Source organism: Deltaproteobacteria bacterium, from assembly GCA_016875225.1.
Lineage (GTDB): Bacteria > Myxococcota_A > UBA9160 > SZUA-336 > SZUA-336 > VGRW01.
The window spans coordinates 1-55,599 of the sequence record VGRW01000009.1 but is presented as its reverse complement, the minus strand read 5'-3'; the positions used below and the strand labels follow the sequence as shown (position 1 = coordinate 55,599).

Genomic DNA, 55,599 nt, shown 5'->3' with positions numbered 1-55,599 from the left:
TCGTCGACCAGAAGCAGATCGGAGCGGCCGCGCTGATTCAGCGCCCGCGCCAGATTGCTGCCGACGAATCCGGCCGCGCCCGTGACGACGATCAAGCTCGACTCCCGCGAAGGTCTGCCGGTATCCTGCCCCGCCGTGAGGCACGCCGCCAGCGAATCGGAGCTCGCGCGCTACCGGCGCGACGGCTATTTCGTGCGCGAGAGCGTATTTGCGATCGCGGAGCTCGAGCGAATGCGGGCATCGGTCGAGCGGGTCCATCTGCGCGTCGAGGCCGCGGCCGGCGCGGCCGGCGCGGCCCCGGTCGAGCGCATCGACGGAAAACGCTACCAGGACCTGCTCGGCTCGCTCGTGAAATGGGAGTGGCAGGAGGCGCGCGCCGACGTCCGCTCGATGGAGCCGTTCCTGCACCTCGACCCCGAGCTCGACGCGCTCGTCGACGATCCGCGGCTATGGCAGCCCGCGACCGCGCTCTGCGACGCGCCTTTCCTCGCGCTCTTCACCGACAAGCTGAACTTCAAGCGCCCGGGCGGGGCGGTCTTCCCCTGGCACCAGGACAGCCCGTACTTCGCCTTCGACTGCCCTCACGTCGATCGGCTCGTCTCGCTGCAGGTCTACCTGGACGACGCGACCGTCGAGAACGGCTGCCTCGGGATGATTCCCGGCTCGCATCTGCACGGTCGCCTGCCGTGCTTCGAGGACCGGGGCCGGCTCGACCGGCTCTACACCGACGTGGATCGCGCGCTGCCGGGCGCCGAGCGAGTGCCGATCGAGGCGCCCGCCGGCTCGGTGATCTTCTTCGACGGCGACGTCGTGCACGGCTCGCTCGGAAACCGCACGCGTTCGAGTCGGCGCGCGTTCGTGCTCACCTACCAGCCGGCCGGGTTCGCGCAGTTCCGGCGCCCCGGCGAGCGGCGGGTCAGCTGCGCAGCCGGATCAGCCCCTCCTGCGCCACCGACGCGACCAGCTCCCCCGAACGCGTGAAGATGCTGCCGCGGTTGAAGCCGCGCGCGCCCGCCGCGCGCGGGCTGTCCTGCGCGTAGAGCAGCCAGTCGTCGGCGCGGAACGGGCGGTGGAACCACATCGCGTGGTCGAGGCTCGCGGTCTGCAGCTTCTCGCTCCACCACGAGATCGCGTGGGGCAGGGCGCTGGTGTCGAGCAGCGTCATGTCCGAGGCGTAGGCCAACACACATTGGTGGAGCGCCCGGTCGTCCGGAAGCGTGTCGACCGCTCGGAACCAGACGTTCTGGAACGGCGGGCGCTTGTCCGGCGCGAACTCGTCGATCGGATCGATCGGCCGCACCTCGATCGGGCGGGGGCGCAGGAAGCTCGAGCGGAACTTCTCGGGAATGCGGTGCGCGTACTTCTCGCGCAGCTCGACCTCGTTCGGCAATCCCTCGGGCCCAGGCACGTCCGGCATCTCTACCTGGTGCTCGAGCCCGGGCTCGTCGATCTGGAACGAAGCGGCCAGGTTGAAGATCGCCTTGCCGTGCTGGATCCCGACCACGCGCCGGGTGGTGAAGCTCTGCCCGTCGCGGATCCGGTCGACGTCGTACAGGATCGGCACCTTCGGGTCGCCCGGCCGCAGGAAGTAGGCGTGAAACGAGTGCGCCGCGCGCCCCTCCACCGTGCGCCCCGCGGCGACCAGCGCCTGCCCCAGCACCTGCCCGCCGAAGACGCGCTGCCAGCCGTCCTGCGGGCTGCGCCCGCGGAACAGGTTGACCTCGATCTGCTCCAGATCGAGCAGATCGATCAGGTGTTGGAGTACCCGCCTCATCCGGCGAGGTGTTCTAGATCAATCGCGCGCTCTGCGAAAGGCCAGGGCGACCAGGCCTGAATCATCCCCGGTTCTCGGGGGACTCCCTCGGTTGGGGCCGACCCATCTGGCCGGACCCCTCTCGTCTTCCCCGGGCCCGCATCACGGGGCGGCCATCGGCCACGGGGAGATCTCGTCGGCGCTGGACTTGTCACAACCAACCGCTTGCGGCGCGAATCGAGCGGGAATCGGCTCGGCGAGCGGCATAGACTAGGGCGCCGACACGAGGGGGAGATCTCATGGCACGAAGCGCAGCCGCGACGCACGCGACGAGTTCCGACCGGCCGGGGCTCCGGTTCCTCATCCTCGGAGCCGGGATGTCCGGAATCCTCAGCGCCATCAAGCTCCGCGAGGCGGGCTTCCACGACTTCGAGATCTACGAGAAGGCCGATCGCCTTGGCGGGACCTGGCGCGAGAACACCTACGCCGGGGTCGGCTGCGACGTGCCCTCCCATCTCTACAGCTACTCGTTCGCGCCCAACCCCGAATGGAGCCACCGCTTCTCGCCGGGCGCCGAGATCCAGGCGTACTTCGAGGACGTCGCCCGGCGCTACGGCGTGGACCGGATCATCCACTACGGCAAAGAGGTGCGGCGCTGCGCCTTCGAGGACGGCCGCTGGCGGATCGAGCTTTCCGACGGCTCGAGCGACGTCGGCGACGTGGTGATCGCGGCTACGGGCGTCCTGCACCACCCCGCCTATCCCGACATCCCCGGCCTCGACTCCTTCGCCGGCGTCTCCTTCCACACCGCGCGCTGGAACCACGGCGTCTCCCTCGCGGGCAAGCGCCTCGGCGTCATCGGAACCGGCTCGACCTCGACCCAAATCGTCCCGGCGGTGGTCGGCGAGGTGGCGAAGCTCTCGCTCTTCCAGCGGACCGCGCAGTGGGTGATGCCCCAGGAGAATCCCGCCTACAGCGGCGAGGAAAAGGCCGAGTTCCGCAGGCACCCGGAGACGATGAAGCAGCTCCGGGACGACATCTCGAAGCTGTTCGCCGACATGTTCTCCAACGCCGTCGTCGACGCGAACTCGCCGCAGCTCGCGGCGATCCACGCCGCCTGCGTCGCCAACCTCGAGAGCAGCGTGAAGGAGCCGGCGCTTCGCGAGAAGCTCCGCCCGAGCTACCGCGCCGGGTGCAAGCGACTCGTGATGTCGGCGGACTTCTACGCCGCCATCCAGCGCCCGAACGCCGATCTCGTCACCGACGCGATCGAGCGGATCGAGCCGGGTGGAGTGAGGACTCGCGACGGCCGGCTGCACGAGCTCGACGTGCTGATTCTCGCCACCGGCTTCCGCGTCGACCGCTTCATGCGGCCGATCGAGGTGGTCGGCTGCGGCGGCCTCTCCCTCGAGGACGCCTGGCGCAACGGCCCGGTCGCCTACATGGCGATCTCGATCCCCGACTTCCCGAACCTGTTCATGCTCAACGGCCCGAACGGCCCCGTCGGCAACTTCTCGCTGATCGACGTGGCCGAGCTCCAGCTCGGCTACTCCCTGCAGCTCATCGAGCGGATCCGCGCTGGCGAGTGCCGCGAAGTCTCCGCCTCGCGGGAGGCGACCGAGCGCTTCGACGCCGAGCGCCGCGAGGCCACCCGCAAGACGATCTGGTCCAGCGGCTGCAACAGCTGGTACCTCGACGCTGACGGAGTGCCGGCGGTCTGGCCGTGGAGCTTCGACCGCCTGCGCCAGGAGATGGCGGCGCCCCGCATCGGCGACTTCGAGCTGCGCTGAGCCCTCGACCAGGGCGTCGAGCGCTCAGCCCGCACGTGGTTCATCGAGCCGCCGATCTGGCCGGCGCAGTCGTCGAGCGCCGAGCTAGCGGCCCTTGTTCAGGCGCCCGATGTCGATGTAGCGCCGCACCTTGCCCTTCGAGTCGAGCGGCTCGCCGTCGTTGTCCCAGAACTCGATCCGGTTCCCCGTCCCCGTCTGCAGATTGACGATCACATCGCCGACGACGCGCACGTCGTTCACCTGCGAGATCCCCTCCCAGGGTCGGTACCAGACCCCGTCCTTCTTGCCGGGGTCCGAGAGCCCGGGCGGGCCCTTCCAGTCCTCGCTGTTGCGGTGCATGTGCCAGATGACCTTCCAGATCTCCCGCTTGCGGTCGTAGGCGAAGCTGTACAGCGGCTCCCAAGTGTCCGCGTCGATGTAGATGTCCTTGTGGTGATAGGGGTGGTCCTCGTTGCGGGGATCGAAGCGGATCACGTAGGCGTGGCGCAGCTCCCAGCGGTCATTGGCGAACGAGAAGCCGTAGGGGCCGAAGTTGTAGGTGTCGCCATAGGGGTAGGCGAGTGAGGGGGTGTTGAACGGCGCGATCACATCCTTGCGGCCCAGGCACTTCCACTCGTACTGGGGAGGAATGCCGTCGAAGCTGCGCAGGTCGTCGCGGGTGAAGTCGGTGCCCTGGACCGAGTCGGTGCGCTGCGCGGTGGAGATGCGCCGCACGCGCCGCAGGTCGGGCACGTAGACCCAGGTGTCGTCGTTCCTGGCCTGCGCGAGCGGGCCGTCGGCCGAGGCGTAGCGGTAGGTCAGGACCTGGATTCCGCGCGCGTCGAAGGGCGCCTCCACCTCGATCCCCGAAACCTGCATCCGTTTCTCACTCGGGAAGTAGGAGTGCTGGCTGTCGTCGTACTGCGCCTCGACGCGCTGGATCAGGTTGATGAACTTGGCCAGGCCTTCGTAGTAGAGCGGCAGCTGCTCGCCGCGATCCCAATAGGTGTAGGACCACTTCGAGCGGGAGCCGTCTCCCTCCCACCGCTTGGTGAAGTTCCAGATCAGCTTGGCCCCGGCCTCCGGGTCGCCCTCGCAGTCGATCGCCGGAAAAGGCAGTCCGGCGGTGTAGCCCACCAGCGCGCCGTCCAGGCCGATCTTCGCCTGGCCGCCGTACCTCTCGCTCGCGGCCGCATACTCGGGCGCGGGCGGGTAGTTCTTGTAGATCGGGCCGACCTCGAGCTGCATCCCCTCGAAAAAGAAGAACTCGCGGTTCTCCCAGAACTCCGGCGGCAGAAAATCCTTGAGCTTCTCCGCCGAGCTGAAGGCGATCACGTCGCCCTCCTTGAAGGGGACGCCCGGGACGGTGTCCTGCGCGCGCTCGGCGGCGCGGGCCAGGGGCGAGACGAGCAACCCTAAGACGAGTGCTAGCCAGAGCATCGGAGCTCTCCTCCTGCGTGATTGCGCTCTTCCCGATCCTACACCAGATCGCAGCAGAGGAAGCGGAGCGGCTTCAGTAGCCGCATTGCCAGAAACTGAAAAATGGTTCAGTTTTCCATCCGTGCCCGAGAAGGCTCTCCAGTCCCGGGGCTCCGCGCCGCGCCGCCGCGCGCGCCGCCGCGTCGGCTACGCGAAGTCTCGCGCGACGCGCGAGCGCATCCTCGCCGCGGCGCTCGCGGAGGCGGGCCGCGCGGGCCTGCACAAGGCGTCGGTCGCGCGCATCGCCGAGCGTGCGGGCGTCGCGGTCGGCAACCTCAACTACCACTTCGGCTCCCGGAAGCAGCTCCTGCGCGAGCTGATGGGCTCCCTCGTTGCGGACCTGATGCCGCGGCTCCACGCGATCGATGCTGCCGACGACGCCGACTTCTTCGAGCGCCAGCGCGCGGGGCTGCTCGCGTACCTCGACCACCTTCGCGCAAATCCCGAGCACGTGCGCCTCGCGGACGAGATCAAGCTGCACGACCCGGCGCTCTACCGGCGCGCGGTCGCCGAGTGGGCCGAGCGCATGGCCTCGCGGCTCCGCGCCGGGATCGCGCAGGGTGCGCTCCGCCCGATGGCCGACGCGGAGATCACCGCCCAGGCGCACTTCCTGCTCGGCGCGCGGCACTTCCTCGAGCAGATGATGGAGAGCGGGAGGGGCGCGCGGCGCGAGGCCGTCGTCGACGCCTACCTCGCGCTGTTGCGCGACGGGCTCGGGAGCCGCGGCGCACGAAGGAAGGGGCGGCGGTGAGGGCGCGCGCGTCGCGCGAGACTTCGCGTGGCCGACGTGACGTCACCATGGAGGCGCGGGTGGCCGGCTGCAGGCGGAAGCCGCGGACATGACGGTCGCCGAGCACGACGCAGTCCGCGAGCGCATCGAGAAGTACGTCGGCAAGCCGATGGGACCGTCTTCGGTGGCGCCCGACCCGGTGAACGTGCCCATGATCCGCCACTGGGTCGCGGCGCTCGACGACCGCAACCCGGTGTATCTCGACGAGGCGCTCGCGAAGAAGACGCGGCACGGCGGCCTCGTGGCGCCACCCGCCATGCTCCAGACGTGGAGCATGCCGAGCCCGAAGATCGAGGGCATCGCCGAGCGCGGCGGCTCTCCGGTGGAGATCGACTCCGACAACGTGCTCCGCGCACTCGACCGCGAGGGATTCACGGGCACGCTCGCGACGAACTCGGAGCTCGAGTTCGTGCGCTATCTGCGGCCCGGCGACCTCCTCCACGCGAGCAACGAGCGCGAGTCGATCTCGGCCCGCAAGACCACGGGCCTCGGGCAGGGCTACTTCGTCACCTGGCTGACCACATACCGGACGCCCGACGGCGAGGTGGTGGGCCGCCAGCTCTTCCGCATCTTCAAGTTCGACCCGAAGACGATCGACCTGGCGAAGCTGAAGGCGCCTCGATGAGCATCACCGCACCTCCGGCGCGAGCGATCGCGGTCGGCGACGAGCTGCCGCCCTTCGAGCTCGCGCTGAGCTCGACGATGGTGGTGGCTGGCGCGATCGCCTCGCGCGATTTCATGCCCGCGCACCACGACCCCGCATTCGCGAGAGCGCAGGGCGCGCCCGACATCTTCATGAACATCCTCGCCACGAACGGCTATGTGTCGCGCTACGTCACCGACTGGGCCGGGCCCGAGGCGATCGTGAAGAGCATCAAGATCCGGCTCGGCGCGCCCGCCGTTCCGGGGAAGACGCTGCGCTTCTCGGGGCGCGTCGCCTCCAAGCGCGAGGCCGGCGACGAGTGCGTGCTCGAGCTGGCGGTGCGCGCGGCGAACGAGCTCGGCGACCACGCCACCGGCACGGTGGTCGTCACTCTGCCGGGACGCACGTGAGCCGGCGCGCGCACCTCGCCGGCGTCGGCGAGACCCGCTACGCGCGCTGGGGCAAGATCGGCGACGTGACCGAGCACGCGCTCGCGCTCGAAGCGATCCAGAAAGCGGTCGCCGACGCGGGGCTCTCGATCGACGACGTGGACGGGCTCGCCTCGTTCGCCGACGATCGCAACGAGGCCGTGTTCCTCGCCGCGGAGCTCGGGCTCCCGCGGCTGCGCTTCGCGAACATGGTGTGGATGCCGGGCGGCAGCGGCGCCTGCGCGGCCGTCGCCAACGCGGCGATGGCCGTCGAGACCGGGCAGGCCGAGGTCGTCGTCGTCTACCGCTCGCTCTGCCAGGGCCAGTTCTTCCGTTTCGGCACGGGCGGCGTCGACGCCTCGGCGCCGCCGCCCCCGCGGCCTCCCACCGTGCAGCAGGCGACTTCACTTCTCCTCGCGTCGATGGGCTTCGTCCTGCCCTACGGCTTGATCATGGCGGCCGCGGCGTACGCGCTTCCGACGCGCCGTCACATGCACCTCTACGGCACGACCACCGAGCATCTCGGCCGCATCGCGGTCACCTTCCGCGAGCACGCGAGCCGGAACCCGCGCGCCGTGATGGGCGGGAAGCCCATGACGCTCGCCGACCACCAAGCGTCGCCCATGATCGCCGACCCGCACCGGCTGTTCGACTGCTGCCTCGAGAGCGACGGCGCCTGCGCGGTGGTCGTCACCACCGCCGAGCGCGCGCGCGACCTCGCGAAGCGGCCGATCGAGATCCTCGCGAGCGAGCAGGGCGCGCCGAAGGGCATGGGCTTTGGCCACTTCACGAACGCCAACCTCCCCGACGAGCTGTACGCGACGGGAGGGGGCGAGGAGCTGGCGCGGCGTCTGTTCGGGAAGGCGGCGCTCGGCCCGGGCGACGTCGACGTCGCGCAGATCTACGACCACTTCACCGGCTGCGTGCTGCTTCAGCTCGAGGACTACGGATTCTGCAAGCGGGGCGAGGGCGGGCCGTTCGTCGAGAGCGGGGCGCTTGCCTGGCCCGATGGCAGCCTCCCGACCAACACGCACGGCGGGAGCCTCTCCGAATCGTACATGCACGGGCTCAACCACGTGGTCGAGGGCGTGCGCGCGCTGCGCGGCGAATCGACCTGCCCGGTCGAGGGCGCGGAGGTCTGCCTCGTCACGAGCGCGGCATGCACGCCGTCGAGCGCGCTCTTGCTGGGGCGCCGATGAGCGAGCGCTTCTTCCCCGACGGAATGCCGCAGCCGCTCGCGGACGCGATCTCGCTGCCGTTCTGGCAGGCGGCGGCCGAGCATCGCCTCGTCGCGCAGCGCTGCACCGGCTGCGGCCACATGCGTCTCCCGCCCGCGCCGATCTGCCCCGCGTGCCGCTCGACGGCGTCAGACTGGAAGACGCTCTCGGGACGCGGCGAGGTCTACACCTACACGATCGTGCACCGCCCGCTCGCCGCGGGCCAGCGTCTCCCCTTCGCGATCGCCGTGATCGCGCTCGAAGGGGCGGGCGGCGTTCGGATGATCTCGAACCTGGTCCAGGTGGAGCCCGAGGACGTCGCCATTGGCATGTCCGTAGAGGTGATCTTCGAGGACATGAGCCTCGACCTCGCGCTGCCCCGTTTCCGCCCTTCGCGCCGGTAGAGGCGCACCGGGACGAAGGACCTCCGGGGTCGGGTCGCGGTGGTGACGGATGGCGCCGGCGGCGCGGCTCGTAATCCGCGGCGCAGTCAGAATTGCAGCGATGACAGCGTGTGTCCCCATTGGGTGAGTCACGCGCGCTCGAGCATGAGGTTGAGGAAATCCGCTGGGGCTCGGCTCGAAGTCGGGGCCAGTTCCGTGCGTCCGTCCACCGTGCGCCCCGCGGCGACCAGCACCTGCCCGCCGTCCTTCGGGCTGCGCCCGCGGAACAGATTGACCTCGATCTGGTCCAGGTCGATCAGGTGCTGGAGTACCCGCCTCATCCGGCGAGGTGTTCTAGGTCAACCGCGCGCCCTGCGAAAGCCGAGGGCGATCAGGCCGGCCAGCATCGCGGCGCCCAGCGCTCCTGCGCTCGGCTCCGGAACGGTCACGGACAGGCTGTCGATGGTCCCCCATACGTCGACATAGCTGCCCACATCATTCTGGAAGTACCAGTTCACCCGCGCATTGGGAAACGCTGCCAAGCTCCAAGGCACGTCCGCAAGCGAGAGCGAGTCGAGCGGTTCCCCAGGCAGGTCACCGTCGAGCTCGAGCTCGATGATGTAGAGCTGCAGATCGCCCGTCGGGGGCGGTGAGAGCGTTGCGGCAGCTCCCACGCTGCTCGGATCCGGGCCTGCCGCCGCGTCGTACAGGAAGATCGAGAAGATCCCGAGCAACGGGTCGCCAGGATCGACCCAGCTCGCGTCGGTCGTGAAGGCACCCACTTCAGACACGAACTCCCCGGCGCCCGGGGTGATTCCGTGTTCCGACCCCGAATCAGAGACATGGAACGGCGCAACCGAGTCGTCGAATGTGAAGTGGCCACTGAAGGCCGTGCCGGGTACGACCGAGCCCCCGATGGCCGCGACGGGATCCCCCACGTCCCCACTGTCTCCGATCGAGTCCACGATGCCCGAGAAGTCGACCCGCACCGTGACCGCCTGGGCCATTGGACTCGCGCCGGCAATCAGGAGGGCCGTGACGAGAGCGATTGTCTGCATTGGGGAGTCTACACCCGATGGAGTAGGTTGCGGAAAAAGTGCTGGAGGTGGACTGTAAGCCGGGTCCTGTTCCGCGCGTCCCTTGCGGGGCGTGGTTCGAGGATCATTCGTCTAGGCCCGCCGTTGCCGGCGGGCTCGAGCACTCAGACCCGGACACTCCGAGCGCGCGCGTCTCCGCGCGCACTCATTCAGACGGGCCGTCTTCGACAGTGTCCCTATTCGAGCTTGCTCCGGGAGGGGTTTGCCTCGCCGCCGGTCACCCGGCTGTCGCGCGTGGGCTCTTACCCCACGATTTCAACCTTACCGCTGCGCACCCGAAGGTTTGCAGGTTGGCGGTGTGATTTCTGTTGCACTTTCCCTGGGGTCGCCCCCGGTGGCCGTTAGCCATCTCCCTGCCCTGTGGAGCCCGGACTTTCCTCTCCCCGCGCGCGTCCGAAGACGGGCGCGGGCAGCGATCCTCCGTCCACCTCCAGCGGGCCGAGTATAGTCACGCGCCGGGAGGAGCGCCGGAATGCGCCGAGTGCTGATCGTGCTTGGAGTCGCAATCGCGGCGGCGTTCGTGGCCTGCCGGGCGTTCTGGCCCGAACGCCTGGCCGTGAACGCGCCGGTCATCGTTTTGCTGATGGGCGCGAAGCCGCCGCCGAAGTCGGAGCTCGAGTCGCGCCTGAAGGTCCCCGACGGCTTCAGCGTCGGCCTCTTCGCAGAGGGCATCCCCGACGCGCGCGAGCTGCACTTCAGCCCGACGGGCGACCTGCTGGTGAGCTCGCCGCGCGAGGGCGCGGTGTTCCTGCTCGAGCCCGACGCGGACGGCGATGGCCGCGCCGATGGATCGCGCGCGCTGATGACCGGTCTCGAGAGTCCGCAAGGCCTCGAGATCATCGGCGACTGGCTCTACGTCGCCGAGAACGGCGCCGTGAAGCGCGTGCGTTTCGACCCCCGCGCGCGCGCCACCGAGGGATCGATCGAGACCGTGCTGCCGGACCTTCCGCCGGGGGGCAATCACTGGGGCAAGTACATCCGCAGGGGTCCGGACGGTTGGATCTATCTGACGATCGGGTCGGACTGCAACGTGTGCATCGAGGTCGATCCCCGCCGCGCGACCATCGGCCGCTTCAAGGACGGCGCGTCCGACTACGAAATCTACGCCACGGGCCTGCGCAACTCGGTCGGCTTCGACTGGCGCCCGGCCGACGGTGCCATGTACGCCACCGACAACGGCCGCGACCTGCTCGGCGACGATTTTCCGCCCTGTGAGCTGAACCGGATCGAGCCGGGCCGCTTCTACGGCTGGCCGTTCGTGAATGGGATGGGCGTGCCCGATCCGGACTTCGGCGCGAAGGGCGGAGCAAAGACCGCGGAGGCGACGTCGCCGGCGCACGGCTTCGGCGCTCACACCGCTCCGCTCGGCATGCGCTTCTACCGCGGGAACGCGTTCCCGGCGCGCTACCGCGGCCAGGCGTTCGTGGCGCTGCACGGCTCGTGGAATCGGACCGCGAAGAGCGGCTACAAGGTGGTGCTGCTCGAGTGGTCCGCGGATGGCCGCGAGATCGTCGAGTCGGACTTCCTCACCGGGTTCGAGCTCGACGAGAACGTGATCGGCCGGCCCGTCGACGTGCAGGACGGTCCCGACGGCGCGCTCTACGTCTCGGACGACTTCGCCGGCGCCGTGTACCGCGTGGTCTACACCGGAGCAGGTCGGGCGCAGAGTCGCTGAGCGCGCCACGCTCGAGAGATCGCTTGACGCCCAGGGGGGGGGGGGCGGGTTTCAATGCACGCCACTACTGCGCGTGTCTCACTTCTTCAGGCCCTGGAGGTTTCTAATGGGTGGTCTGCACAAGCTGGTGTTGAGTGTCCTGGTCGCGGTTTCGACGCTGCTCGCACTGCCGGTTTCAGCGTTCGCGTTCAGCGACGATTTCGAGGATGGGAATACCGAAGGATGGCTCCAGACGATTGTCGCGGGTGGGGTCGGCTCCTGTGGAGTCGAATCTCACAACGGCAGCCAGATGGGGTTCTGCAAACAGATCGGTTCCGGGCAGCAGGCGCTGTCGATCGACTTCACCTACTCGCCTGCTGAAATCCTGTCCTTCGATATGCATGCACAGTCCATCCCTGAATGCAGCACTGGATTGTGTGCACATGCTCGGAGCGGTATCGCGGTGTCGTTCCTCACCGGGCTCAACATTCCGCTCGGCACCGTAGGGCTGTACCAAGTGACAGATTTGTCCTGGCTCCCGGCGAACAGCTATGCCATCGATGACGTGCAACACAATTACAACGGCACGTTCGCCTCGTTCGCGTCGCTGGCAGGCCTTGATCCGGCAAATAGCGCCATCGCCAAGCTGAGTATCAGATTTCAGGCCACAGCTTCGACCAGCTTTTTCGGCAGTCAGTCGCTGGCCAACGTTTGGTTCGACAACGTGAATGTTCCGGAGCCCGACACCAGCGCCCTGGTGCTGGCCGGCCTAGCGGTCATTGCGGTAGCCGCGCGAAGGCCTCGTTCGGTGTCTTGATGCCAGCGAACCTCACTCCTCGGAACTCGCCCCGGGGCGAGTGACTGTAGACGCGAAGTCACGCCGGAAGCGAGCCATGTGGGCGGCGCCGAAGTCCCGCGTCGCGGCATGAGCGTTGTGCGCGCGGCAGCGCAGGGTGATCTCGTCCGCCCGGTGCCGATGCGAGCGGGCGAACGGCACCAAGTGGTGGAACTCGAGCGCGTCGCGCGTGCCGCAGCGCCGGCCGTCGCGGGCCACGAACGTGCAGCGCTCGTCGTCGCGCCTAGCAACCGCGCGGCGGATTGCGGCGGGGATGTGGCGCGGCGCCGGGCCGGACACCTCCGCGCGCTGCGCGCGCGGAGCGTCGGTCTGCGCGAACTTCACGCGCCGTAGATCTCCAAGCAGCGCGTCGAGCGCGCGAGCGAAGATCCTTTCGAGATCGCCGTCGGGAATCTGGTGGCGCAGCAGCGCTTGGGCCTCCCGGAGCTTTGCGTGCGTCTCGGGTCCCGCCGTGAACTGCACCTTGTAGCGGCTGCCGCCGAGCGGCTCCGCCGAGGGCTGCGCGCTTGCTGCGACGGGGGCGGTGGGTAGCGGTGGCGGTGAGTCGAGCACGAGCGGCTCGGACACCGCGACGCGCTCTGGCAACCGGCGCAGCACCGCCTTCGCATCCGGCTTGGGCGCGCGGTCCGCCAGTCGCTCTTCGATTGCGCGCTTGCTCTGGTTACGCGCCAGATCGAGCAGCTCGCCGCAGCTCTCCGCCGTCAAGTGCGGCACCAGGAGCCGCAGGCCCGAGAGATGCAGCTCGCCGGAGCGGATCCGATCCAGGATCTGTGGAAAGCGCCGCGCCGCGCGCGCGGCGGTGATGCGGTGGAACGCGACCGACTCGGAGAAGTGCAGCACCTCCACGCAATAGGAGAAGAGCGACCGGAAGCCGAGCTCGAGCGCGAGGCCGCGCGTCTCGACCTCGCCCAAGTGGACGAGCAGATCGGCTTCGAGCCCGACGCCGAGCGCGGCGAGCTTCTTCAATCCCTCGAGTAGCGCGTGGTCCGAGCTTGTGCCGAGGTCGAACGGAGAGAGCGACACTGAATTGCCTTCCCGGGGTGAGAGAAGGTGATTGCCGCGCGAGGGGAATCGTTCGAAGCGTATCACGACGCTTTTCGGTGTCGCAGGAGCGCGCGTGCGCCACGATCGGGACCCGCCACGCGCCCGAACGTCTCCGGCGTCGAGTTCGCACGCCAGCGCGTCAACACTCGAGTCTTGCGGCAGAGATCGAATGGTCGTCGGCCCGCGAACCGCGCGTCCTCCAAGAACCCGTCAAGTCCTCTTCTCGCCGGATCTGATCGGGCACTCCACGCCATAGAGTTCGACGGCTCGAGGGCGATGGGTCGTTTGACCTGCTCGCAGTATCCAGCTCCGACATATTCGCTAGGATCCCGCCCGTTCGGCCGATGTATTTCCGAGGAGTCCTTCGCCTGTCCGAGTCCGCGATTCGCATCCTGGCGCTCGTCTGCGCGCTCACGGCGTTGGCTCCTTCGGGCTCCCCTCGCGCGGAGCCGTCGGCGGAGCTCTCGGCGGCGATCGAGGCGACCCTCGTGGCGCACCCCGGGCTGGTCGAGATCCAGCCGGGCGACCGCTTTCTCGCCGGCGTCGACGACGCCGAGCTAGAAGCTCTGCTCACGCGCACCGCCAGAGGCGAGTGGGACGCGTCGACCGAGTCGGCGGTCTGGGTCGTGCTCGAGGGCTTCTCGCGCGAGTCGGGACCAATGGCGGCCTACGGGCGCTCGCTCACCAGCCAGCTCGCAGGCGCCGCCGCGGCCGGCGAAAATCCAGAAGCATTGCGCGCGCTGGCGCGAATCCTCGGGCGCTTCCTGGAGGACCCGAGCCACGAGTACTCGATCCTCGCGCAGGGGCTCTTGTCCGAGAAGATCCGCTGCGGCGCGGCGTCGCGGGGCGACGACGAGCTGGTGCGGCGTATCACCGCGCAGGTGAATCCCGATCGAGAGCTCGACCGGGGCGGAACCGACGGGACGGTCGCGGACCGCTACGGACTGCACGAGCGCGCGGACCTCTTCTCGGTGGCCGCTCGGGGCAAGCTCATCGCCGCGGCCGGCTACTTCGGCACCGTGATCGTCTCGCGCGACGGAGGCACGAGCTGGAGCGTTCCGAATACCGGAACCGACGAGCCGCTCTACGCCGTCGCGTTCGGCGCGGACGAGGAGATCTGGGCCGCGGGCCGCGCGGGCGTGGTGATCCGGTCCGAAGACGGCGGCGTCACCTGGACGCGCCGCCCGACGCCGTTCGACCGCCACGTGTTCGGTCTGCACGCGACGGCGCCGGGGGTTGTGCTCGCGGTGGGCGACTACGGGCTCCAGCTGCGCAGCAGCGACGGTGGCGCGCACTGGGCGTGCATTCCACGCGAGCAGGACGTGATCCTCGGGCGGATCGCCAGCGCCGGCCCCGACGCGATCGGCGCCGGCGAGTTCGGCACGCTCGAGCGGCTCCCGCGCGGAGTCCCGCCCGGCCGGCGCGGTGTGCTCAGCGGCGTGCCGCCCGACCTCTACCTGTTCGACGTCTGGTCCGATGCGGACGGCGTGGTCGGCGTGGCGGTCGGGCTCGGCGGCGCGGTCGTGCGCAGCGAGGACGGTGGCGCGACCTGGTCGCGCGTGGCGGTTCCGTTCGAGCGCGATCTGTTCGGCGTGGGCGGCTCCGGCGCGCGCGTGGTCGTCTCGGGCGAGGGGGGCCTGCTCGCGCTCTCCGAGGACGCGGGGCGGAGCTTCCGCCGCATGGACTCGCCGATCGCGACGGTGACGCTCACCGACGTGGAGTTCGCCGATGCCGGGCAGGTCCACGTCGTCGGCTCGCGCGGAATCGTGCTGCGCTCGGACGACGGCGGCGCGACGTTCCGCGTCGCGCGCGGCGGCGGCGGCTCGTGAGCGCGGCGGAGCGGTTCTCGCGCTTCTTCGCGAGGCGGCGAAACTGGTTCGCGGCCGGGATCGCGATCGCTACGGCCTTCTTCGCCGTGGAGATGCGCAATCTCGAGATCTTCACGCAGTACCTGGATCTGCTGCCGCGCGCGCACCCGTTCATCCGCACCTACGAGGCGTACCGCGACGTCTACGGCAACGCGAACACGGTGGTAGCCGCCGTCGTCCCGCGCGAGGGCGACATCTATCGGCCCGAGATCCTGCGCGCGATCGCCGAGCTCACCGAGCGGATGGACTCCTCGATCGTCCCGGCCGAGGTGAACGCGCTCCCGACCAGCGCCTTCGTCGAGCCGCGCGGCGGGACCGAGGCCGTCGTACACGCGATCGTGTCGCTCGTCGACCGGCTCGTGCGCTCCTCCAGCGCCGAGCCCGTGGAGACCGGCGTCGACCACAATCTGGTCACGAGCCTCACGCACCGCACGGCGCGGGACGCGCGCGTGCGCGAGGACGGGACGCTGCACTCGCCGCAGCTGGTCGAGGAGATCCCGACCACGTCCGAAGCGCTCGAGCGGCTGCGCGAGCGCGTGCGCCGCAATCCCTCGGTCTTCGGCCCGCTGGTGGCGGCCGACGAGCGGGCGGCGCTGGTTCGCGCGAGCTTCGTCGAGACCCGGCTCGACTACGGCGCGCTCTTCAAGCACATGCAGACGACGCGCCGGGAGATCGAGGCGAAGTACCCGGTCGCGGTGCACATGACCGGCCAGCCACTGCTCTTCGGCTGGACCTACGCCTTCGCCACCGAGATCCTGCTGGTCTTCGCGCTCACGCTTCTGGTCTCGGTGCTTCTGCTCTGGAGCTACTTCCGCCGCGCCTACGGCGTCTTCCTGCCCATGTCGGGCGCGGCCGTGAACGTGATCTGGGGCCTCGGCTTCGCGGCTTGGGTCGGATACAACCTCGATCCGCTGGTTCTGGTCATCCCGATGCTGATCACCTCGCGCGCGATCAGCCACTCGGTGCAGTTCGTCGAGCGCTTCTACGAGGAGTACGAGGCGCTCGGCGACAAGGACGAGGCCTGCATCCGCTCGATGTCGGAGCTGCTGCTGCCGGGCACGTTGGGAATCGTCACCGACTGCATCGGCCTGCTCACGATCGCGCTCGCGACGATCCCGATCATGCACAAGCTCGGCCTGCTCTGCGCGTTCTGGGCCGCGACGATCCTGGTGACGGAGATGCTGCTCAACCGGCTCCTGATCCTGTACCTGCCCGCGCCGCGCGAGCGCAGGCACTACGTGCAGCCGCTCGCAGCCAGAGCGCTCGGCGCGGCGGCGCGACTGGTGGGCTCGCGCGCGGGCGCCGTAGCGATCGTCGCGGTCTTCGCCGTGCTGACGGGCGTCTGCGCGGTGCTCGCGCGCGACGTGCCGGTCGGCGAGCACCGGCCGGGCACGCCGATCCTGTACCCCGACGCCGATTTCAACGTGGCCGCGCGCGAGATCGGCACGCGCTTCTCGGGGCTGGACGACCTGCTCGTGGTCGCGCACTCGAACGTGCCGGGGCGGGTCTACAGCCCCGACGCGTTCAAGCTGATCGAGTCGCTGCAGCGGGCGCTCGAGACCGACGCGAACGCGGGCGGGAGCATCTCGCTGGTCGACCTGCAGAAGCAGACGGGCCGACTGTTCCACAACAACGATCCGCGCTTTGCGATGTGGATGCAGACGACCTCGGAGCTGTCGGGAATGACCTACCTGATGGAGACGAGCGTTCCCGCGCCGGGCATCCTCGACCCGTACCGCTCGCGCGACGCCGCGTCGCTCGCGGTTCGCGTCTTCTACCGCGACCACCGCGCGCCTACGGTCGAAGGCGCGATCGAGAGGCTGGAGCGCTTCGCTGCCGACGTGCGGCTGGACGGAAGCCTGGCGATCCGGATGCTCCCCGGGGACCCGGACTGGCTGCGCGCGCTCGGCTGGCTCAATCCCATCCTTCCGGCCGTCGAGCCGAGGCTCGAGGTGACACTCGACGGTGGCGCGCCCGAGATCGTCGCGGGCCGGCGCTGGCAGGGGCCGGACGGGATCGAAGCCGAGCTGCGGCGCTCGGGCTTCCGCTCGCCGTGGGAGCTCTGGGTTCGAAGCGGCCCGGCAAGCGAGCCCACCCTGCAGCCGAGCGGCGCCTGGCTGCGGGACGGCGTCGAGCTCCGCTACGCGGCGGGCTCGATCGGCGTGCTCGCCTCGTCGATCGACGAGATCCGCGCCTCGAGCGATCTCAGCATCGTGATCGTGTTCATCACGACGTTCCTGGTGATCCTGGCGAGCTACCGGTCGCTGGTGGTCTCGCTGCTCCTGATCAGCTCGCTTGCGACCGCGTCGCTCGCGGCGCTCGCGGTGCAGGCCGTGGCTGGAATCGCGATCGACGTGAACACGCTTCCGGTGCAGGCGATCGGCGTCGGGGTCGGGATCGACTACGCGCTGTACCTGGTCGACCGCGTGCTGCAGGAGCGCCCGCGCTTCGCCACGCGAGTCGAGGCCGTGCAGCACACGATCCGGACCACGGGGCTCGCGATCGGCTTCACCGCGTCGACGCTGCTGGTCGGGATCGTGTTCTGGATTCCGATCTCGAGCCTGCGCTTCTCGGCAGAGATGAGCCTGCTGCTCTCCATCCTGATGGGCGTGAACGCGCTCGCGGCGATCCTGCTGGTGCCGGCGATGATCGTGCTGCTGCCGAAGCGCTGGTCGGGCCGGCTGGCGTAGGCCGCCCGATCGCTCCGCGTTCCCGGTAGAATCGGCGCGAGGAGAGCCGATGAACGATCCGGACGGGCACACGACGCTTCGCGCGGAGGAGGCCGCCGCGCACGGAATGACGATCGCGGTCGCGGCGCGCGAGGCGCCGCAGCGCATGGCGATCCTCTCGGATTCGGGGTCGCTCACGTTCGGCGAGCTGAACGCGCGCGCGAATCAGCTGGTGCGCGCGCTGTCGCGGCGTGGCGTGGCCAAGGGCGACGCGATCGCGCTGCTCTGCTCGAACCGCCCCGAGTTCGCGGTCGCGTACGCCGCGGCGCTGCGCGGCGGGCTGCGACTCACTTGCATCAACTGGCACCTGCAGCGCGACGAGATCGCCTACATCGTCGACAACTGCGAGGCGCGCGCGTTCCTGGCCGACGCGCGCTTCGCCGACGCGGCCGCCGAGGTCGCGCGCGAGTCGCACAGGGCCTCCGAAAGACTCGCGATCGCCGGCCCGATCGAGGGCTTCGAGAGCTTCGAGGCGGCGCTCGACGCGGAGAGCGCGGCCGACGTCGATTCCCCGTCGCTGGGCGGGACCATGCTCTACACCTCGGGCACCACCGGGCGACCCAAAGGTGTGTACCGTCGGCAGGCGCCGCCCGCGAGCCGCCTGGCCCAATCGATCGCTCAGGTCTCGAAGTACCAGCCCGATGGCGACCGGATGCTGTGTACCGGGCCGCTGTATCACGCCGCGCCGCTCGCGTTCAATCTCGCCGCGCCGCTCGCGGCGAGCATCGGCACGGTGCTGATGGACCGCTGGGATGCGGCCGAGGCGCTGCGGCTGATCGAGAAGCACCGCATCACCCACACGCACATGGTCGCGACCATGTTCCACCGGCTGCTCGCGCTTCCCGACGACGTGAAGGCCAGGCATGACCTGTCCTCGCTGCGCGTGCTCCTGCACGGCGCCGCGCCCACGCCGGTGCACGTGAAGAAGTCGCTGATCGACTGGCTCGGGCCGATCGTCTACGAGTACTACGCGGCCACCGAGGGCGGAGGCACGTTCATCACCAGCGAGGAGTGGCTCTCGCGGCCGGGCTCCGTGGGCCGGCCGGTCGAGGAGGGCAACCTGTCGGTCCGCGACGACGAGGGCCGCCCGCTCCCGACCGACAGCGTCGGCACGATCTGGTTTCGCGCGCCTCCGGTCGGCCGCTTCGAGTATTTCGGGGACGAGAAGAAGACGCAGTCGAGCTACGACGGCGACTGGTTCACGATGCGCGACATGGGCTACCAGGACGGGGCCGGCTACGTGTTCCTCACCGGCCGCACCTCGGAGCTGATCATCTCGGGCGGAGTGAACATCTATCCGGCCGAGATCGACGCCGTGCTGCTCATGCACCCGGCGGTGGCCGACGCGGCCGCGGTGGGGGTCCCGAACGAGGAGTTCGGCGAGGAGGTCCGCGCGGTGGTGCAGCTCGCGCCCGGCTCGGCCGCGAGCGAGGCGCTCGCGCGCGAGCTGATGGAGCACTGTCGGGAGCGACTTGCCCACTTCAAGTGCCCGCGCGGTGTCGACTTCGATCCGGCGCTGCCGCGCTCCGAGGCGGGAAAGGTGCAGCGCCGCGTGATCCGGGAGCGTTACTGGCAGGGGCTGGGAAGGCAGATCTGAGATGGGGACGGGGCTCGGGATCTGCCGCGCGCTCTGCGTCGCGCTTCTGATCCACGTCGCGGCGCAGGGCACGTGGGCCGAGGAGCTCGAGCCCGAGCGCTGGACGATCGTGCACTGCGGCTCCGCGCTGCTGGTGCCCGGGCAGCCGGCGCACGGCGAGACGACGCTCGTGGTGCACGAGGGGCGGATCGCCGAGGTCCTGCCGGGGATCGTCGAGCCCGAGTCGATCATGGCCGGAAAGACCGGCGAGCCCGAGGTCGTCGATCTGCGCGAGGCGTTCGTGCTGCCGGGGCTGATCGACGCGCACGTGCACCTGACGTTCGAGCACGACGCCGACGCCCGGATGCGGCGCGTGAGCGAGGACGAGGCCGCGGCCGCGCTGCGCGGATCGGTGTACGCGCGCCGGACCCTCGAGGCGGGAATCACCACCGTGCGCGACCTCGGCGGCGGGGCTGCGGTCTTCGCGCTCCGCGACGCGATCGCGCAGGGACGGATTCCCGGGCCGCGAATGCTCGTCGCAGGCCACGCGATCACGCCCACCGGCGGACACGGCGACCGCACGAACGGCTACCGCGAGGACCTCTTCGACGAGCCCGGTGCGTATCTGGGCGTGGCGGACGGTCCCTACGAGGTTCGCAAGGCCGTGCGCGCGCAGGTGAAGCGCGGCGCCGACCTGATCAAGCTCACGGCGACCGGCGGCGTGCTCTCCAACACCAGCGCGGGCACGGAGCTGCAGTTCATGGACGACGAGCTCGCGGAGATCGTGAGCACGGCGCACATGCTCGGCCGAAGGGTCGCGGCGCACGCCCACGGGACGAACGGGGTGAACGCCGCCCTCCGAGCCGGAGTCGATTCGATCGAGCACGGCACGTTCCTCGATGCCGCCTCGGTCGAGCTGTTCAAGAAGAGCGGCGCCTGGTACGTGCCGACCGTGATCGCGGGCGTGTCCGTCGGCGAGCGCGCAAAGATCCCCGGCTTCTATCCCCCGGCGGTCGCCGAGAAGGCGCGTCGGGTCGGCCCGCAGGTACAGGATGCGCTGCGCCGGGCGCACGCCGGCGGGGTGCGGATCGCGTTCGGAACCGATGCGGGCGTGTTCCCGCACGGCGAGAACGCGCGCGAGCTCGGCTACATGGTCCAGGCGGGTCTCTTGCCGATGGACGCGCTGCGCGCGGCCACGGTCGGGTCCGCTACGCTGCTCGGCATCGAGTCGGACGCCGGAACGCTCGAGGTGGGAAAGCAGGCGGACTTGATCGCGACGCGCCGCAACGCGCTGGTCGACGTCGGCGAGCTCTCGCGCGTGATCTTCGTGATGCGCGGCGGCAGCATCTACAAGCGCGAGTAGCGCAGGAGACGGATTTGATCGTCGCGTGTCTCGACCTCGAGGGCGTGCTGGTGCCCGAAATCTGGATCAACGTCGCCGAGCGCACCGGCATCGCCGAGCTGCGCCGCACCACGCGCGACGAGCCCGACTACGACAAGCTGATGCGGGCCAGGCTCGAGATCCTCGACCGGCACGCGCTGGGCTTGCGCGAGATCCAGGACGTGATCGAGACGCTCGAGCCGCTTCCCGGCGCGCTCGAGTTCCTCGATCACCTGCGCGAGCTCCATCAGGTGCTGATCCTGTCCGACACGTTCTACCAGTTCGCGAAGCCACTGATGCGCAAGCTCGGCTACCCGACCCTCTTCGCGCACGACCTGGTCGTGGAGAGCTCCGGCCGCATCGCCGGCTACCGGCTGCGCATGCCCGACCAGAAGCGGCACAGCGTCGAGCACCTGCGCGCGCTCGCATTCCACGTGATCGCCGCCGGCGACAGCTACAACGACACGGCCATGCTCGCGGCCGCGCACGCGGGCATCCTGTTCCGGCCGCCGGCGAACGTGATCGCGGAGTTCCCGCAGTTCCCGGTCACGAACGAGTACGCCGAGCTCGAACGCGAGTTCGAAGCGGCAGCTCGTCACATTGCGACGCCCGCGACCTAGCGCCTATACTGCGCCGCGCCGAGGAGGACCCCCATGGCCGACGCCCCGCTGGTACGCCAGCCAGGCACCCTGATCCGCAAGCGCAAGGACGGAACGCTCGAGGTTCCGGACAACCCGACGATCGCCTACGTCGAGGGCGACGGCACCGGGCGCGACATCTGGAAGGCGTCGGTCCGAGTCATCGACGCGGCCGTGGCCAAGGCCTATGCGGGCCGACGCAAGATCGGCTGGCACGAGGTGCTCGCCGGGCAGAAGGCGTTCGATCGCACGAAGACGTGGCTCCCGGACGAGACGGTCGAGACGTTTCGCAAGTGTCTGGTCGGCATCAAGGGGCCGCTCACGACGCCGATCGGCGGCGGCATCCGCAGCCTGAACGTCGCCCTGCGCCAGATCCTCGATCTCTACGTCTGCCTGCGGCCGGTGCGCTGGTACGAGGGCGTGCCGAGTCCGGTGAAGCGGCCCGACCTCGTCGACATGGTGATCTTCCGCGAGAACACCGAGGACATCTACGCGGGCATCGAGTGGAAGTCCGGCTCGGCCGAGGCGAAGAAGGTGATCGCCTTCCTGCAGAAGCAGATGAAGGTGAAGAGCATCCGCTTCCCGGCGACGAGCGGGATCGGCATCAAGCCGGTCTCGCGCCAGGGCACCGAGCGCCTGGTGCGCGCCGCGATCGACTACGCCCTGGAGCACAAGCGCAAGTCGGTGACGCTGGTGCACAAGGGCAACATCATGAAGTACACCGAGGGCGCGTTCCGCGACTGGGGCTACAAGCTGGTCAAGAAGGAGTACGCCGGGCGCGCGATCGGCTGGGACGACTGCGACGGCAAGCCTCCGAGCGGCCAGCTCCTGGTCAAGGATTCGATCGCGGACATCACGCTGCAGCAGGTGCTGACGCGCCCCGACGAGTTCGACGTGATCGCCACGCTGAACCTGAACGGCGACTACCTGTCGGACGCGCTCGCGGCGCAGGTCGGCGGGATCGGCATCGCGCCGGGCGCGAACATCAACTACAAGACCGGCCACGGCATCTTCGAGGCCACGCACGGCACCGCGCCCAAGTACGCCGACCAGGACAAGGTGAACCCGAGCTCCGTGATCCTCTCCGGTGTCATGATGCTCGACCACCTCGGCTGGGGCGAGGCCGCCCGGAAGATCGACCGCGGCGTCTCGCGCGCGATCGCGCAGAAGCGCGTGACCTACGATTTCCACCGCCTGATGGAAGGCGCCACGCTCCTGAAGTGCTCGGAGTTCGGCGACGCCATCATCGAGAACATGGAGTGAGCGCGTGAAGCGACCGAAGATCTCTCTCGTCGGGGCCGGGAACATCGGCGGGGTGCAGGCGCAGCTGATCGCACAGCGGCAGCTCGGCGACGTGGTGCTGCTCGACGTCGTCGAGGGTGTGCCGCAGGGCAAGGTGCTCGACATCAGCCACGCGCTCGACGGCTGGGGCTCGAACGTCCGCGTCGTGGGAACGAACGACTACAAGGACACGGCCGGATCCGACCTGTACATCGTCACGGCCGGCATCGCGCGCAAGCCAGGCATGTCGCGCGACGACCTGCTGAACACGAACCTCGGCATCATCAAGAGCGTCGCGAAGGGCATCAAGGACAACTCGCCCGACGCGGTCGTGATCGTCGTCAGCAATCCGCTCGACGCGATGGTCTGGGCGATGAAGGAGCTCACGGGCTTTCCGAAGCAGCGCGTCGTCGGCATGGCCGGCGTGCTCGACTCGGCGCGCTTCCGTTTCTTCGTCGCGCAGGAGCTCGGCGTGGCGGTGCAGGACGTGGTGGCGCTGGTGCTCGGCGGCCACGGCGACACGATGGTCCCGCTGCCTCGGCTCTCCAGCGTGAACGGCATCCCGCTGCAGTCGCTGCTCTCCAAGGAGAAGCTCGCGGCGATCGTGAAGCGGGTGCAGGACGCGGGCGGCGAGATCGTCGGTCTGCTCAAGACCGGCTCGGCGTTCGTCTCGCCCGCGGCGGCCTCGGTGACGATGGCCGAGGCGATCCTGCGCGACCAGAAGCGCGTGCTCGCCTGCGCCGCGTACCTCGACGGCGAGTACGGGGCGCGCGGCATCTACATGGGTGTGCCGGTCCTGCTCGGATCGCGCGGCGTCGAGAAGGTCTTCGAGCTCGACCTGCTCCCCGACGAGAAGGCCGAGGTCGCCAAGTCGATCGACCACGTGAAGAAGCTCCTCGCAGACATCAAGCTCTGAGCGGAAAGGCCCCTCGATGAACGTCCACGAGTATCAAGCCAAGGCGCTGCTGCGCGAGTACGGCATCGAGGTCCCGCCCGGGCGCTTCGTGCACACCGCGGCCGAGGCCGAGCAGGCCGCGCGCGACATCGGCGGCACCGTCGTCGTGAAGGCGCAGGTCCACGCCGGCGGTCGCGGCAAGGCGGGCGGCATCAAGGTGGTGAAGAACGCCGAGCAGGCCGGGCAGACCGCGGCCGACATGATCGGAATGCGGCTGGTCACCAAGCAGACCGGCGCGGAGGGGAAGATCGTCCGGCACCTGTACGTCGAGGCCGGCTCGAAGATCGACCGCGAGCTCTACCTCGCGTTCCTCGTCGATCGCGCCACGCAGAACGTCGCCATCCTCGGCTCGACCGAGGGCGGAATGGACATCGAAGAGGTCGCGGAGCGGACCCCGGACAAGATCCTCTCGGTGCAGGTCGACCCGCTGGTCGGCATCTGCGACTTCCAGGCCCGCAACCTCGGCTACGACCTCGAGCTCTCCGCGAAGCAGTGCGACGCGTTCGTCTCGCTGGTGAAGAACATGTACCGGCTGTTCATGGAGAAGGACGTCTCGCTGGCCGAGATCAATCCCTTGGTGATCTCGGGCGACTCCGTGATCCCGCTCGACTGCAAGCTGAACTTCGATTCCAACGCGCTGTACCGCCACAAGGACGTCCAGGCGCTGCGCGATCTCGACGAAGAGGACGCGCGCGAGCTCGAGGCCGCGAAGTACGACCTGAACTGGGTCTCGCTCGACGGAAACATCGGCTGCATGGTGAACGGCGCCGGGCTCGCGATGGCGACCATGGACATCATCCAGTACGCCGGCGGCAAGCCCGCGAACTTCCTCGACGTCGGCGGGCAGGCGGACGCCGAGCGCGTCGCGCACGCCTTCCGGCTGATCCTCTCCGACAAGAACGTGAAGGGGATCCTGGTCAACATCTTCGGCGGGATCGTGCTCTGCGATCGCGTGGCCGAGGGCATCATCAGCGCCGCGAAGACGGTCGGCGTGACGGTGCCGCTGGTCGTGCGGCTCGACGGCTCGAACGCGGTGCAGGGTCGCGAGATGCTCTCGCGCTCCGGTCTCGACATCACCCCGGCCGAGGGAATGAAGGACGCGGCGGAGAAGATCGTCGCGGCGGTGCGCGCATGAGCATCCTGGTCGACGCGAAGACGAAGCTGATCGTGCAGGGCATGGGGAAGACCGGCCAGCTGCACACGAATCTGTCGCTGGAGTTCGGCACGAAGGTGCTCGGCGGCGTCACGCCCGGACGCGGCGGCACGGAGGCCTGCGGGCTTCCGGTCTGGAACACCGCGCGCGAGGCGGTCCGCGAGGCCGGCGCGAACGCCTCGGTCGTGTTCGTGCCCGCGCCCGGCGCGGCCGACGCGATCCTCGAGGCGGCCGACGCGGGAATCGAGCTGATCTGCGCCATCACCGAGGGAATTCCGGTGCGCGACATGCTGCGCGTGAAGGCTGCGCTGCGCGGCTGGAAGGGCCGGCTGATCGGCCCGAACTGCCCGGGCCTGCTCGACCCGGGCCTGCGGATCCGCATCGGAATCGCTCCCTACTCGATCTTCAAGGCCGGCAGCGTCGGCGTGGTCTCGCGCTCGGGAACCCTGACCTACGAGGCGGTGCACCAGCTCTCGCAGCTCGGGATCGGGCAGTCGACCTGCGTCGGGATCGGCGGCGATCCGATCCCCGGCACGAGCTTCATCGACGTGCTGCGCCTGTTCCAGAAGGACAAGGCGACCAAGGCCGTGGTGATGATCGGCGAGATCGGCGGCAGCGCCGAGGAAGAGGCCGCGGAGTTCGTCGCGGCCGAGATGACCAAGCCCGTGGTCGCGTTCATCGCCGGTGTGACCGCGCCGTCGGGAAAGCGGATGGGCCACGCCGGGGCGATCATCTCGGGCGGCAAGGGGACGGCCGAAGGCAAGTCCAAGGCGCTGGAGAAGGCGGGCATCCCGGTGGTTCCCACGCCCGCGCTGATCGGCGAGACGCTCGCTCGGGCGGCGCGCGGCGTTCTGTAGATGAGCCTGCTCGTCGTAGGCTCGGTCGCGCTCGACGACATCGAGGCGCCCGCGGGAAGCGTGAAGTCCGTGCTCGGCGGCGCGGCCTCGTACTGCTCGGTCGCCTCGAGCTACTTCGTGCGCACGCGCGCGGTCGGCGTGACCGGCGACGACTTCCCGACCGAGCACCTGGAGTTCCTGGCGTCGCGCGGCATCGACCTGTCGGGCGTGACGCGCGCGCCGGGGCGCACCTTCCGCTGGGGCGGCCGCTATCACGACTCGCTCAACCAGCGAGACACGCTCTTCACCGAGCTCGGCGTCTTCGAGCAGTTCGACCCGGTGCTCCCGCCCGCGTATCTGGACTCGGAGTGGGTGTTTCTCGCGAACATCCACCCGTCGCTGCAACGCAACGTGCTGGCGCAGGCACGAGCTCCGCGTTTCTCGGCGATGGACACCATGAACTTCTGGATCGAGGGCGAGCGCAAGGAGCTCGAGGCGACACTCTCGCGTGTCGCGGGCCTGGTGATCAACGACGAAGAGGCCCGGCAGCTGACCGGCATCGCGAATCTGGTCGGCGCGGCCGACGCGATCCGCCGGCTCGGGCCGTCCACCGTGATCGTGAAGCGCGGCGAGCACGGTGCGCTGCTCTTCGACGAGGCGGGCGTCTTCGCCGCGCCCGCGTTCCCTCTGCGCGAGGTTCAGGACCCCACCGGAGCGGGCGACAGCTTCGCCGGCGGCTTCATGGGCGCGCTGGCCGCGGGCGGATCGCTCGCCCCGGACGCCATGCGCCGGGCGGTGATCTACGGGTCCGTGCTCGCCTCGTTCTGCGTCGAGCGTTTCAGCCTGGATCGGTTTCGCTCGCTCTCGCGCGCCGAGATCGACGAGCGCTTCGAGCAGTTCCGCAGGCTCACGCGCTTCTGAGCGCCGCGCGGGGCTTTCGGCATCTCGCTCGCGCAGCTCCGCCCCGCAGATCCATCAAGGGCGGCCGCTTTCCTCCCGATAGGCCTGTCATGTTCTCGAAGACGGACGGCCCGACGGCCCTGCGTGCGGATCTGGTCCAGGCACTCTCGTTCTCGCACGATCGGGTCGAGCGGCTCGCTGGCGAGGCGAAGGTGTCCTCGTTGGCGGCCCTGGCCGGAGTATGGAACGGCCGCAAAGGACACGTCGCGCTGATCTTGCGGGACATCGAGCCGGCGGCGATCGAGCGCTACGTCTCGACCGAAGCGATCTCGAGCGAGTCCGAGCTCGAGACCGCGGTCGAGGAGGCGATCGCGTTCGCCGAGGGCTTGGGCTTCTCGATGGACGCGCCGGAGTTCCTGATGCTCACGTCCGCGGAGCGCGAGCAGCGCATCTACCGCTGGAACAAGCTTCGCAAGGTGCGATCGCCCGCGACGGAGAAGCCCGAGGCCGCTCCGCCCGCGACCCAGGTCGAGCCCGATGCTCCCGAGCCGGCGCCGGTCCCGACCGGCTACGAGATCGAGCTCCAGGATCTCACCGCTGCCGCCGCGCAGACCGAGCCGCCCGCGCGAACGACGAATTCTGCGGGAGCCGTGATCGGCAAGATCGCCCTGGTTCGCAAAGACGGCTCCGACGTTCGCCGCCTCGAGCTGATCGCACGGTTGCTCGCTTCTTACTAGCAGGAGGACTTCATGAACGGTTCCAGAGCACTCCTCGTCGCGCTCCTCGCCGGGCTCGCAGGCTTCGCCTGCTCCACCACGACACCGAAGGACGTGAGCCGCGCGGATTCCCACCGCGACCTGGCCGGCGTGAAGCTGGCCAAGGGCGAGACGGAGCGCGCGATCAAGGAGTACCAGACCGCGATCCGCTTCAATCCCGACGACGCGGAGACCCACTTCCAGATCGCCGCGGCGTACAGTCGCAAGGGCATGCTCCAGGACACCGAGCGCGAGCTGCGCGAGGCGCTCCGCCTGGACCCGGAGCACCTCGAGGCGCGTCTGGCGCTCGGCGTCGCGTTCCTGCAGATGGAGCGCTGGAGCGACGCGGCCGCGGAGTTCGAGCGACTCGCGGCGGATCCGACCTTCGTCCGTCCGACGCGGGCTCTTGTGAACCTGGGTTGGGCCCATTACAAATCCGGTGACCTCGAGCGGGCGAAGGTGGACTTCGAGCGCGCGATCGAGCTGGACCGCACCAACTACGTCGCGCATCTCGATCTGGGAATCGTCCACTACGATCAGGGAGAGCTCGTCGACGCCGTCCAACGCTTCGAGGAGTGTGTGACGATCCTGGCGGAGCGACCGGTCAAGGTGTTCGGACCGGTCGAGGCGGAGGCCCGCTATCGGATGGCCCAGGCCTACGTTCGGCTGGGCAAGCGCGATCGGGCCGTCGACTCGCTCCGCGTCGCCGTGGATCGGGGGGGCGAGAGCGAGTGGGTGCGCAAGTCGAACGACTACCTGAAGGTGCTCCAGTAGGGGTCGCGCCCGAGGCGGTCGCAGTCGGCCATTGGTACCGACGGCAGCGCGAGCTGCGCGGGATCTCCGTCTTCTACGTGGCCGACCGCACCAAGCTCACACCCGAGCGCGTGCGCGAGATCGAGGCCTCCGGCGCGACGCTGGAGATCGACGGCCTGGGTCGCGCGACCGCGCGCTCGCTGGCGCTTGCGATCGGCGCGGACCCGGACGAGGCCGCGGCGCTGCTCGGCGAGCGCCGAGCGGTTCGCGGCGCCCGCGGCGAGCGCCACGCGTGGCTGCGCGGGCTGGTCTGGGGCTACGGGCGCCGCGCCGGATTGCTGCTGCTTCTCGGCATCGGACTCTGGCTGCTCGGACTCTGGCTCTCCGGAGACACCGCGCGCGACGGCATACCGACGGTGGTTCTGAAGCCCGACTACGTCGAGAAGCTGCTGCGGCCCGACTGAGCTCGGACACGCGTCTGGGCTAACCTCGGGGCATGCCCCCGGAGTATCGGACCCGAGCCTTGGTGCTTCGCACCTTCGACCAGGGCGAATCCGACCGCGTCGTGCACCTGTACACCGAGTCGCAGGGCCGGGTCGGCGCGATCGCGAAGGGCGCGCGCCGTTCCAAGCGCCGCTTTCCGGGGACGCTCGAGATCCTCTCGCTGATCGACGTCCGGCTGGTCGACCCGCCGCGCGCGCAGCTCTTGCGGCTCGAGGGCGCCAAGCTCGTCGGCAATTTCGAGGGGATCACCGATCGCCTCGGCCGCTACGCGATCGCGTGTCAGTTCCTCGAGCTTCTCGATCGCCTCACCGCGGAGCGCGAAGCCCACCCGGACCTGTTCCACTTCGCGGTCGGCGTGCTCGAGACGCTCCGCGACGCCGAGCCCGATCGGCTGCTCTCGGTGCTCGTCCTCGCCAAGACGCTGGCGCGTCTGGGCTACCGGCCGCAGCTCGTCCGCTGCGCCGCGTGCGGAGTCGAGCTGCCCGCGGGGGCGGGTCGCGTCGCGTTCCTGCCGGCGCACGGAGGCTCGGTCTGCCGCGCCTGCGCGGGCTCCGCGGAGTCGACCGTGCCGGTGAAGCTGCTTGGCGCGCTCGAGGCCGGCCTGCGCCAGCCGCTTCGCGCGCGCGCGGATCTCGGCCTCGGCGCGAAGGACGTCGAGCGCGCCGAGCTGCTGATCGAGCGCTTCTTCCGCTACCAGATCGGTACGGAGCTCCGAACGGCGGCGTTTCTGCGCCAGGCCATCGCGTACGAGCCGGGGCCGGAGGCCCGCGATCGGGCGGTTGACGCCGTCGGTGTGCGCGTGAATACTCCGCCCGCGGTCGCTCCGGACGGCGCTTCCACGCAGAACGGGCTTTCGCGCCTCGATCTCGAGACCGATCGGCGCCTCTGACTGAAACGAGACCGAGAGGGAGGCCACGAGCTTGGCGAAGAAGCGAGCACGGAAGTCCTCCGCTCCGCGCGAGCGCAAGCGACGGCGCGCGTCGAAGCGACGCGTCTACTTCTTCGGCGCCGGGCGCGCGGACGGCGACGCGTCGCTGAAGGATCTGCTCGGCGGCAAGGGTGCGAACCTCGCCGAGATGACGCGGCTCGGCGTGCCGGTGCCCGCGGGCTTCACGATCTCGACGGAGGTCTGCGCGGAGTTCTACGCCGCCGGACGCAAGCTCCCCGAAGGCCTCGACGCGGAGCTTCTCGCCCAGCTCGCGAAGGTCGAGAAGGTGATGGGCGGAGGCTTCGGCTCGGACACCCGCCCGCTGCTGGTCTCGGTGCGCTCGGGCGCCCGTGCCTCGATGCCGGGGATGATGGATACGGTCCTGAACCTGGGGCTGAACGATCGCACCCTGCAGGGCCTGATCGCCGAGAGCGGCGACCGCCGCTTCGCCTACGACACGTACCGGCGCTTCGTGCACATGTACGGAGACGTCGTGCTCGGCGTGAAGCACGAGCGGTTCGAGGAGCGGCTCGGCGAGCTGAAGCGCGATCGCGGCGTGCGGCTGGATTCGGAGCTCGGCGAGCAGGACCTGGAGGGTCTCGTCGCCGACTACAAGCAGATCGTGAGCGAGACCACGGGCAGAGCGTTTCCCGACGATCCCTTCGAGCAGCTTCACGGTGCGATCGCGGCGGTGTTCCTGTCCTGGAACGCCAAGCGCGCCGAGGACTACCGCAAGCAGAACGGCATACCCGCGGACTGGGGCACGGCGGTGACCGTACAGGCGATGGTGTACGGAAACCTCGGCGACGATTCCGCGACCGGCGTCGGTTTCACTCGCGATCCGTCGACCGGCGAGCGGCGTTTCTTCGGCGAGTTCCTGCCCCGCGCGCAGGGCGAGGACGTGGTCGCGGGGATTCGCACGCCGCAGCCGATCAGCAAGAGCGCGCGCGGTCCGGGCGATCCGCCGTCGCTCGAGGAGCTGATGCCGGCGCGCTTCAAGGAGCTGTCGCGCACCGCGAAGCTGCTCGAGCGGCACTACGCGGACATGCAGGACATCGAGTTCACGATCCAGCGCGGCCGGCTCTGGATGCTGCAGACGCGCACCGGAATGCGCAGCGCGCGCGCCGAGGTGAAGATCGCCGTCGACATGGCGAACGAGGGACTGATCGACCGGAGCACGGCGGTGCTGCGGGTGAACCCGAAGCAGCTCGACCAGCTCCTGCACCCCACGCTCGACGCGAGCCAGGCTCCGGCGCCGCTCGCGCACGGCTTGCCGGCCTCGCCGGGCGCGGGGAGCGGCCGGATCGTCTTCACCGCCGAGGAGGCGGAGGCCGCCTCCGAGGCGGGCGAGCGCGTCGTGCTGGTGCGTCGCGAGACTTCGCCCGAGGACATCCACGGCATGCACGTCGCGCAGGGAATCCTGACGGCGCTGGGTGGCATGACCTCGCACGCGGCGGTCGTCGCGCGCGGAATGGGGAAGTGCTGTGTGGCGGGCTGCAGCGCGCTCTCGATCGACCTCGAGCGGCGCACCGCGCTGCTCGGCGGCGTCGAGCTCACGGAACGCGACACGATCACGCTCGACGGATCGACCGGGTACGTGTACCGGGGCGAGCTTGCGACGGTGGAGCCCGAGCTCTCTAAGGATTTCATGACGCTGATGCGCTGGGCGGACCGGATGCGCCGCCTGCGCGTGCGCGCCAATGCCGACACGCCCGAGGACGCGGCGCTCGCGCTCCGCTTCGGCGCGGAAGGCATCGGGCTGTGTCGCACGGAGCACATGTTCTTCCAGGCGGAGCGCATCCTGGAAGTGCGCCGCATGATCCTGTCGACGACGCCGCAGGAGAGGGCTGTGCCGCTGGCGAAGATCCTGCCGATGCAGCGCGGGGATTTCGTCGGGATCTTCCGCGCGATGGCGGGCCGGCCCGTCACGATCCGACTGCTCGATCCGCCGCTGCACGAGTTCCTGCCCCACACCGGCGAGGAGATGGCCAATCTCGCGCGCGACCTCGCGATGCCCGAGCTCGAGCTGCGGCGCAAGGTCGAGGCGCTGCGCGAGTTCAACCCGATGCTCGGCCATCGAGGCTCGCGGCTCGCCATCACGTATCCGGACATCTACGAGATGCAGGTGCGTGCGATCGTCGAGGCGGCCTGCGTGTGCGCGGACGAAGGCGTGCGCACGCACCCGGAGATCATGCTGCCGCTGGTCGCGGGAACCCGCGAGCTCGAGACGCTGCGCGCGCTCGTCGATGCCACCGCGAGGGCCGTGATGAAGGAGCGCGGACGCAAGGTCCGCTACAGCGTGGGCACGATGATCGAGGTTCCGCGCGCCGCGATCCTGGCCGATCGGTTGGCCGGCATCGCGGAGTTCTTCTCGTTTGGCACCAACGACCTGACCCAGATGACGTTCGCGCTCTCTCGCGACGACTCGGGGCGCTTCCTGCCCGCCTACGTCGAGAGCCGGCTCATGGATGACGATCCGTTCGTCACGCTCGATACCGAGGGCGTGGGGGCGCTGATTCGAATGGGCATCCAGTCCGGGCGCAAGACGCGCGAGGACCTGAAGGTGGGAATCTGCGGCGAGCACGGAGGCGAGCCACGCTCGATCGCGTTCTGCCACGCGGCCGCAATGGACTACGTGAGCTGCTCGCCGTACCGCGTGCCGATCGCGAGGCTCGCGGCCGCGCAGGCGACGCTGCCGAGAAAGGGCGGATGAAGCGGGGGGTGGCGCCGCGCTCGCTCCTCTCCGCCGTCGCCGCGGCGGTGCTGGTCGCCTGCTTCGGCGGCGCCGCGGACCCCGTCGCGACCCAGCCGACCGTCTCGGACGAGGAGGCGATGCGATTCGCGCTGCGCGCCGAGCGCTTCTACCAGTCTCTCCAGGGCATCCCCCTGCCGGCGACGGTCACCTTCTACAACCGGGAGCTGCACCAGTACTTCCCGACCCCCTCGGCCTTCGCGGACTACTACTCCTCGCTCGCCACGCTGGCGCGCCAGAACACGCTTCGCGACGGGCAGGCGCGGTCGGTGCGGATTCGCGAGTTCCACTTCGACGGCCCGGAGCAGGCGGTGGTCGACGTCGTCATCACCGGCAAGCACGAGCGCGAGCTTCGCTTCTGGGACATCGACCTGGATCGCCGCGACGTCTGGCGCCGCGTCGACGGTGTCTGGGTGATCGTGCCCGAGAAGCTCTGACGCCGGGGTCCGCGTCGATCTGCACGCGTGTGAAGTTCTTTTCCCCGAAGAGGGTAGTCCGCTTCACTGTGCGACCGCGGGAGCCGGTCGACGCGGCTGACCGCTGCTCCCGATTCGCCAGCGATCTCGGCGAACTCGCAGCGATTTCGGGCGCATCCGCGCTTGGCATGGCGATTGCTCCCGCAACTGTCGCATGTGTCCCCGAGCGGCAAAGTGACCGAGGACGACCGAGTCATCGTCGAGGCGATCCGAGCCGGGGATCCCGGCGCGTTTCGCGATCTCTACCAGCGGCACTTTCGCCGCATCCACAGCTTCTCGCTGCGAAGGCTCGGCGACGTGGCCGAGGCCGAGGACGTCTGCCAGGACGTCTTCGAGGCGGTCTTCTCGTGCCTGGACCGCTTCGAGGGCAAGTCCGACCTGATCGTCTGGATCTACGGGATCACCCGGAACATCCTGAACAACCGCCTGCGCCGCCGGGGTGGAGTGCGGCTGGTCTCGCTGGACGACATCCCCCAGGAGGCCGCGCCGCTCGACTTGGGTCCAGAGCCCCTGGCCCAGGCGCGCCAGACCCTCGGCCGGGTTCGCGAGGCGATCGGCAATCTGCCGGAGGAGCAGCGCCGGGTGCTCGAGCTGCGCCACGGAAAGCGGCTCAACATCCGCAAGATCGCCCAGCTCACCGGCCGCAGCGAAGACGCCGTGAAGTCGAGCCTCTACCGCGCTCGGCGCTCCCTGGCCGCTCAGCTTCCTGGCGAGCGCCTGGCCCTCTAGCCCCGAAGCGCGTCACCAACCGCCAAGCCGCGCCCACCTAGAGACGTAGGGAAGGGCGGGACGAGGGCCGATCGGGCCCGCCGCCCGAATGCGGGGCAGACGATGGGCGAGAAGCGAAGAGCGCAGCAGCCACGGCAGGCGGCCGGCCTGCGCTTCGGCGCCAGCTTCTGGGAGGCGGTCGAGTCCGAGATCGAGGCGCCGGACGCCAGCGATTTCGCGCTCTTCCTCGCGGCCGACCGGCTTCCCGATCAGGCGCGGCCCGGCGCGATGGAATCGATCGGCGCCGTGCTCGCCGCGCTCTGCCGCGCGCGCTTTTCAAACTGACGGCACGCGGCTATCCCTTCGGCGTGAGCTTCGTCCGCAAACGTCTGCGCCCGCGCTTGCTCGTCGTCTATGCGCTCGCCGGCGCGGCGGTCTTCCTGTCCTCTCCCACGCCGATCTCGCTCCTCGTCGGGGCGGTTCCGATCGTCACGGGCGAGAGCCTGCGGCTCTGGGCCACCGGGCACCTGCACAAGAACGACGCCCTGACCATCGCCGGACCCTACGCGTATCTGCGTCACCCGCTCTATCTCGGAACGCTTCTGATCGGGGCGGGCTTTCTGATCATGGCCTGGAGCGGGGTCGCCTTCGGCTTCGCGGCGCTCTTCCTGCTGGTCTACTTCGGCTACTACATGCCGTACAAGGACCGGATCGAGAGCGCGCGGCTCGAGTCGCTCTACGGCGATGCCTACCGGCGCTACTCGGCGGCGGTTCCGCGGCTCGTGCCTCGGCTGCACGCCTACCGGCCGCTCGAGTCCGAGCGCGCGCCCGAGACCGCCTGGCGGCGCACGCGCTTTGCCGACAACAACGAGACCGGCACGGCGATCGTGGTCGCGCTGGGCGTGCTGTGCATGGTGGTGCGCTGGGGACTCTCGTCCTGAAGCGAGCGGACCTCGAGGGTCCGGGAATCACGGTCCTGAATCTCGGTGGGTTCGCCAACCCCGACGTGCTGCTGGTGCAGCGCGGCGGTCCAGCGCAGATCGTGAAGGACTGGGGCCGGCGTTCGGCTTGGGTTCGCGCGTTCGTCGCGCCGTGGCTCGCGCGACACGAGGCCGCGATGCTCGCGCGCGCCGACGGAATCGAGGGCGTTCCCCGCCTGCTCGGGCGCATCGATCGTCTCGCGCTGGCGATGGAGTACCTGGACGGGCAGCCGCTGCGCCGGCACGCGCACGGGCGCGCGCTCCCGACGAGCTTCTTCGCCGCGCTCGAGTCGATTCTCGACGGGCTGGCGCGGCGCGGAGTGGTCTACCTGGATCTGCGCAGCCCGACCAACGTGCTCGTGACTCCGAGCGGCGCTCCCGCGCTGGTCGATCTGGGCAGCGCGATCGCGCTTCCGCTGCCGCGCGGCTGGATCCTCGGCCTGGAGCGGAGCGCGCTGGCGAAGCTGCGCGCGCGCTTCGAGCGGTGCGGCGACTCCGCGGCAGCAGCTGCGGGTTCCGACGACGATCTCTCGGCCAGCCTGAAGGCCGGCGGGACCCGCTTCGGCATCCGCGAGCACGGATCGCCCGGCGATCCGACGCCGGTGCTCTTCCTGCCCGACATCGGCACCTCCGCGCGCGTGTTCGCGCCGATCCTCGCGCGCGCCGAGGCGCTCGGCCGGCGCGCGATCGGCGTCGATCTGCCCGGCTTCGGCCGTTCGCGGCGCGAGGTGCGCACGCTCGAGCCCTCGCACGTCGCCGTGCAGATCGCGGAGCTGCTGACGTCGCTCCGCATCACCCGCGTCGATCTGGTCGCCGCCGGCTTCGCCGCGCTCGTGGCCGACGCACTCGCCACTCGCTCACCGGCTCTGGTGCGCCACGTCGTCGCGATCGATGCCGATGACGCGCCCGCGCGGGATGCCGAGCTCGCGCTGCGGCGCCGACTCGCGACGAGCGATCCCGAGGCGCTGCGCGCCCGCCTGATCGGCGCGTTGCCGGGCGGTCTGCCCGAAACCCTGCGCGCGGCACTCGAGGGAGAGCTGCGGCGCGCCCCGGCGAGAAGCCTGGCGCTGGCCTACCCCGCCCGCGCGCATCGCGCGACGCCGATCGGTGTAGGAACGCCCGGCCGTGTCCACCTCGACGGCGCCGCGGCGCTCGACCCCGATCGGATCTGGGCCGCGCTCTCCGGGCCCGAAGCGCGCTAGTTCCCCAGCTCGCCGGAGGCGGCGTGACGGATCTCGATCTCGGGGGCCGCTCGATCCTCGAGCTCGGCGAGCAACGCGCTGCGGACCGCCTCCTCGCTGCACTCCCCGATGGCGCGCAGGGGCCGGCCGTTCCTGGGCACGCGCTCGCCGCGGCCGAAGCGCACCACGGCGATCTCGATCTCGTCGGCCATCGGCGGGTTCTCGAAGCGCAGGTAGATGCGCTGGCCGGGCTCGATGCGCCCGCGATAGACCCAGCTCGAACGCCACGGCTCGGGCGCGTCGGCGAGATGGCTGGTGGAGCGCATTCGCAGCTCCACCCACTCGATCGGCCGCGCGCTTCCGTTGCGCACGACGGCGCAGATCTCCGACTGATCGGGGATCTGTTCGAAGTGCGTGCTGTACGCGCCGCGATAGCGCTCCAGGTTCACCGCGCTCGGGGCGCAGGAGCAGAGCGCGAGCAGCGCGAGCAGGGGGGGTGTTCGTCGCATCGGGGAACTCCGCACCCCTGATCGGAGCTGCTCGCGTGGGCCTTTACACCCGAGGCCTCGGGACAGACGGGCTCAAGGAGTCCCGGGAGCGGCCATGAGCGCCTCGCGCACGAGCCCGAGTCGGTCGTTTCCGAAGTACATGTCCGAGCCGTTCACGAACATGGTGGGCGAGCCGAACCCGCCGCGGGCGATCAGCTCGTCGGTGTTCTCGCGCAGCCGGGCCTTGTACTCGGGCTCGGAGATGCGGCGGAAGAACTCCTCGGGGGGCAGACCCGCACGCCGCACGATCGGCTCGAGGACCGCGTCCTGGGAGATGTCCTGCAGATCGCCCCAGTACGCCTCGAAGACCGCGCGCGCGTACTGGGGCAGCACGCCGCGCCCCAGCGCGAAGAACGCGCCGCGCATGGCCTTCACGCTGTTCACGGGGAAGACCGGAGGCTGCCCGATTCGCAGCCCGTACGAGCGCGTCCAGTCGCGCAGATCCTTGGCGTAGTAGCGCGCCTTCGACGGAACCGGATTCGAGCGCTGCTCGTAGACGCTCGCGTTCACCGAGTTGAAGACGCCGCCGACCAGGATCGGACGCCAGACCAGCTCCGCCCCGGTTTCGCGGCAGACGTCCTCGATCCGGTGGAACGCGAGGTAGGTCCAGGGGCTGCTGCAATCGAAGAAGAACTCGAGCCTCGCCATCGTCGCCTCCAAGTCGATTCTACCGCCGACGCCAGCGCGCGCGCGGATGAAATCCGTTAGAGTGCGGCCCCGAAACGGACCTTTGACCCGGACGAGGAGAACGCGTGGAGGTCAGTCGTCACGACATCGTTCTGGTCGGCGGTGGAGGCGCGGGTCTTCGCGCCGCGATCGCGGCCGTGGAGGCGGACCCGAAGCTCACGGTGGCCTGCGTCTCGAAGCTGTACCCGATGCGCAGCCACACGGTCTCCGCGGAGGGAGGCGCCGCCGGCGTCGCGCGCGAGGACGACAACCTAGACCTGCACGCCTACGACACGCTGAAGGGGAGTGACTTCCTCGCGGATCAGGACACCGTCGAGGTTTTCGTCGAGGCGGCCCCGAAGGAGCTGGTGCAGCTGGAGCACTGGGGCTGCCCGTGGAGCCGCGAGAAGGACGGCCGCGTCTCGGTGCGCGCGTTCGGCGGCATGACCACCAAGCGCACCTGGTACGCGACCGACAAGACCGGCTTCCACATGCTCCACGCGCTGTTCCAGACCTCGCTCAAGTACGACCGCATCGTCCGCTACGACGAGTACTTCGCGACCAAGCTCCTGGTCGAGAACGGCCGCGTGGTCGGCGTCGCCGCCTTCGACATGCGAACCGGCAAGATGCACGCGATGCTCGGGCGCGCGGTGATCCTCTGCACCGGCGGCGCGGGACGGATCTTCCCGTTCACGACCAACGCCGCGGTGAAGACCGGCGACGGAACCCCGCTCGCGTACCGTGCCGGTGTAGGCCTGAAGGACATGGAGTTCGTGCAGTACCACCCGACGGGGCTGCCGGGCACGGGGATCCTGATCACCGAGGCTTCGCGGGGCGAGGGCGGGTATCTCAAGAACAACAAGGGCGAGCGCTTCCTGATCCAGTACGACTACGGCGTCGGCGGGAAGGCGGAGCTCGGCCCGCGCGACATGGTCTCGCGCGCGGAGATGCGCGAGTTCCAGGCCGGTCGCGGCTTCAAGGGGCCGTACGGCGACTACGTGCACCTGGAGCTGATGCATCTCGGCGAGGAGAAGATCGACAAGCGCATTCCGTTCGTGCGCGAGCTCGCCAAGAACTACGTGGGAATCGATCCGGTCTTCGAGCCGATTCCGGTGCGGCCGGTCGTGCACTACATGATGGGCGGCGTCGACACGAACGTGGACGGCGCGACGGTCCTGCCCGGGCTCTACGCGGCCGGCGAATGCGCGAGCGTATCGATCAACGGCGCGAATCGGCTCGGTTCGAACTCGCTCACCGAGTGCCTGGTGTTCGGAGCGCGCTCGGGACGCGCGGCGGTGGAGTTCTCCAAGGGCTCGAGCTCCGGCGACGAGAAGAACGCGCTCGAGCAGGCGCGCTCCGAGGAAGCCCGGCTCGAACGCCTGCGCGGCAAGCACGGCGGCGAGAAGATCGCGCAGATCCGACGCGAGCTGAACCTGGCCACCGAGTCGGGCTGCGGCGTGTTCCGCGAGGAGGAGTCGATCCGCGCGTCGCTCGACACGATCGTGCAGCTGAAGGGTCGCTACGCCGACATCGGACTCACCGACCGGAGCCAGATCTTCAACACCGAGGTGGTCCAGGCGATCGAGCTCGGGAACATGCTCGACGTGGCCGAGGCCGTGGCGCTCTCCGCGTTGCACCGGCGCGAGTCGCGCGGCGCGCACACGCGCACGGATCATCCGACTCGCAACGACGCCGAATTCTGGAAGCACTCGCTGGTGACGTTCGCCGCCGATGGACCCGTCCTGTCGTACAAGCCGGTCACGAAGACCCGCTGGGAGCTCGAGGAGCGGAAGTACTGAGATGGCCGAGATGAGGGTGGTGAAGTTCGAGGTCCTGCGCTTCGGTCCGGAGACGGATACCGAGCCGCGCTTCGACACCTACGAGGTGCCGTGCATGGAGGATTGGGTCGTCCTCGACGCGCTGAACGCGATCAAGGACGACATCGACCCGACGCTCTCGCACCGCTGGTCCTGCCGCATGGGCGTGTGCGGGAGCTGCGGAATGCTGGTGAACGGCCGTCCCGTGCTGACCTGCGCCGCGTTCGTGCGCAACTACACGGGCACGATCCGCGTCGAGCCGCTCTCGAACTTCCCGGTCGTACGAGATCTGGTCGTCGATCTCGGATCGTTCATCGACAAGATCAAGAGCGTCAAGCCCTGGATCATCCGCAAGATCGAGAAGGACGTCGGGCAGGGCGAGTACCGCCAGTCGCCGGAGCAGCTGGCGGAGTTCAAGCAGTACTCCATGTGCATCAACTGCGCGCTCTGCTACGCGGCCTGCCCGGTGCTCGCTTCCGAGCCCGAGTTCCTCGGCCCGGCCGCGATCGCGCTCGGCCACCGCTACAACATGGACTCGCGTGACGAGGGCAACGCCGAGCGCTTCGACACGCTCGCCGATGCCGACGGCGTCTGGGCCTGCTCCTACGCGAACGAGTGCAGCCAGGTCTGCCCCAAGCACGTGGACCCGGCGATGGCGATCCAGCAGGCGAAGCTGACCTCTGCGCTGCAGTGGCTGCACGTCGTGCCGAAGAAGAGCTTCACATGAGCCACGCGCAGACCAGGACATCGTCGACGCCGACCGCGCCCGCGCGCAAGCCGTCGGGCTTCCCGCTCGGCTGGCGCCGCTACCGCAGCTACACGCTCTTCGCGTTCACCTGCATCCCGATGGCGATCTCGGGCCTGCTGCTCCTGCAGGGCGTCTCGGCCCTGGGGCAGGGCGAGCAGGCGTGGGCCGCCTGGCTCGCGGGGCTTGCGAGCCCGGGAATGGTGGCGCTGAACCTGTTCTGCCTCGCGTTCACGCTGTACTTCGCGTTCCGTTTCGGCTGGGTCGGGCGCAAGATCGCGGCGGGTCGGATCGGGCCGATTCCGGCCCCGGGTCTGCCGATGCCGATCCTCGGCATCGCGCCGCTCGGCGGCTTCGTCACGCTCTGGATCGTGCTCTTGCTGATCCTCGGGGGGGCGATCGGATGAACCTGATTCGCAAGCTCGAACCGGTCTGGTGGCTGCTCTTCGGCGGCGGCGGCTTCATCGCCGCGTTCTTCCTGCCGGGATTGATCATCGGCGTGCTTCTGCTCGGTCCGACCGATCTGATGAGCGGCGGGCTCGGCTACGAGCGGGCCCACGCGCTCGCCTCGGGCACGGTCGGGAAGCTCTTCCTGTGCACGGTGCTCTCGCTGGTGTTCTGGCACTGCGCGCACCATCTGCGCCACTTCGCGCTCGACCTCTTCGGCCACTCGGTCGCGCCGCTCGCGGCGTACGGCTCCTACCTGCTCGCGGCCATCGCCACGCTCGCGACGGTCTCAGCCGTCCTCGCGCTCTAGCTCGGCGAGAATCGCCGCGCGGTCCGCGTCGAGCTCGGGTGCGGGCGGGCGCGTCGTCGGATCGGCGCGGCGGTCGAGCTTGATCGGATTTCCGGGCATCGAGAGCACGCCCGCGATCGGATCGTCCACCGACACGATCATGTTTCGCGCGCGGACCTGCGGATCGGCGAGCACTCCCGCGATGTCGTGGATCGGCCCGCACGGAACGCCCGCGGCAGCGAGGCGCGCGAGCCAGTCCGCGGCGTCTCGTGCCGCGAGTCGCTTCTCCAGCTCTGGCGTGAGCGCGTCCGCATTGCGCGCGCGTTCCTGCACGCCGGAGAAGCGCGGATCGCCGAGCAGCTCGTCGGCGCCGAGCACGCCGCAGAGCCTGCGGAACATCTCGTCGTGTCCGGCCGCGATCACCAGATACCGGTCGCGCGCGCGAAACGCCGCGAACGGTGCGATCGACGGATGCCTCGCGCCGAGCGGCCCCGGCACCTGGCCGGTCGCGGCGTAGCGCGCGATCGCGTTCTCCAGGATCGCCACCTGCGAGTCGAGCATGGCGACGTCGACGTGCCGGCCGAGCCCCGTGCTCTGGCGCTCCTGCAGCGCGGCGAGCACGCCGATCGCGCCGAACAGGCCCGCGGTGATGTCGCCGATCGACGTGCCGACCCGCGTCGGAGGCCCGCCCGGCCAGCCCGTCAGGCTCATCACGCCGCCCATTGCCTGCACGACCATGTCGAACGCGGGCCGCTCCGCATAGGGGCCCGTCTGGCCGAAGCCCGAGATCGAGGCGAGCACGAGCCGCGGAAAGCGCGCGTGCAGCGCGTCCCAGCCGAAGCCGTGCTTCAATAGCACGCCCGGCCGGTAGTTCTCGACCAGCACGTCCGCACGCGCGAGCAGCTTCTCGAAGATCGCGCGATCGCCGCTCGCGCCGAGGTCCAGCGCGATGCTGCGCTTGCCGCGATTCAGCGACATGAAGTACGCGGACTTCCCGGCGATGAACGGGCCGACCTCTCGCGCGTCGTCGCCGCGATCCGGCCGCTCCACCTTGATCACGCGCGCGCCGAGCTCCGCGAGCACGAGCGTGCAGTACGGACCAGCCAGCACGCGAGTCAGGTCGACGACGAGGAGTCCGTCCAGCGGACCGGGCGGGATCTGCGCGGGGTCGGACATCCGCAGCGCATGCTAGCACTCGCTCGCGCGAGGGCCGCATCCGGTCTGTGGCAGCTTCCGCCTGCATCGCGGACAATCAGCGTCGATTCCATTCGTCGCGCGTCGATGCGGGAGCTGAAGATGGGCGCGGGCCCGAACCAGGACGTGGCCATCCCCTTGCTGGCTCTCGAGGTCGGGCGCGACGCGCGGATCGCGCCCGCCGACGGGCCCGGCGCGATCCCGTCCCGTCTCGAGGACCTCGGCTTCGTCCCGGGAACGCGTCTGCGGGTGCTCCGGCGCGCGCCGTTCGGGGATCCGGTCGAGGTCGAGCTGCGCGGCTACCGGATCTGTCTCAGAGCCGAGCAGATGGCCGGGCTCATGGTCCTGCCGGATGGCTCGGATTCCCGCGGATGAGCGCGGCGCTCGTGCACGACCCCCGACCGGTTCACGTCGCGCTGGTCGGCGCGCCGAACGCTGGCAAGACCACGCTGTTCAACGTGCTCACCGGATCGAGCGCGCGAGTGGGGAACTATCCCGGTGTGACCGTCGAGCGACGCGAGGGCCGGCTGCTCGGAGCGCCCGCCGAGGTGCGCCTGCTCGATCTGCCCGGAACCTACAGCCTGATCGGCGAGACGCCCGACGAGCAGATCGTCGAGAAGGCGCTCGGTGGCCGACTCGCGGGCGAGCCCGAGCTCGACGGGATCGTCTGCGTCGTCGACGCGACCACGCTAAGGCGGGGACTCGGGCTGGTGCGCGAGGTGCTGAAGCGCGGGCTTCCGACGCTCCTCGTGCTGACCATGATCGACGAGGTGCGCGCGCGCGGCGGAAAGCTCGACCCGGTGCGGCTCTCGCGGATCCTGGGCATCCCGGTGCTCGGCGTCGTCGGCCACCGCGGCGTCGGGATCGATCCGCTGCAGCGGCTGCTCCCCGATCCGTCGCGCTGGTCGCGCGCCGTCGAGCTGCCGCCGGCCGACGACGCGGCACGGCGCTTCGCCTGGGTCGACCAGGTCTGCGGCGCGATCGGCGCGACCGAGCTCGCTCCCGACACGCGCACGGATCGGATCGATCGCGTGCTCCTGCACCCGGTCTTCGGGCTGCTCGTCTTCGCCGCGGTGATGGTCCTGCTCTTCCAGAGCATCTTCAGCTGGGCCGTGCCCGCGATGGACGCGATCGACGCGGGCTTCGGCGCGCTCGCGCGCGCCTCGCGCGAGGTGTTGCCGGCCGGCTGGATCACGGACCTCTGGGCCGATGGCGTGATCGCCGGCGTGGGCTCGGTCCTGATCTTCCTGCCACAGATCCTGATCCTTTTCACGTTCATCCACCTGCTCCAGGACGTCGGCTACATGGCGCGCGCGGCCTTCGTCGTCGACCGCGTGATGGGCTGGGTGGGTCTGCAGGGGCGAAGCTTCGTGCCGCTGCTCTCCTGCTACGCGTGCGCGGTGCCGGGCATCATGGCCGCGCGCACGATCGCATCGCCCCGCGAGCGCCTCGCCACGATCCTGGTCGCGCCGTTCATGACCTGCTCCGCGCGCCTGCCCGTGTACACGCTGCTGATCGCGGCGTTCGTCCCCGGCACGACGCTCTTCGGTGCGCTCGGTCTGCAGGGTCTGGTGATGTTCGCGCTCTACGGGCTCGGCGTCGCGACCGCGCTGGCCTCGGCCGCGCTGCTCAGCTCCACGCTGCTCAAGGGCACGCCCTCGGTCTTCTACATGGAGCTTCCGCCGTACCGCTGGCCCACCGCTCGCCTGCTCGCGAGGCAGGTCGGGCGCAGCGCGCGCGCGTTCCTGCGCCGCGCGGGCACCATCATCCTCGCGACGTCGATCGTGCTCTGGGGTCTGCTCTCGTTTCCCCGCGCCACCCCCGACCCGCTGCTCACGGCGGCCGAGCAGGCGCGCGCGAATCTCGAGGCGAGCGCCGCGTCCCGGCTCGGACACGCGATCGAGCCGCTGATCGCGCCGCTCGGCTTCGACTGGAAGATCGGCGTCGGGCTGGTCGCGAGCCTGGCCGCGCGCGAGGTGATCGTCTCGACGCTCGCGCAGATCCACGCCGTCGCGGAGAGCGACGACTCCACGAACCTGCGCGAGGCGCTTCGCCGCGACGTCGATCCCGAGACCGGCGAGCCCGTCTTCGCTCTGCCCGTCGCGCTCGCGCTCCTGGTCTTCTTCGTCTTCGCGCTGCAGTGCACCTCGACGATCGTGGTCATGGCGCGCGAGACCGGTAGCTTCCGCTGGCCGGCGCTCGCGTTCGGCTACATGCTCGGCCTGGCCTGGCTCGGCGCGTTCGTCACCCATCGGGTGGCGTCGCTCTGGCTCGGGCTCGCGGCCGGCTGAGCGCCGACGGAGCCCCGCTCAGGTCTTGATCGGCGGGTGGCGCCGGACCGCGAGCGGCGCTCCGGGCGGGATCTCGAGCCGATCCCCGCGCTTCTGCCGCACGTCGCGAAGCATCGGCGCGAGCAGCCGACCGAGGATCTTCACGTCGTCGAGGGCGTCGTGGCGGCGCAGTCCGACGGTATCCACAGAGTAGTGTTGCAGCAGCCTCGAGGTGCTCCAGCGCTCCTCTGGCTCGCCGAGCAGCCAGGTCGCGAGCACGACGGAATCGAGGATGGCCGGCAGCTCGACCTTCCGGCGATGCCGTGCCAGCTCCGCCTCGAGCAGCGGCACGTCGAACTCGAAGACGCTCTGGCCGATCCAGAAGTCGGCGCTTCGCGCCGCCTCCAGGTGCCGATCCCAGGCCTCGGGGAACTCGGGAGCGCCGCGAAGCGTGTCGAGCGTGATTCCGGTCAGCTCGCGCACGACCTTGGGGATCTCGATCCCGTCGCCCGGCCAGACGAAGCTCGTGAACGCCGTCTCCTCGCGCAGTCGGCCTCCCTCGAGCAGGCAGCCGGCGATCTGTGTGACTCGCTCGCGGCTCGTGTCGAGCCCCGTCGCCTCGAGATCGAAGAGCCAGATGCGCCGCTCGGACAGCCGCTCGACGAGCAGCTCCGATACGGCGTACGCCTCGTCCGAGACCGGGCGGATCCGGAGCATGGGGTGTTTCAGCCTTTGCACGTTCGCCTCCGGAACTCCTCGACGAGTCGCTTCGGCCCGGCTGCGAGCAGGGGGTGGAGCAGAACGTCGGCCTGGTTGTAGCGGCGTTCGCCGCGCGATAGCTCGAGGAACGTGCCGCCGGCCTCGCGCACGATCAGGTCGCCCGCGCAGACGTCCCACTCGCTCTTGGGCGCGGCGGAGATCCAGAGATCCGCGCGCGCGGCGGCGACCAGTGCGAGCTTCAGCGCGACCGAGCCCACCGGCTCGATTCGCGCGAAGAGCTCGCGGTAGACCTCGATCTCGCCCCGCTTCATCTCGGTTCGCGAGGAGAGCATCACGCTCTTCGAAAGCGTCTCCACGCTCGAGACCGCGAGCCGCTCCGATCCCAGCCACGCGCCTCCGCCGCTCCGGGCGTGGAAGCACTCGCGCGTGGAAGGCTGGTACACGCAGGCCGCGACCGGCCGACCGCGAACCGCGAGCGCGATCGAGACCGCGAACTGCGGCACGCCCTCGACGAACTCCTTGGTGCCGTCGAGCGGGTCGACGATCCAGACCCGCTCGGCCGACAGGCGCCCGGCGCTGTCCGCGGTCTCCTCGGAGAGCACCGCGTCGCCGGGAAATTCCGCGCGCAGCACCGCCGCGATCGCGGAGTTCGCCTCCAGGTCCGCGGCCGTGACGGGATTGTCGTCCGACTTCTCCCAGGACGCGCGTCGCTCCGCGGAGTCATGGCGTCGGATCACCTCGCCACCGGCGAGCGCCGCCTCGCGCGCGACGTCCGCCTCACGCTCGAAGCTCACTCGTCGTCTTCCTCGTCCGAGCCGGGGCCGGGCCCGCGGAAGCCGGATTTCGAGCGCCGACGCCGGCGCCGAAGCTTCGGCTCGCACACGTCGCAGTGGCCGCAGGGAGCGGGTTCGCCATCCTCGAAGTAGCGCCGGATGTGCATCATCCGACACTCCGTCGTGTTGTTGGCGTAGTGGATGATGCTCTCCAGGCGCCGCCGATCGGTGGTCTTGCGCTCCTCGTTGCGGCGCGACAGCAGCTTCACCGCGTCGTTCACGTCGATCGCGCCGACCAGCGTGAATCCGTCCTCGGCCTCCGTGACCAGGTTCGCGTCGCGCAGCCCCTCCAGGATCGCCTTCGTGCGCGTGACGCCGACCTCGGTCGCCATCGCCAGCGTCGCCGCCTCGACCGCGCGTCCGTCCTGCGACCAGGCCGAGAGCCCCTCGACCACCTTCTTGATCTGCGAGCGCGTCGCCGGACCCTCGGAGAGGAAGTGCCGCTGCACGTCCACGTCGCTCGGATCCCAGAGCAGGATGCAGCGCGTGGGCAGCCCGTCGCGCCCGCCTCGACCCGCCTCCTGCACGTACGATTCCAGCGATCCCGGGACTTGGTAGTGCAGCACGTAGCGGATGTCGGCCTTGTCCACGCCCAGGCCGAACGCGCTGGTGGCGATCATCACGATGCGCTTTCCCGACGACATGAAGCGCTTGTGCGCGTGGTCGCGCTCGGCCTTCGTGAGGCGGCCGTGGTAGATCTCGGCGGGGATGCGCGCGATCTTGCACAGCGCGCCCAGCTCCTCGACGTCCTTCACCGTCGAGCAGTAGACGATTCCGGGCCTGCGCAGGCGCCGCAGGTACTGCACGAGCTCGCGCCGCTTGATGTCCTCCGACGGGCAGTCCTTCACCTCGAAGCGCAGATTCGGCCGAGCGACGGGGCGCACCACCATCGCCGGGTCGCGCAGCCCCAGGCGCTTCACGATCTCCTCGCGCACGAGCGGCGGCGCGGTCGCGGTGAGCGCCAGGATCGGCGGCCGGCCGAGCTCCTCGGCGAGCGCGCCGAGCGCCAGATAAGCGGGCCGGAAGTCGTGGCCCCACTCCGAGACGCAGTGCGCCTCGTCGATCACGAGCAGGCTGACCTTCTGGTCGGCGACGCGCTTCTTGAAGGCGGGGCCGGTCGCGCCCTCGGGCGTGATCAGCACGATCTTCTGGTCGCCCTCCTCGAGCAGCGTGAGGGCCTCCTCCTTCTCGGTCCCGGTGAGCGAGCTGTCGAGCCGCACGGTCTCGATTCCCTGCGCGCGCAGCTTCTCGAACTGGTCGCGGATCAGCGCGATCAGCGGCGAGACCACGACCGTGAGCCCCGGCAGAAGCAGGCTCGGCAGCTGATACGTGAGCGACTTGCCGCCGCCCGTCGGGAGCACGCAGAGCGTGTCGCGCGCGTCGAGCACGGCGCGGATCGCCTCCTCCTGGCCGGGCCGGAAGTGGCGCAGTCCGAACTCGCGCCGCAGCAGGTCGAGCATCTGCCGCAGGCGCTCGTCGCTCACGAACTCCCCGCCGCCACGCCGCCTGCGGCGCCGCCGGCGCGGCCGATCGAAGCCCGGCTCGCGGCCGGCCGAATCCGGCTCGGAGGCCTCGATCGGCTCCCCGTCGCCCTCGAAATCCGCGGTCTCGCCATGGGCCTCGCTCGAGAGCTCGCCGGCCACCGCGGGGTCCGGTGCTTGCGAGCCATCGAGCGCCAGATCCGAGGGGGGCCCCCCGACCCAGCGCCGCCGCCGCCGTCGCCGTCGGCGCGAGCGACCCGAACCGGGCTGGGCGGGCGGGGAGGAGTCCGAGCCGGGCTCCTGCGATTCCCCGACGAGCGGGGTCGCGTCCGCGCCCTCGAGCGCTGATTCGGTCGTCGCGCCCTCGGCCAGCACGGGCCGAGATCCCCGGCGCCGTCGTCGTCGACGCCGGGAGCGTCGGGGCGGGCCGGGTGCGTCGACGGGTCGGTCGTTATCCGATTCCAGGATAGACCTCCGGCAACAGGGAAATGCGGGTCAGAGTATATGCAGGAATCCGTCTGCCGCCCGTCCGCGCGGAAAATTTCCGCGCTCGCGCTGCGGCCGGCGTTGACGGCCGAGGCGGCGTACAGCATTCTGCCGCACGCGATGAGTCGGGGTACGCGGGCAAAGCGACGGGTCACGTTTCGGGTCGACCCCGAGCTCGCGGCCGCGCTTCGCCAGCTTCCGAACCAGACGGCCTTCGTCGAGTCCGCGCTTCGCGACGCGCTCGGTCGGCTCTGTCCGGTCTGCGCCGGATCCGGCGAGGTGCCCGACGTCCACCTCGCCGTCTCGAACCTGAAGAAGCTTGCCGGCCGGCGGCTCGACCGCGTCACGGCGGCGCAGCTGAAGGCGTTGGTTCGACTCGGCCGTCAGCTTCTCGCGACCGACCTCGAGCTCGGCCCTTCCGCCGACGACGGCGAGCTCGAGTTCAGGCTCGCCCGCTCGAATGAACTCCTGCTCGCGGGGCGTATCCCGCGCGGGCATTCCGAACTGACCCTGGCGCACTGAGGCGCCAGCCACCTTCAGGAGTCTCCCCCATGTCGACCATGATCACCGAGGAATGCATCAACTGCGGCGTCTGTGAGCCCGAGTGCCCGAACGAGGCGATCAGCGAGGGTGAGGAGACCTTCCAGATCGACCCGAGGCTCTGCACCGAGTGCGTCGGTTTCCACGGCAAGGAGCAGTGCGCGGAGGTCTGCCCGGTCGACTGCTGCGTGCCGGACCCGAACAACGTCGAGAGCGAGGATCACCTCTTCGCGCGCGCGAAGCAGATCCACCCGGACCAGGCGGCCTCGCTCGCGCTCTCGCCCGAGACCTCCCGCTTCAGGAACTAGCCAGCAGCAGCTCGGGTCGGGCCAGCTCGCGGCCGTCGTGCTCGATCACGACGACCCCGCAGTTCGGCACGTGCGGCGCGGCCTGCCAGTCCCGCACCGCGTGTGCCCAACAGGACTGGATCGTGCCGGCGTGGCTGGTCACGACGACGTCCGCGCCGACCCACGCTCCGGCGATGCGCAGCAGCGCGCCGACCGCGCGCCTCTGCACCTCGAGAAGCGTCTCGCCCGCGGGCGGTCGCCACTCCCAGCGCGGCAGGGTCTCGAAGCCGGGGGTGGCCAGCGCCGCGTCGTAGGGCTGGCCGTGGAGCTCGCCGAGGAACTGCTCTCGAACCTCGGGCTCGATCTCGATCGGAAGCTCGAGCGTCGAGGCGATGATCTCGGCGGTCTGGTGCGCGCGGGTGAACGGGCTCGAGACGATCCCGACCGGCGCGAAGCGCGCCCGCAGCAGCTCGGCGGCGCGCTCCGCCTGCTCGCGCCCCTTCGGCGTGAGCGGCACCTGCTCGGAGTCGGTGAAGCGGCGCAGCGCGTTGCCCTCGCTCTCACCGTGCCGCACGAGCAGCAGGCGTCCGATCCGGTTCTTGTCCCTCACTCGCTACCTCGTCGGGACGTGCCCGATCCGGCGTTCGGCCGGCAACGTACACGTGGCTCATCGGACGGACAAACGCGAAGCTCGACCCGTGCAGACGCCGAAGACCTCGAGAGCGCCGCTCGATCGCGCCCGCGAGGCGCTCGACCGCGTCCTGTTCGGCCAGGAGGACGCAAAGACGGGCCTTCTTCTCGCGCTCGTCGCGCGCGAGCACGCCTATCTGGAGGGGCCGCCGGGCTGCGGGAAGTCGGCGCTCGCCGCCGCGCTGCCGCGGATCGCCGGCGCGAGCGCCGCGCGGATCAGCTTTCACCGCGACACCAGCGCAAGCGAGCTTCTCGGCGAGCACCATCTGCGCCGCGAGCGGCGAGAGACGAGCGAGCGGATCTCGTTCGAGCGAATGCCCGGCGCGCTCGCGCGCGCCGAGATCCTTCTGCTCGACGACCTCTCGCGTGCGCCCGGCGAGGCGCTCGCGCCGCTGCTCCGCGTCCTCTCCGAGCGCAGGCTCGCCGGGACGCAGCTTCCGCTCGAGAGCGCCGTCGCGACCGCAGCCTCGGACGAGCTCGAAGGGCATTCCGACCCGCTCGAGCCGAGCCAGCTCGATCGCTTCGCGGTGCAGCTGCGAATTCGGGGTCTGCTCTTCGGGCGCCGCTTCGCGCTCGCGCGCGAGCTTCTGGATCATCCGCCGGCCGAGCCGGCGGAGTCGCTGCTCGACGCCGCGCAGCGGCATCGGATCCAGCGCGAGGCCGCGGCGCTGCCGATCGATCCGGCGGCGATCGACGCGCTGCTCCGCGCGGTGGAGCGGCTGCGCGCCGCCTCGGGCGACGAGCCGGCGCTGCTCAGCGATCGCGCCTTCGCGGCCTCTGCGCCGCGCATCCTGCGGGCGCACGCGTGGCTGCGCGGCGCTCCGCGCGTCGAGGCGATCGACGTCCGCGCGCTGCGCTACATGCTCGCGCGACGCGTGCCCGAGTCGCTCGAGCCGCACGTCGCGGCCATCCTCGAGGACGCGCTGCTCGAAGCCACGCCGATCCGTGCGCTTCCTGCGGATGCGCGGCCCGCGACGGCGGCCGGTGAGGGCGGCGGCGGCGCGGACGCGCCGGTGCCGGTCGCAGGGCTCGAGACGATCGCCGCGCCGCTCGAGAGCATCGCCGCGATGCCGCGCGCGCGCGGCGATGACGACGCCGCGTCCGTCGACGAGCTCGTGCGCGCGCTGCTCGGCCGGCTCGAGCGCGGGGCGGTGTCGCGCGGAGACGACCCCGGCGGACAGCCGCGAGGCTTTCGGCGCATGCGCAGGCTCGACGAGCTGCTCGACGCCGATCCCGTCGACGGACTGCTTCTGGTGCAGGGCGAAGCGTCGAGCGTCCGGGTCGCCCGGCGCGAGCGGCGCAACGCCGGCGGGTCGCTTGCGGTGCTGCGCGACGTATCGGCCTCGATGGAGGGGCGACTCTCTCGCTGGGCCGGGCAGGTGGTCGCGGGTCTCGTTCGCACCGGCGCGCGCCGCCGCATGCGCATGGGCTACGTCGAGTTCAACCACGAGGCCGAGCGCTTCGAGGCGGGCGGCGCGTTCCTGCACCGCCGCTACCGGCGACTGCTCGCGCTCGCCTCGCGTCGCCGCGCCGAGGGCCGTACCAACTACGAGGCCCCGCTTCGCGCGGCGCTCGCGGAGCTGCGCGGCAGCGCGGCGCGCGAGCGCCACATCGTGATGCTGACCGACGGCGTGCCGGTGCTCGGCGACCCGCAGGTGCGGCGGGAGCGCGCGCTGGCCCGTGAGCTCGGAGTTAAGGTACACACCGTCTTCCTCGGGCTCGGCGAGTGCCCCGAGGTTCTGGACGAGATCTCTCGCGAGACCGAAGGAGCTGGCTTCGTCGGCCGGCCCGGGCCCGACGGGCGGCTCTCGGTGCGCGAGCGATCGACGGGCGCAGGCAGACGTCGGAGCGGAGGGGAGCGTTGAAGCAGAGTCTCGGCCGCCTGCGCGAGCTGCTCGACCGGCACGTCGTCGGTCACGCGGAGGCGAAGGACGCGCTTCTGCTCGCGCTGGTCTGCCGCGAGCACATCTACCTGGAGGGCCCGCCCGGGTCGGCGAAGACGCGCATGGCCGAGGTCGCCGCGCGCGGCGCGGGCCTGGGCTTCTTCTTCTACCAGATGCACCGCGACACGCGGCTCTCCGAGCTGGTGGGCGACGTCGTGCTCGAGCGGCGCGTTCTTCCGGACGCCGCAGGCGAGCGGATCCACCAGACGATCGAGCCGGGGGGAATCCTGACCGCCGAGATCTGCGTGCTCGACGACATCTCGCGCGCGCCGGGCGAGGCGCTGAACGTGCTGCTGCGCATCCTGAACGAGCGGAAGTTCGGCGAGAAGCCGATTCCGCTGCTCACCGCGATCGCGACCAGCAATCCGCTTCGCGACGAGTACTACAACGAGCCGCTCGATCCCGCGAACCTGGACCGCTTCGCGATCCAGCTGCGCGTCTCGGGGCTGATCCAGTCGGGGGAGCGGGCGCTAGCGCGCGCGCTCGTCGACCAGTTCGCGGACGGCCGCGTGGTCGAGCAGCCGGAGCCGGAGCCGCTGCTCGGGCGCGCAGAGCTCGACGCGCTCTACGCGGCGCAGTCCCGCGTCTTCGTCCCCGACGCCGAGAAGGACCGGCTGATCGAGTTCCTGCGCCGGCTCGTGGTCGACTATGCTTGCGACGAGACCAACTCGCTGCTCACCGATCGCAGCTTTCTGGTGAAGGCGGTGAAGCTCCTGCGCGGGCGCGCGCTTCTCGCCGGCCGCGAGCGCGTGGAGCGGGAGGATCTCGGGGTGCTCGGCTCGATGACCACGTTCCGCGTGCCCGAAGAGGTGCACGAGAAGGTTCCGGAGCTGATCGAGGAGATCGCGAAGTGAAGCTATCGCTCACCGTGAACGGGAAAGCGCAGGAGCGCGACGTCGAGCCGCGCATGCTGCTCGTGCACTTCCTGCGCGAGACGCTCGGGCTCACCGGCACGCACGTCGGCTGCGAGACGACGATCTGCGGCGCCTGCACGGTGCACCTGGACGGCCGCGCGGTGAAGAGCTGCACGATCTTCGCGGTTCAGGCCGACGGGCGGGCCGTGACGACGATCGAGGGCCTCGCGAGCGACGCGGATCACCTGCACCCGGTGCAGAAGGGCTTCTGGGAGGAGCACGGCTTGCAGTGCGGCTACTGCACGCCCGGGATGATCATGACGACCGCGGCGCTGCTCGAGTCGAATCCCGATCCGAGCGAGCGCGAGATCCGCCACGCCATCGACGGAAACATCTGCCGCTGCACGGGCTACCAGCAGATCGTGAACGCGGTGCAGCACGCCGCGCAGGTCGGGAAGGGGCGCCGCTAGTGCCGGTCCGACCCGTTTCGGTGGGCGAGCGGATCAAGCGGCGCGAGGATCCGCGCCTGATCCGCGGGCTCGCGAGCTACACGGACGACCTGAAGCTGCACGGCGGGCTGTACGCCTCGTTCGTGCGCAGCGACTACGCGGCCGGAAGGATCGAGCGGATCGAAGCCTCGCGCGCGCTGTCGCGGCCCGGCGTGGTCGCGGTCTACACGTTCGAGGATCTGCGCGGGACGGTCGGGCGCACGCCCTGCGTCGCGCGGCCCGAGGCCGGTCGCGACGCGGAGCACCCGCTCCTCGCCGACGGGCGAGTGCGCTGGGTCGGCCAGCCGATCGCGGTGGTCGTCGCCGAGGACCGCTACCTCGCGCGCGACGCCGCGCTCGACGTCGCGGTCGAGATCTCGCCGACGCCGGCCGTGGTCGACCCCCGCGCCGCGCTCGCGCCGGACGCTCCGCGCGTCTACGCAGACCACGCGGACAACATCGCGCTCCACGTCCCGGCGACCGGAGGCCCCGAGGTGCAGAAGCTCTTCGCGGAGGCCGACGGAGTCGTGCGGCTCGAGCTCCTGAACCAGCGGCTCGCGCCGGTCTCGATGGAGGGCCGCGCCGTGCTCGCGCACTGGGACGAGGGGCCGCAGCGACTCACGCTCTGGACCTCGACGCAGGTCCCTCACTTGGTGAAGCAGTCCGTCGCGCAGTGCCTGGGCATTGCCGAGATCCGGATCCGCGTGATCGCGCCCGAGGTCGGCGGCGGGTTCGGCGCCAAGATCCCCGTCTACGCCGAAGAGTGTCTGCTGCCGTGGATCTCGCGGAAGCTGCGCCGCCCGGTGAAGTGGTCCGAGACGCGCACCGAGAACCTGCTCGGCACCACGCACGGCCGGGGCCACGTGCACGAGATCGAGGCCGCCTACCGCAAGAACGGCGAGCTGCTCGCGCTGCGCGGCCGCGTGATCTCCGACGTCGGTGCGTACCCGTCGTTCTTCGGCGCGAGCATCGCGACCTTCACGCCGCTGATGATGCCCGGCTGCTACCACCCGAAGGCGATCGACGTCGAGGTCGTCTGCGTCTACACGAACACGATGGCGACCGACGCCTACCGCGGCGCGGGACGGCCCGAGGCCGCCTACACCGTCGAGCGCGTGATGGACGAGATCGCGGCCGCGACCGGCCTCGACCCCGTCGAGGTGCGACGGCGGAACTTCATCCCCAAGGACGCGTTCCCGTTCACGACCGCGACCGGCGCGATCTACGACTCGGGGGACTACGAGCTCGCGCTGGCGAAGGCGCTGGAGCGCTTCGACTACGCGGGCGCGCGCGCGCGGCAGGCGAAGGCGCGCGCGGAGGGAAGGCTGGTCGGGATCGGCGTCGCGACCTTCACCGAGATCTGCGGCCTTGGACCGAGCACCGGCGCGTCGCCGATCCAGCGCACCGGGAGCTGGGAAAGCGGAGTGGTGCGCGTGGAGCCGACCGGAAACGTCGTGATCACGACCGGGGTCTCGCCGCACGGGCAGGGCCAGGAGACCGCCTTCGCCCAGCTCGCGGCCGACGCGTTCGGAATCGACGTGAACGACGTCGAGGTCCTGCACGGCGACACGGACGTCGTCACGCACGGCGTCGGCACGTTCGGAAGCCGCGGACTCGTGGTCGGCGGCACGGCCGTGCACATGGCGCTCGAGAAGGTGCTGGCGAAGGCGTCGCGGATCGCGGCGCACCTGCTCGACGCGAAGCCCGAGCAGGTGCACTTCGACGGCGAGTCGTTCCGCGTCGCGCAGAGCGACCGCAAGCTCGGGTTCCGGCAGGTCGCCGAGGCGGCGCACCTCTGGAACGTGCCGATTCCCGGCGAGGAGCCCGGGCTCGAGGCGGTCGCGCGCTTCGAGCCGACGGGCACGACGTTCCCGTTCGGCACCCACTTCTGCGAGGTCGAGATCGACGCCGACACCGGCGAGCTCGAGCTCATCCGCTACGTCGCGGTCGACGACGCGGGCAGGATCGTGAACCCGCTTCTCGCCGACGGGCAGCGGCTGGGCGGAATCGTGCAGGGGCTCGGCCAGGCGCTCTGCGAAGAGGTGGTCTACGACGAGAGCGGCCAGCTGCTCACCGCGACGCTCTTGGACTACGCGCTGCCCAAGGCGCAGATGTTCCCGCGCATCGAGCTCGACTCGACCTGCACGCCGACGCAGCTGAACCCGCTTGGCGCGAAGGGGATCGGCGAGCTGGGCACGATCGGCTCGACGCCGTGCCTGGTGTCGGCCGCGCTCGACGCGCTGCGACCGCGCGGCGTGACCCACCTGGACATGCCGATGAAGCCGGAGCGGATCTGGCGCGCGCTGCAGGAGGCCGCACGGTGATTCCCGAGCGCTTCGACTACGTCGCGCCGCGAAGCCTGGCCGAGGCGGTCGAGCGGGTCGCGAAGACCCCTGGCGCGAAGCTTCTCGGCGGCGGAATGAGCCTGATCCCGGCGCTGAAGCACCGGCTCGCCACCGCGCCGCTGCTGGTCGACCTGGGCCGGGTTCCCGATCTCGAGGGCGTTTCGGAGCGGCGCGGCCGGATCGCGATCGGCGGCCGCACGACGCACGCCGCGCTCGCCGCAGCGTCGGAGCTCGAGGACGTGCACGTGATTCGCGAGACCGCGGGCGCGATCGGCGACGCGCAGGTCCGCAATCGCGGCACCATCGGCGGGAGTCTGGTGCACGCGGACCCCGCGGCGGACTGGCCCGCGGCGTTCCTCGCGCTCGATGGCGAGGCGATCGTCGTCGGCCCCGGCGGCGAGCGGTCGATTCCGGCCGACCGCTTCTTCACCGGCATGCTCGCGTCCGCGCCGCGGCACGACGAGGTGTTGACCGAGGTGCGGTTCCTTGTCGAGCGAAAGCGCGCGGGAACCGCCTACACGAAGATGCGACAGGCCGCCTCCGGCTTCGCGATCGCCGGCGTGGCGGCGCAGGTCGCGCTCGATCGGAAGGGGCGGATCGAGCGCGCGGCTCTGGGGATCACGGGCGTGAATCCGGTGCCGTTCCGAGCGCGCGCGCTGGAGCAGCGGCTGGTGGGCCAGACTCCGGACGCCGCGACGCTGCGCCCGCTCTGCGCGCGAATCGAAGAGGCCGATCCGATGGCGGATCTGCACGCGTCCGGCCCGTACCGCGCGCATCTCGCCGGCGTCTTCGCGCTGCGCGCGCTGCTCTCGGCCTGCGCCCGAGCCGCCTCGTGAAGCTCGACGGGCGGCAGCTGATCGAGGTGCCTCTGGCGACGGCCTGGGAGCGGATCAACGATCCACGCGTTCTCGCCGCCTGCGTGCCCGGGCTCGAGAAGCTCGAGGCGCGCGATCCCGACCACTACGACGCGCTGCTCGAGGTGCGCCTGCCCGCGCTGACCGGGCGCTTCGAGGGCACGATCGAGTATCTCGAGCGCGTGCCGAACGAGCGGCTCCGGCTGCGACTCACGGGCAAGGGCCCGGTCGGCTTCGTCGACGGCGAGGTCACGCTCTCGCTCTCCGAGGTCGACGAGGGCACGAGCGCCCAGTACGCCGCGGACGTGCAGATCGGCGGCCAGATCGCGCGTCTGGGCCAGCGCATGATCTCGGGAGTGACGCGCGAGATGGCCGGCCAGTTCTTCTCCGCCTTCGAGCGCTGGCGGCCGGAGGCGCCCGAGGAGAAGCTCGCCGCGCCGCCCGCCCGCTCGTTCCTCCAGCTGCTCTGGCGCACGCTGCTCCGCCTGCTCGGCCTGCGCAGGGACGACTAGGAGCCTGACCCGAGAGTGAGTGCCGGGGCGCGCCGGATGGGGGTCTCCTCAGCGGTGCCCGGCACAGCCGACCGCTTCGTCGACCCCCATCCGGCGCACTCCTCCGCCCACGACACGCCGACG

Annotated in this window: 55 protein-coding genes and 1 other RNA gene (1 of these 56 only partly in view); 42 read left to right on the top strand and 14 right to left on the bottom strand. The window is 70.2% G+C overall.

Going from position 1 to position 55,599, the window contains the following annotated elements:
- Positions 1-95 carry the 5' end (the start) of an ADP-glyceromanno-heptose 6-epimerase gene (gene rfaD, locus FJ108_04310; GenBank protein MBM4335122.1) on the bottom strand. The gene continues 847 nt to the left of window position 1, outside the view, so the window shows 95 of its 942 coding nt (coding positions 1-95); the start codon lies at positions 93-95; the stop codon falls past the left edge of the window.
- Here rfaD and FJ108_04305 point away from each other — a divergent pair.
- Complete coding sequence (locus FJ108_04305; GenBank protein MBM4335121.1) at positions 55-981, top strand: phytanoyl-CoA dioxygenase family protein; 927 nt, start codon at positions 55-57, stop codon at positions 979-981. The genes rfaD and FJ108_04305 overlap by 41 nt on opposite strands.
- On the opposite strand, the gene tesB is transcribed toward FJ108_04305, so the two are convergent.
- On the bottom strand, positions 917-1,774 hold the full coding sequence (gene tesB / locus FJ108_04300; GenBank protein MBM4335120.1) for an acyl-CoA thioesterase II: 858 nt from the start codon (positions 1,772-1,774) through the stop codon (positions 917-919). The genes FJ108_04305 and tesB overlap by 65 nt on opposite strands.
- Positions 1,775-2,052: 278 nt before the next feature.
- Here tesB and FJ108_04295 point away from each other — a divergent pair, with 278 nt between their 5' ends.
- On the top strand, positions 2,053-3,543 hold the full coding sequence (locus FJ108_04295; GenBank protein MBM4335119.1) for an NAD(P)/FAD-dependent oxidoreductase: 1,491 nt from the start codon (positions 2,053-2,055) through the stop codon (positions 3,541-3,543).
- 84 nt (positions 3,544-3,627) lie between these two features.
- On the opposite strand, the gene FJ108_04290 is transcribed toward FJ108_04295, so the two are convergent.
- Positions 3,628-4,962 carry a DUF1329 domain-containing protein gene (locus tag FJ108_04290; GenBank protein ID MBM4335118.1) on the bottom strand — a complete coding sequence of 445 codons (1,335 nt, stop codon included), beginning with the start codon at positions 4,960-4,962 and terminating at the stop codon, positions 3,628-3,630.
- Between FJ108_04290 and FJ108_04285 the strand changes: the two genes are divergently transcribed.
- The 5 genes from FJ108_04285 to FJ108_04265 all read left to right on the top strand — a co-directional run bounded on the left by FJ108_04285 (position 4,748) and on the right by FJ108_04265 (position 8,483).
- Positions 4,748-5,752 carry a TetR/AcrR family transcriptional regulator gene (locus FJ108_04285; GenBank protein ID MBM4335117.1) on the top strand — a complete coding sequence of 335 codons (1,005 nt, stop codon included), beginning with the start codon at positions 4,748-4,750 and terminating at the stop codon, positions 5,750-5,752. The two genes, FJ108_04290 and FJ108_04285, sit on opposite strands and share 215 nt — an antisense overlap.
- 88 nt (positions 5,753-5,840) lie before the next feature.
- Positions 5,841-6,416, top strand: coding sequence for a MaoC family dehydratase (locus FJ108_04280; GenBank protein MBM4335116.1), 576 nt, complete (start codon positions 5,841-5,843; stop codon positions 6,414-6,416).
- Positions 6,413-6,844: an acyl dehydratase gene (locus FJ108_04275; protein MBM4335115.1), complete on the top strand. Its 432-nt coding sequence runs from the start codon at positions 6,413-6,415 to the stop codon at positions 6,842-6,844. Before FJ108_04280 ends, FJ108_04275 begins: the two co-directional genes overlap by 4 nt.
- Positions 6,841-8,061 carry a hypothetical protein gene (locus FJ108_04270; protein MBM4335114.1) on the top strand — a complete coding sequence of 407 codons (1,221 nt, stop codon included), beginning with the start codon at positions 6,841-6,843 and terminating at the stop codon, positions 8,059-8,061. Before FJ108_04275 ends, FJ108_04270 begins: the two co-directional genes overlap by 4 nt.
- Positions 8,022-8,483: a Zn-ribbon domain-containing OB-fold protein gene (locus FJ108_04265; protein MBM4335113.1), complete on the top strand. Its 462-nt coding sequence runs from the start codon at positions 8,022-8,024 to the stop codon at positions 8,481-8,483. Before FJ108_04270 ends, FJ108_04265 begins: the two co-directional genes overlap by 40 nt.
- A gap of 128 nt (positions 8,484-8,611) precedes the next feature.
- Here the strand turns inward: FJ108_04265 and FJ108_04260 are convergent, their stop codons facing one another.
- From FJ108_04260 to rnpB, 3 genes are all read right to left on the bottom strand, one after another.
- Positions 8,612-8,803, bottom strand: coding sequence for a hypothetical protein (locus tag FJ108_04260; protein ID MBM4335112.1), 192 nt, complete (start codon positions 8,801-8,803; stop codon positions 8,612-8,614).
- 18 nt (positions 8,804-8,821) lie between these two features.
- Positions 8,822-9,520 carry a hypothetical protein gene (locus FJ108_04255; protein MBM4335111.1) on the bottom strand — a complete coding sequence of 233 codons (699 nt, stop codon included), beginning with the start codon at positions 9,518-9,520 and terminating at the stop codon, positions 8,822-8,824.
- Positions 9,521-9,559: 39 nt separating this feature from the next.
- Positions 9,560-9,991, bottom strand: an RNA gene (gene rnpB, locus FJ108_04250) — RNase P RNA component class A.
- 40 nt (positions 9,992-10,031) lie between these two features.
- Here rnpB and FJ108_04245 point away from each other — a divergent pair.
- Both FJ108_04245 and FJ108_04240 read left to right on the top strand, forming a co-directional pair.
- Positions 10,032-11,234: a sorbosone dehydrogenase family protein gene (locus tag FJ108_04245; GenBank protein MBM4335110.1), complete on the top strand. Its 1,203-nt coding sequence runs from the start codon at positions 10,032-10,034 to the stop codon at positions 11,232-11,234.
- Between the two features lie 106 nt (positions 11,235-11,340).
- A complete protein-coding gene (locus FJ108_04240; protein MBM4335109.1) occupies positions 11,341-12,030 on the top strand; it encodes a PEP-CTERM sorting domain-containing protein in 690 nt (229 codons plus the stop codon).
- A gap of 12 nt (positions 12,031-12,042) precedes the next feature.
- Here the strand turns inward: FJ108_04240 and FJ108_04235 are convergent, their stop codons facing one another.
- Positions 12,043-13,035, bottom strand: coding sequence for a hypothetical protein (locus FJ108_04235; protein ID MBM4335108.1), 993 nt, complete (start codon positions 13,033-13,035; stop codon positions 12,043-12,045).
- 422 nt (positions 13,036-13,457) lie between these two features.
- Between FJ108_04235 and FJ108_04230 the strand changes: the two genes are divergently transcribed.
- From FJ108_04230 to FJ108_04140, 19 genes are all read left to right on the top strand, one after another.
- Positions 13,458-14,942 (top strand): hypothetical protein, encoded by a 1,485-nt coding sequence (locus FJ108_04230; GenBank protein ID MBM4335107.1) that lies wholly within the window; start codon positions 13,458-13,460, stop codon positions 14,940-14,942.
- On the top strand, positions 14,939-17,671 hold the full coding sequence (locus FJ108_04225) for a hypothetical protein (protein ID MBM4335106.1): 2,733 nt from the start codon (positions 14,939-14,941) through the stop codon (positions 17,669-17,671). Before FJ108_04230 ends, FJ108_04225 begins: the two co-directional genes overlap by 4 nt.
- Positions 17,672-17,720: 49 nt before the next feature.
- Positions 17,721-19,307, top strand: coding sequence for an AMP-binding protein (locus FJ108_04220; protein MBM4335105.1), 1,587 nt, complete (start codon positions 17,721-17,723; stop codon positions 19,305-19,307).
- A gap of 229 nt (positions 19,308-19,536) precedes the next feature.
- Entirely contained in the window at positions 19,537-20,649 is a 1,113-nt protein-coding gene (locus FJ108_04215) for an amidohydrolase family protein (protein ID MBM4335104.1), read from the top strand.
- Between the two features lie 14 nt (positions 20,650-20,663).
- Positions 20,664-21,287: a bifunctional phosphoserine phosphatase/homoserine phosphotransferase ThrH gene (gene thrH / locus FJ108_04210; protein ID MBM4335103.1), complete on the top strand. Its 624-nt coding sequence runs from the start codon at positions 20,664-20,666 to the stop codon at positions 21,285-21,287.
- Between the two features lie 33 nt (positions 21,288-21,320).
- Positions 21,321-22,568, top strand: coding sequence for an NADP-dependent isocitrate dehydrogenase (locus FJ108_04205; protein MBM4335102.1), 1,248 nt, complete (start codon positions 21,321-21,323; stop codon positions 22,566-22,568).
- A gap of 4 nt (positions 22,569-22,572) precedes the next feature.
- A complete protein-coding gene (gene mdh / locus FJ108_04200) occupies positions 22,573-23,502 on the top strand; it encodes a malate dehydrogenase (protein MBM4335101.1) in 930 nt (309 codons plus the stop codon).
- Between the two features lie 16 nt (positions 23,503-23,518).
- The gene (gene sucC, locus FJ108_04195; GenBank protein ID MBM4335100.1) at positions 23,519-24,676 is read left to right on the top strand and encodes an ADP-forming succinate--CoA ligase subunit beta; all 1,158 of its coding nucleotides are present in this window, start codon (positions 23,519-23,521) and stop codon (positions 24,674-24,676) included.
- On the top strand, positions 24,673-25,551 hold the full coding sequence (sucD, locus tag FJ108_04190; protein ID MBM4335099.1) for a succinate--CoA ligase subunit alpha: 879 nt from the start codon (positions 24,673-24,675) through the stop codon (positions 25,549-25,551). Before sucC ends, sucD begins: the two co-directional genes overlap by 4 nt.
- Complete coding sequence (locus tag FJ108_04185) at positions 25,552-26,451, top strand: sugar kinase (GenBank protein MBM4335098.1); 900 nt, start codon at positions 25,552-25,554, stop codon at positions 26,449-26,451.
- Positions 26,452-26,540: 89 nt separating this feature from the next.
- The gene (locus tag FJ108_04180) at positions 26,541-27,167 is read left to right on the top strand and encodes a hypothetical protein (protein MBM4335097.1); all 627 of its coding nucleotides are present in this window, start codon (positions 26,541-26,543) and stop codon (positions 27,165-27,167) included.
- A 12-nt stretch (positions 27,168-27,179) separates the two neighbouring features.
- Complete coding sequence (locus FJ108_04175; GenBank protein ID MBM4335096.1) at positions 27,180-27,959, top strand: tetratricopeptide repeat protein; 780 nt, start codon at positions 27,180-27,182, stop codon at positions 27,957-27,959.
- A gap of 77 nt (positions 27,960-28,036) precedes the next feature.
- Positions 28,037-28,402: a hypothetical protein gene (locus tag FJ108_04170; GenBank protein MBM4335095.1), complete on the top strand. Its 366-nt coding sequence runs from the start codon at positions 28,037-28,039 to the stop codon at positions 28,400-28,402.
- Between the two features lie 32 nt (positions 28,403-28,434).
- Positions 28,435-29,331, top strand: coding sequence for a DNA repair protein RecO (gene recO, locus FJ108_04165; protein MBM4335094.1), 897 nt, complete (start codon positions 28,435-28,437; stop codon positions 29,329-29,331).
- A gap of 31 nt (positions 29,332-29,362) precedes the next feature.
- Positions 29,363-32,083 (top strand): pyruvate, phosphate dikinase, encoded by a 2,721-nt coding sequence (locus FJ108_04160; protein MBM4335093.1) that lies wholly within the window; start codon positions 29,363-29,365, stop codon positions 32,081-32,083.
- The gene (locus FJ108_04155) at positions 32,080-32,559 is read left to right on the top strand and encodes a hypothetical protein (GenBank protein ID MBM4335092.1); all 480 of its coding nucleotides are present in this window, start codon (positions 32,080-32,082) and stop codon (positions 32,557-32,559) included. Before FJ108_04160 ends, FJ108_04155 begins: the two co-directional genes overlap by 4 nt.
- Positions 32,560-32,625: 66 nt before the next feature.
- Positions 32,626-33,327: a sigma-70 family RNA polymerase sigma factor gene (locus FJ108_04150; protein ID MBM4335091.1), complete on the top strand. Its 702-nt coding sequence runs from the start codon at positions 32,626-32,628 to the stop codon at positions 33,325-33,327.
- Positions 33,328-33,494: 167 nt separating this feature from the next.
- On the top strand, positions 33,495-34,247 hold the full coding sequence (locus FJ108_04145) for an isoprenylcysteine carboxylmethyltransferase family protein (GenBank protein MBM4335090.1): 753 nt from the start codon (positions 33,495-33,497) through the stop codon (positions 34,245-34,247).
- The gene (locus FJ108_04140) at positions 34,214-35,488 is read left to right on the top strand and encodes a hypothetical protein (protein ID MBM4335089.1); all 1,275 of its coding nucleotides are present in this window, start codon (positions 34,214-34,216) and stop codon (positions 35,486-35,488) included. Before FJ108_04145 ends, FJ108_04140 begins: the two co-directional genes overlap by 34 nt.
- On the opposite strand, the gene FJ108_04135 is transcribed toward FJ108_04140, so the two are convergent.
- Positions 35,485-35,976, bottom strand: a complete 492-nt coding sequence (locus FJ108_04135; protein MBM4335088.1) for a hypothetical protein — start codon at positions 35,974-35,976, stop codon at positions 35,485-35,487. The genes FJ108_04140 and FJ108_04135 overlap by 4 nt on opposite strands.
- Positions 35,977-36,048: 72 nt before the next feature.
- The gene (locus tag FJ108_04130) at positions 36,049-36,663 is read right to left on the bottom strand and encodes a 2-hydroxychromene-2-carboxylate isomerase (GenBank protein MBM4335087.1); all 615 of its coding nucleotides are present in this window, start codon (positions 36,661-36,663) and stop codon (positions 36,049-36,051) included.
- A gap of 104 nt (positions 36,664-36,767) precedes the next feature.
- On the opposite strand from FJ108_04130, the gene FJ108_04125 reads away from it, so the two are divergent.
- From FJ108_04125 to FJ108_04110, 4 genes are read left to right on the top strand one after another with little or no spacing between them, the layout of a single operon-like run.
- Positions 36,768-38,480, top strand: coding sequence for an FAD-binding protein (locus FJ108_04125; protein ID MBM4335086.1), 1,713 nt, complete (start codon positions 36,768-36,770; stop codon positions 38,478-38,480).
- Position 38,481: 1 nt separating this feature from the next.
- Positions 38,482-39,225: a succinate dehydrogenase/fumarate reductase iron-sulfur subunit gene (locus tag FJ108_04120; GenBank protein MBM4335085.1), complete on the top strand. Its 744-nt coding sequence runs from the start codon at positions 38,482-38,484 to the stop codon at positions 39,223-39,225.
- Complete coding sequence (locus FJ108_04115) at positions 39,222-39,650, top strand: hypothetical protein (protein MBM4335084.1); 429 nt, start codon at positions 39,222-39,224, stop codon at positions 39,648-39,650. Before FJ108_04120 ends, FJ108_04115 begins: the two co-directional genes overlap by 4 nt.
- Positions 39,647-40,000 (top strand): hypothetical protein, encoded by a 354-nt coding sequence (locus tag FJ108_04110; protein ID MBM4335083.1) that lies wholly within the window; start codon positions 39,647-39,649, stop codon positions 39,998-40,000. The genes FJ108_04115 and FJ108_04110 overlap by 4 nt, the downstream gene beginning before the upstream one ends.
- On the opposite strand, the gene FJ108_04105 is transcribed toward FJ108_04110, so the two are convergent.
- Complete coding sequence (locus tag FJ108_04105; GenBank protein ID MBM4335082.1) at positions 39,980-41,155, bottom strand: CoA transferase; 1,176 nt, start codon at positions 41,153-41,155, stop codon at positions 39,980-39,982. The two genes, FJ108_04110 and FJ108_04105, sit on opposite strands and share 21 nt — an antisense overlap.
- A gap of 120 nt (positions 41,156-41,275) precedes the next feature.
- On the opposite strand from FJ108_04105, the gene FJ108_04100 reads away from it, so the two are divergent.
- Both FJ108_04100 and FJ108_04095 read left to right on the top strand, forming a co-directional pair.
- Positions 41,276-41,548 (top strand): ferrous iron transport protein A, encoded by a 273-nt coding sequence (locus FJ108_04100; protein ID MBM4335081.1) that lies wholly within the window; start codon positions 41,276-41,278, stop codon positions 41,546-41,548.
- On the top strand, positions 41,545-43,464 hold the full coding sequence (locus tag FJ108_04095; GenBank protein ID MBM4335080.1) for a ferrous iron transporter B: 1,920 nt from the start codon (positions 41,545-41,547) through the stop codon (positions 43,462-43,464). Before FJ108_04100 ends, FJ108_04095 begins: the two co-directional genes overlap by 4 nt.
- A gap of 18 nt (positions 43,465-43,482) precedes the next feature.
- Here the strand turns inward: FJ108_04095 and FJ108_04090 are convergent, their stop codons facing one another.
- Genes FJ108_04090 through FJ108_04080 form a run of 3 tightly spaced genes read right to left on the bottom strand, consistent with a single transcriptional unit; the run spans position 43,483 to position 46,639 of the window.
- Positions 43,483-44,160 (bottom strand): 3'-5' exonuclease, encoded by a 678-nt coding sequence (locus FJ108_04090; GenBank protein MBM4335079.1) that lies wholly within the window; start codon positions 44,158-44,160, stop codon positions 43,483-43,485.
- 8 nt (positions 44,161-44,168) lie between these two features.
- Positions 44,169-45,113, bottom strand: a complete 945-nt coding sequence (locus FJ108_04085; GenBank protein MBM4335078.1) for a 3'(2'),5'-bisphosphate nucleotidase CysQ — start codon at positions 45,111-45,113, stop codon at positions 44,169-44,171.
- Entirely contained in the window at positions 44,954-46,639 is a 1,686-nt protein-coding gene (locus tag FJ108_04080; protein ID MBM4335077.1) for an ATP-dependent DNA helicase RecQ, read from the bottom strand. The genes FJ108_04085 and FJ108_04080 overlap by 160 nt, the downstream gene beginning before the upstream one ends.
- Before the next feature lie 444 nt (positions 46,640-47,083).
- On the opposite strand from FJ108_04080, the gene FJ108_04075 reads away from it, so the two are divergent.
- Together FJ108_04075 and FJ108_04070 are read left to right on the top strand one after the other, a co-directional pair.
- Positions 47,084-47,485, top strand: coding sequence for a hypothetical protein (locus FJ108_04075; GenBank protein MBM4335076.1), 402 nt, complete (start codon positions 47,084-47,086; stop codon positions 47,483-47,485).
- 29 nt (positions 47,486-47,514) lie between these two features.
- The gene (locus tag FJ108_04070) at positions 47,515-47,811 is read left to right on the top strand and encodes a YfhL family 4Fe-4S dicluster ferredoxin (GenBank protein MBM4335075.1); all 297 of its coding nucleotides are present in this window, start codon (positions 47,515-47,517) and stop codon (positions 47,809-47,811) included.
- Here FJ108_04070 and FJ108_04065 read toward each other — a convergent pair.
- On the bottom strand, positions 47,801-48,400 hold the full coding sequence (locus FJ108_04065; protein MBM4335074.1) for a histidine phosphatase family protein: 600 nt from the start codon (positions 48,398-48,400) through the stop codon (positions 47,801-47,803). The genes FJ108_04070 and FJ108_04065 overlap by 11 nt on opposite strands.
- Between FJ108_04065 and FJ108_04060 the strand changes: the two genes are divergently transcribed.
- The 6 genes from FJ108_04060 to FJ108_04035 are packed head-to-tail and all read left to right on the top strand — an operon-like array spanning position 48,297 to position 55,476.
- Positions 48,297-50,345, top strand: coding sequence for a VWA domain-containing protein (locus FJ108_04060; GenBank protein MBM4335073.1), 2,049 nt, complete (start codon positions 48,297-48,299; stop codon positions 50,343-50,345). The genes FJ108_04065 and FJ108_04060 overlap by 104 nt on opposite strands.
- Entirely contained in the window at positions 50,342-51,277 is a 936-nt protein-coding gene (locus FJ108_04055; GenBank protein ID MBM4335072.1) for a MoxR family ATPase, read from the top strand. Before FJ108_04060 ends, FJ108_04055 begins: the two co-directional genes overlap by 4 nt.
- Positions 51,274-51,747: a (2Fe-2S)-binding protein gene (locus FJ108_04050; GenBank protein MBM4335071.1), complete on the top strand. Its 474-nt coding sequence runs from the start codon at positions 51,274-51,276 to the stop codon at positions 51,745-51,747. The genes FJ108_04055 and FJ108_04050 overlap by 4 nt, the downstream gene beginning before the upstream one ends.
- Positions 51,747-54,089, top strand: coding sequence for a xanthine dehydrogenase family protein molybdopterin-binding subunit (locus tag FJ108_04045; GenBank protein MBM4335070.1), 2,343 nt, complete (start codon positions 51,747-51,749; stop codon positions 54,087-54,089). Before FJ108_04050 ends, FJ108_04045 begins: the two co-directional genes overlap by 1 nt.
- On the top strand, positions 53,978-54,946 hold the full coding sequence (locus FJ108_04040) for a xanthine dehydrogenase family protein subunit M (GenBank protein MBM4335069.1): 969 nt from the start codon (positions 53,978-53,980) through the stop codon (positions 54,944-54,946). The genes FJ108_04045 and FJ108_04040 overlap by 112 nt, the downstream gene beginning before the upstream one ends.
- Positions 54,820-55,476: a carbon monoxide dehydrogenase subunit G gene (locus FJ108_04035; GenBank protein MBM4335068.1), complete on the top strand. Its 657-nt coding sequence runs from the start codon at positions 54,820-54,822 to the stop codon at positions 55,474-55,476. Before FJ108_04040 ends, FJ108_04035 begins: the two co-directional genes overlap by 127 nt.
- The last annotated feature ends 123 nt before the right edge of the window (positions 55,477-55,599 follow it).

What these genes read in the sequence shown, in the direction of transcription:
- FJ108_04240 (MBM4335109.1), top strand. Translation starts at nt 11,341, where the DNA reads ATGGGTGGTCTGCACAAGCTGGTGTTGAGTGTCCTGGTCGCGGTTTCG.
- FJ108_04120 (MBM4335085.1), top strand. Translation starts at nt 38,482, where the DNA reads ATGGCCGAGATGAGGGTGGTGAAGTTCGAGGTCCTGCGCTTCGGTCCG.
- FJ108_04115 (MBM4335084.1), top strand. Translation starts at nt 39,222, where the DNA reads ATGAGCCACGCGCAGACCAGGACATCGTCGACGCCGACCGCGCCCGCG.
- FJ108_04205 (MBM4335102.1), top strand. Translation starts at nt 21,321, where the DNA reads ATGGCCGACGCCCCGCTGGTACGCCAGCCAGGCACCCTGATCCGCAAG.
- FJ108_04290 (MBM4335118.1), bottom strand. Translation starts at nt 4,962, where the DNA reads ATGCTCTGGCTAGCACTCGTCTTAGGGTTGCTCGTCTCGCCCCTGGCC.
- FJ108_04180 (MBM4335097.1), top strand. Translation starts at nt 26,541, where the DNA reads ATGTTCTCGAAGACGGACGGCCCGACGGCCCTGCGTGCGGATCTGGTC.
- FJ108_04275 (MBM4335115.1), top strand. Translation starts at nt 6,413, where the DNA reads ATGAGCATCACCGCACCTCCGGCGCGAGCGATCGCGGTCGGCGACGAG.
- FJ108_04095 (MBM4335080.1), top strand. Translation starts at nt 41,545, where the DNA reads ATGAGCGCGGCGCTCGTGCACGACCCCCGACCGGTTCACGTCGCGCTG.
- FJ108_04100 (MBM4335081.1), top strand. Translation starts at nt 41,276, where the DNA reads ATGGGCGCGGGCCCGAACCAGGACGTGGCCATCCCCTTGCTGGCTCTC.
- FJ108_04105 (MBM4335082.1), bottom strand. Translation starts at nt 41,155, where the DNA reads ATGTCCGACCCCGCGCAGATCCCGCCCGGTCCGCTGGACGGACTCCTC.
- tesB (MBM4335120.1), bottom strand. Translation starts at nt 1,774, where the DNA reads ATGAGGCGGGTACTCCAACACCTGATCGATCTGCTCGATCTGGAGCAG.
- FJ108_04295 (MBM4335119.1), top strand. Translation starts at nt 2,053, where the DNA reads ATGGCACGAAGCGCAGCCGCGACGCACGCGACGAGTTCCGACCGGCCG.
- FJ108_04255 (MBM4335111.1), bottom strand. Translation starts at nt 9,520, where the DNA reads ATGCAGACAATCGCTCTCGTCACGGCCCTCCTGATTGCCGGCGCGAGT.
- FJ108_04135 (MBM4335088.1), bottom strand. Translation starts at nt 35,976, where the DNA reads ATGCGACGAACACCCCCCCTGCTCGCGCTGCTCGCGCTCTGCTCCTGC.
- FJ108_04185 (MBM4335098.1), top strand. Translation starts at nt 25,552, where the DNA reads ATGAGCCTGCTCGTCGTAGGCTCGGTCGCGCTCGACGACATCGAGGCG.
- FJ108_04075 (MBM4335076.1), top strand. Translation starts at nt 47,084, where the DNA reads ATGAGTCGGGGTACGCGGGCAAAGCGACGGGTCACGTTTCGGGTCGAC.
- FJ108_04215 (MBM4335104.1), top strand. Translation starts at nt 19,537, where the DNA reads ATGGCCGGAAAGACCGGCGAGCCCGAGGTCGTCGATCTGCGCGAGGCG.
- FJ108_04260 (MBM4335112.1), bottom strand. Translation starts at nt 8,803, where the DNA reads ATGAGGCGGGTACTCCAGCACCTGATCGACCTGGACCAGATCGAGGTC.
- FJ108_04220 (MBM4335105.1), top strand. Translation starts at nt 17,721, where the DNA reads ATGAACGATCCGGACGGGCACACGACGCTTCGCGCGGAGGAGGCCGCC.
- FJ108_04245 (MBM4335110.1), top strand. Translation starts at nt 10,032, where the DNA reads ATGCGCCGAGTGCTGATCGTGCTTGGAGTCGCAATCGCGGCGGCGTTC.
- FJ108_04130 (MBM4335087.1), bottom strand. Translation starts at nt 36,663, where the DNA reads ATGGCGAGGCTCGAGTTCTTCTTCGATTGCAGCAGCCCCTGGACCTAC.
- FJ108_04110 (MBM4335083.1), top strand. Translation starts at nt 39,647, where the DNA reads ATGAACCTGATTCGCAAGCTCGAACCGGTCTGGTGGCTGCTCTTCGGC.
- FJ108_04175 (MBM4335096.1), top strand. Translation starts at nt 27,180, where the DNA reads ATGAACGGTTCCAGAGCACTCCTCGTCGCGCTCCTCGCCGGGCTCGCA.
- sucD (MBM4335099.1), top strand. Translation starts at nt 24,673, where the DNA reads ATGAGCATCCTGGTCGACGCGAAGACGAAGCTGATCGTGCAGGGCATG.
- FJ108_04070 (MBM4335075.1), top strand. Translation starts at nt 47,515, where the DNA reads ATGTCGACCATGATCACCGAGGAATGCATCAACTGCGGCGTCTGTGAG.
- FJ108_04230 (MBM4335107.1), top strand. Translation starts at nt 13,458, where the DNA reads ATGTATTTCCGAGGAGTCCTTCGCCTGTCCGAGTCCGCGATTCGCATC.
- FJ108_04090 (MBM4335079.1), bottom strand. Translation starts at nt 44,160, where the DNA reads ATGCTCCGGATCCGCCCGGTCTCGGACGAGGCGTACGCCGTATCGGAG.
- FJ108_04155 (MBM4335092.1), top strand. Translation starts at nt 32,080, where the DNA reads ATGAAGCGGGGGGTGGCGCCGCGCTCGCTCCTCTCCGCCGTCGCCGCG.
- recO (MBM4335094.1), top strand. Translation starts at nt 28,435, where the DNA reads ATGCCCCCGGAGTATCGGACCCGAGCCTTGGTGCTTCGCACCTTCGAC.
- FJ108_04280 (MBM4335116.1), top strand. Translation starts at nt 5,841, where the DNA reads ATGACGGTCGCCGAGCACGACGCAGTCCGCGAGCGCATCGAGAAGTAC.
- FJ108_04265 (MBM4335113.1), top strand. Translation starts at nt 8,022, where the DNA reads ATGCACGCCGTCGAGCGCGCTCTTGCTGGGGCGCCGATGAGCGAGCGC.
- sucC (MBM4335100.1), top strand. Translation starts at nt 23,519, where the DNA reads ATGAACGTCCACGAGTATCAAGCCAAGGCGCTGCTGCGCGAGTACGGC.